This is a genomic window from Synechococcus sp. MIT S9504 (assembly GCF_047497135.1).
Lineage (GTDB): Bacteria > Cyanobacteriota > Cyanobacteriia > PCC-6307 > Cyanobiaceae > Synechococcus_C.
Genome location: NZ_CP138942.1, coordinates 2676014 through 2733684 on the forward strand (window position 1 = coordinate 2676014; position 57671 = coordinate 2733684).

Below are 57671 nucleotides of genomic sequence, written 5' to 3' on the forward strand. Positions count from 1 at the left end.
TAAAGACCTTCTCGCGGGTACTCCACCAGCACGACGCGACGAAAGCGCCGTGAATTATCGCGGAGAAACGTTTCCAGCAGTTGCTTGAGGGTCTTGTAAACGGAACCGGCGAGAGGGATGCGCTGCAGAGTTCCCTCTCCGAATTCGAGCAGCCATCGACCAACGATGTTTCGCGCCATCAGCCCGATCAACAGAATTCCCATCAAGGGAACGGTCAGCCCGAGCGCCAGATTGATCAAATCCTGCAGCAGAGGATTGAGATTGATGAATGGATTGAACTGTTTTGGAATCGATGTGACGAAAGCCAGCACGAATTTGCTGACAATCGTGGAAAGCCAGATGGTGGTGGCAAGCGGAATGACCACCAGAAGACCCGCAATCAGGTCGTTCTTGAGATCATTCTGAAGCCTGGCGCTGAGCGGCAGGTCAGGTCTTGGAGTGGACTGAACCAAGGAACGCCGGGGGCCGAGAGCCAACGAGTCCCACCAACCTAACCAGCGGTCAGAGGACAGCGCCGAGAGCAAGCAAGACCAGTGCCACTGCAAGCACTGCAGCACTGATGGTGCCGCCGAAGAAACGCTGATTGATCGTGAGATCACGCTGGCGTTCAGCCTGCTGAATCTGCTCAGTCATCTGTGAGAGCTGTTTATCAATGAACGTCTGGGCAGCCTGAATCTTGTCCTCCTCGGTGGCATCAGCTGGAAGCTGACCTGCCTGGGCCAATTGCTCACCGAGAACCTTCACATTGTCTGGATTCGCCGACTGCTGACGGGCCATTTCCAGCTGACTGCGCCTTTGCTCAAGGGTCTGATCGGCCTCTCCCATCAAAGACTGATTCCCTGTGATTCCAAGCGGAACCACTGCGATCATCACCACGGCGAGAACTGCGGAAATGATGCAGACGACCCAGCGAATCGGTGTGCGGAGCTGCTGCGGGTGATCCAGACGGGACCCAATCAGCATCAACAGCAAACCGACGAAACCCATCGGAGCCTGGCTCACAAGGCGTTCAATCAGTAGCTGTTGAAAAACACCATCGCTCCAATCCGCCGCACTCAGAACAACTCCGATCTGTAATGCGAGCAGAAGCACCAACGTGATTCCCAACCAGCGCAACAAGGGCGCGGCACGCAAAGAGGAGTCTTGGGAGGGAGCTGACACGGCACGATGCCAAAAGGTTGCCCACTTTAAGGTCAGGTTTTTGAATGTTCCAGCCAACGTTGCAGAGCTGAGCCTGGCCCTCAAGCAGCGGGCCCGGGAAGAGGGATTCGACCCCGTTGGCATCGCCTCACTGCCAGGCAGCCAACGGTTGCAAATGCGGACCGCCGCATTGCAGCGCTGGCTGGAAGCGGGCCACCAGGCGGATATGAACTGGATGGCGGCACCGCGGCGGCTTTCAGCAGCAAGCCTGCTGGAAGGCGCCCAGAGCATCCTGGCGGTGGGCTTGAACTATCACGTTGCTGCCGAGCGCCAACCAGAGCGTCTGGCGGTCGCCCGCTACGCATGGGGAAGGGATTACCACAGGGTGGTGAATCAACGACTTCGACGGGTCGGCCGCTGGCTGGAAACAATCCGACCTGATTGTCTCTGGCGCGTCTGCGTGGATGCTGAACCATTGCTTGATAAAGCCTGGGCGGAAGAGGCAGGGCTTGGCTGGATCGGCAAACACAGCAACGTGATCCATGCCAGAAGGGGCTCATGGATGGTGATCGGTCATCTGATCACGACGGAACAACTCCAGGCCGATCAACCAGCCAAAGCACGATGCGGGCAATGTCGCGCCTGCATCGAAGCCTGTCCCACCAGTGCGATCACGGAACCCTTTGTTGTGGATGCACGTCGCTGCATCGCTTTTCACACTCTGGAAAACCGCAATCCGGACCTGCCCGCAGCCATGGTGGAAGCCATGGGTCCCTGGGTCGCAGGATGTGACATCTGCCAGGACGTGTGCCCGTTTAACCAGGGCGTGATTCCATCCAGCGATGATCCCGATGTGCAGCCGAGACCCTGGTTACTGGACCTCAAAGCCGAGCAGATCCAGAGCTGGACGGATGAAGACTGGGATGAGCGGCTGCGGGGATCGGCTCTGCGCCGGATCAAACCCTGGATGTGGAGACGCAATGCAGCTGCAGCTAGACCAGACAATCCCCCTAGTGTGAGCTGATTCTTGGATCAGTGATGGGAGTTCAAGCTCGTTGGGGACGGAGCTGGCATCAAGCTCTGATGATCACGATGCTGACAGGAACCGTTGGAGCTCTGAGTGCTGCACCGGTCAGGGCTCTGACTCCCTATGTGTACACACCCAGCTCCCAGGAACTGGAAGGTGCCGGCGTCGGCATCGGTCGTACGGCTGCCCAATTGCTGCGCCTGGGGCAACCGGAGGAAGCAGCAAGTCTCGCTGCGCTGGCCGTCAGGCTCCAGCCCAATGACGAACGACTGTGGTCGGTTCTGGCTGAAGCGCAGCTGCGCAGTGACCAGCTCAAAGCGGCCGCTGGATCGCTGGCCAAGGCCAAAGCACTGAAACCTGGAAAAGCAGGACTGTGGTTCGCAGAAGCTTCGATTGCGCTGCGCGACGAGCGTCCGGAAGACGCCATCTCACTTCTCGATGAAGGTCTGCGACTGGACCCCAAAAATGCCGGTGCCTACTTTGATCTCGGTAATGCCCACGTCATGCAGTCGGACCTGAGAAAAGCTCTGAAGTCTTTCGAACAGGCCACATCAATCAAGCCCAGCTTCTGGGAAGCCCTGAACAACCAGGCTCTTGTGCTGTTCGAAATGGGCAACACACCCGAAGCCATCAAACGCTGGCGTTCTGTGCTGTCGATCAAACGCAACCCAGAGCCGATGCTGGCTCTGGCCGCTGCACTGAATCAACAGACTCCCGGCGATGCTGAGTCGATTGAACTGGCACGCAAGGCGCTCTCTGAAGACCCCAACTACGTGCTTCCAGGGCATCAAGAGAATCAACTCTGGGGCCCCAAACTTCGCCAGGCGACTGATGTTCTGCTGACGACACCCAGCCTCAGAGCAGCCGTCGAACGCGCTGAAGCCAACGCCGATCCCAAATCGGCTGAGTGATTCTGAAGGAAGATCTGTAGGCTAAGCGCCTTCTGCCTTCTTGATTCCGGAGCGGATGGCCGAGGAGCGCGTTCAACCGATCGCCCTGCATCACGAGATGCAGCGCTCCTATCTCGAGTACGCGATGAGCGTGATCGTGGGCAGGGCATTGCCGGATGTCCGTGACGGTCTCAAACCGGTGCAACGCCGCATCCTTTACGCGATGCACGAGCTTGGCCTCACACCGGATCGCCCTTACCGCAAGTGCGCCCGCGTCGTCGGCGACGTTCTCGGCAAATATCACCCCCATGGTGATCAGGCGGTTTACGACGCCCTTGTCAGACAGGTCCAGACCTTTTCAAGCCGCCACCCGCTGCTGGACGGCCACGGCAACTTCGGTTCCGTGGACGATGACCCTCCTGCAGCCATGCGTTACACCGAAACGCGACTGGCACCAATCGCCCACGAGGCACTACTCGATGAGATCGGCGACGACACGGTCGATTTCGCTGCCAACTTCGATGGATCCCAACAGGAACCGACTGTCCTGCCGGCACAGCTGCCGTTTCTGCTCCTGAACGGCTGTGCCGGCATTGCGGTGGGGATGGCCACGAGCATTCCTCCTCACAACCTGGGTGAAGTGGTGGATGGCCTGGTGGCGCTGGTGCGAAAACCGGACCTAAGCGATGAAAAATTGCTGGCTCTGATACCAGGTCCTGATTTCCCCACAGGCGGAGAGGTGCTGCTGGGCAGTGGAATCCGCGACACCTATCTCCGTGGTCGAGGCAGCATTCCGATGCGCGGCGTCGCCCATGTGGAGGAGGTGCAGCCAGGAAAAGGCAAACACAAGCGCAACGCGGTCATTGTCACTGAGCTGCCCTATCAACTCAGCAAGGCTGGCTGGATCGAAAAGCTTGCTGAACAGGTCAACGACGGAAAGATCGGTGGCATTGCCGACATTCGCGATGAAAGCGACCGCGAAGGAATGCGGATTGTGGTGGAACTGAGGCGAGACGCCGAGACGGACACCGTTCTGAAAGACCTGCAACGCCGCACGTCCCTGCAAAGCAATTTCGGAGCGATCCTGCTGGCATTGGTGGACGGTCAACCACGGCAGCTGTCACTGCGGCGAATGCTGCAGACCTTCCTGGAATATCGGGAACTGACGCTGATTCGTCGGACCACCCATGCCCTGCGCAAAACAGAAGACCGGCTCGAGGTCGTGGAGGGCCTGATCACAGCGCTGGCTTCCTTGCAGAAGGTCATCGCCATGATTCAGGAGGCGCGCGATGCATCCACAGCACGAGCGAGCCTGATGGTGCAGCTGGATCTGAGCGAGCGTCAGGCTGACGCAGTTCTGGCCATGCCATTGCGGCGGCTGACGGGCCTGGAGCAGGAGAGCCTGCGCCAGGAAGCTGAGGAACTGCGAGCTGAACGGCAGAGACTGAGGCTCTTACTGGACAATCGTGAGCAGCTGCTGGATGCCCTGGTTCAGGAGCTCCGCCAACTGAAAAAACGTTTTGCCACTCCACGCCGAACACGTCTCGTGGAGGGAGGCGATCACCTGCTGGCGGAACGAGCTGCAAACCAGCGCCCCAATGCCGAACTGCAACGCCGTCAAGCCCTTGACGCCCTGCCACCTGAATCGCGAATCCTGATCCAGACCGACGGTCAGGTGAAGGTCGTGAGCCCCCAGCTGCTTGGCCGCTTGCATCTGAACGAACCGGTTGGTTTGGGCGATGAACCTTCTCCGGCACGACTGATCCTGCCGATCAACCCTGCACCGAGACTGCTTGCACTCACCGCCAGTGGTCGCATTGCCCTTGTGCGCTGGGAGTTTGCAGGTCAGCAACCTGGTGGACTGGAGCGTTTCTTGCCCACCGCCCTGGAAGGCGAAACAGTGATCAACCTGCTTCGGCTTCCCCAAGTCGATGACAAAGACACCAACAGCCGCATGTCTCTAGGTCTGCTGACCACGGATGGCCGTTTCAAGAGACTTCCCTTGGATGAGATTCAGGAGCTCTCAGGTCGCGCCGCCACCATCCTGAAACTGAAGGAAGGCGTATCTCTGCTTTCAGCAGCGATCTGCGAGCAAGGCGGAACGGTGGCTGTGCTGAGTGACATCGGTCGAATTCTCTGCCTGCCGGTTGAAGAGCAATGCCTGCCCTTGATGGGCAAGTTGGCCCAGGGTCCAATGACCATGCGCATGCTCCCTGGAGAAAACCTTGTGGGAGCCGTTAGCCAACCGGCCGCGAGCAGCAACTCCGAATCAACCAACAGCGGAGAAGTGCTGATCGGAACCAACAACGGAGATCTAATTCGCCTCTCCCTCAGTGACGTGCGCCGATGCAAACGCGGGGATCTTGGAGAGATCGCTGTGAAGGTCAGTGGCGACGGCAAGGAAAATGTTCGCCTTGTCTCAGTCTGTGAAAGCGCGGATCTGGTCGGTGTGGTCACCAACAAAGGACGGCATGCCCGGATCCAGAACACAACTATCAGCACGGATTGCAATCAACCCACGCAGCTAACCTTCAAAGGAGACGAGACACTGGTCCAGCTTGTTCCTCTTCTTAGTTGAATGCTTTCAGGGCTTAAAATCAAAGCTGAAATTAAATTTCTATTTCAGGAACTGCAGTTTCCTTCCAACCACTCAAAGTAGTTCTCATCAATATCTCCAGTCACATAGTAACCGTCAAAACAGGACATCTCAAGATCCTCGATATTAGTCCCTTGAACAATACTTTTCTTGAGATTATCAACGCTCTGATAAACAACATTGTCCGCAGCAAGCACATCTGCAATTTGATCGATCGTACGACCATGAGCCAAGAGTTCACCTCTTGTGGGCATGTTGATTCCATACACATTGGGAAAGCGAACAGGGGGTGCAGCCGATGTGAACGTGACCTGATTCGCTCCAGCATCTCGTGCCATCTGCACAATTTCCCTCGAGGTCGTGCCACGAACAATTGAATCGTCCACGATTAGAACATTTTTTCCCGCGAATTCAGTACCTAACGCATTCAGTTTTTGACGCACTGATTTTTTCCTTTCTGCCTGTCCTGGCATGATGAAGGTACGACCCACATAGCGGTTCTTGTAAAATCCTTCTCGATATTCAATACCAAGCTGTTTAGCAACCTGCATCGCAGAAGGCCTTGCTGAATCTGGTATTGGCATTACAACATCAATGTCACCAGCTGGTAATGCATCAGATATTGTTTTTGCAAGCAGATCACCCATACGCAAACGAGTTTCGTAAACAGAAATTCCGTTCATAACAGAATCTGGCCTTGCCAGATAAACGTATTCAAAAGCACAGGGAACAAGCTGAGAAGACCGAGCACACTGACGTTGATGGAGATTAAAATCAAAATCAATAAAGATCGCTTCTCCAGGTTCAACATCACGAACAATTTCATAACCACTGTTTTCGATCACGAGTGACTCACTCGCAACAATCCATTCATCCCGTCCGTTTTTTGCAGACCTGCGACCAAGAATCAAAGGTCTGATTCCAAAAGGATCACGAAAAGCAAGAAGGCCGCGGCCTGAAATCAGAGCAATGGCTGCGTATGAGCCCTTCACCCTGCGATGCAGAGATGACACGGCATCAAACAGCTGATCTGGAGAAAGATCAGGACCAGTTAGATGGGATTGGATCTCAGTGGCAAGAACATTCACCAACATCTCCGTGTCGCTGGACGAGTTGGTATGTCGTCGATCAATCTTGAAAAGATCTTGTTCGAGCTGACTGGTGTTGGTCAGATTGCCATTATGGACAAAGGTGATTCCATAAGGAGCGTTGACATAAAAAGGCTGAACTTCATCTTCAGCTGCAGCAGCCCCACTGGTGGCATAGCGAACATGTCCAATGCCGACATTGCCAAGAAGTTTGCGCATGTCACGCGTTCGGAATGCTTCGCGAACCCTGCCACGTTGTTTATGGACGTGAAATGTATAGTTATCCATCGTGACGATTCCCGCAGAATCCTGTCCACGATGCTGAAGCAGCAGAAGGTTGTCATAGATCTGCTGATTAACAGAATCAGCAGAAAAGACTCCGATAATTCCACACATAACTACGCCCCGCCAACCAAGTCATGAAATGAATTCAACATGCCCCTTGAATTCACTAGTAAATCACTAATCCGCTCGCCGGAAAAGATAAACAAGACAACAAACAAAACCATTTCAACATTAGCAAAGCGGCGGATGATCATTCAGCAACCTCCGCGATGCCATCCATTCGTCGAGGTAGTGCGCTGTTGTAGGCAGAACGACATTGCTCAATGTCCAGATTCAGGCAAGGGTCCTGATCAACACAAACCCGCAGGCCAGGATGTTCAGTCACAACACCAATCCGAGTGATTGGCAGATCGTCCGTCTCAGCTAACAGCGCTTCCCATTGCCCAACGCAATCGACCTTCACCGACACCACGATCCGACTCCCGCCTTCCGCAAAGAGAACGCGATCCAAACGCACACCCTGAACCCTGAGGTCGATCTCGATTCCGAGACCCGAAGCAATGGAAGATTCCGCCAAAGCCACGCCGAGTCCGCCATCGCTGCAGTCATGGGCTGAGCCCAGCAGACCGCGAGTGATGGCCTCACGCACGAGGCGGCCAACCTTGGCCTCCATCGCAAGATCCGTCAGAGGTGGGCGACCAGCCAGAGTCCCTGTCATCAGTTGTTGATAGGCACTACCTGCCAGGCCCAGGCAAAGAGACTCGGCATCGTCAGCGCCGACACCAATCAAATAGATGGGATCCTGAGCCTGTCGCCATCCCAGACCAATCACGGTCGCGATGTCGTCGACACCACCCACCATGCCGATCACGGGTGTGGGGTGGATCGGCTGAAGGCTGCCGTCATCTTGTTTGATCTCGTTGTACAGCGAGACATTGCCACCGGTCACGGGAGTGTTGAGAGCTCTGCAGGCATCCGAGATACCGCGGCATGCCTTGGCAAGCTGCCAGTAGCCCCCTGGGGTTTCAGGAGAAGGAAAATTGAGATTGTCTGTGACGGCAAGAGGTTCAGCGCCAACACAGCTCAGGTTGCGTGCTGCTTCGGCGACAGCGGCCTGAGCACCCCGTTCAGGATCCAGTGCAACCCAGCGGTTGGGACAATCCACCGTTGCAGCCACTCCCTTGGCTGAGGCATCCAGTGATCCTTCACCCTGCTGCGGGCGCAATCTGACCACAGCTGCGTCTGCAGATCCGGAAGACACCACGGTGTTCGCCAGAACCTGCTGGTCGTACTGACGATGCACCCAACGTTTGCTCGCAATCGTGGGATCATCCAACAAACGCAGAAGACTCTGACTCCAGTCATGGCCTTGGCTTGGGAGGGGAAGATCCGCTTCCGACCAGCTCCACAGCTCCTGAATCTCAGCAGGGGGCTCACTGAGCAAATCATGGTGATTGATCGGCGTGTCTTCCGCCAAAGCCCTCGAAGGAACTTCAGCAGCCACAACGCCTGCCTGAAGCACCCGAACCACAGGGTCAGCCAGGACGCGACCCACCACAGCCGCCTGCAGACCCCAGCGCCGGAAACGCTCCATCAGAGGCTCTTCGCGACCAGCACGCACCACGAAAAGCATGCGCTCCTGCGATTCAGACAACAGATATTCATAAGCAGTCATGCCCTGCTCACGGGCAGGCACCTTGTCGAGATCAAGCTCGATTCCCAGATCTCCTTTGGCTGCCATCTCCGAACAGCTACAGGTGAGGCCGGCAGCACCCATGTCCTGAGCGGCGACCACGTCACCGCTCTGAAAAGCCTCCAAACAGGCTTCAATCAACCCCTTTTCCAGAAAGGGATCTCCCACCTGCACAGCTGGACGATCATCCAGAGAGGCGGAACTCAGCTCAGCGCTGGCAAAACTGGCTCCACCCATGCCATCACGACCGGTGGTGCTGCCCACGTAAACCACGGGATTACCAACCCCTGAGGCTCCTGATTTGACAATGTCGTCGGTCTCCATCAGACCGAGAGCCATCGCATTGACCAGAGGATTGCCGCTGTAGGAGGGATCAAAAGCCACTTCACCACCCACGGTCGGGACACCCACGCAATTGCCGTAGTGGGCAATGCCAGCTACCACGCCCTGCATCAGTCCAACGTTGGCGGGCTCATCCAGGGGACCGAAACGCAAGGCATTCAGCAGAGCGATCGGACGGGCACCCATGGTGAAGATGTCCCGCAGAATTCCACCAACACCTGTCGCTGCTCCTTGAAAGGGCTCCACGGCTGAGGGATGGTTGTGGCTCTCGATCTTGAAGGCAAGCCGATGGCCTTCTCCAAGATCGACCACACCAGCATTCTCACCAGGCCCCACCAGGATGCGAGGCCCCTCCGTCGGGAAACCACTGAGCAGCGGCCTGGAATTGCGATAACAGCAGTGCTCTGACCACATCACTCCGAACATGCCGAGTTCAGCCCGATTGGGGTCCCGCCCCAGCCGACGCTGGATCTCGACGTAATCCTGCTGTGTGAGCCCTTCCTGGCGGAGGGCGGCGGCGACATCAAACGTCTCGGCCACAGAAGAAGACTGGACCACAGTCAACAGGTCATCTGCTCCCAGTGTTGCCGACGGCCCGACCTCACCAGCTCAGATCCAGGGATCACCATCTGATTCCACAGGCCGGCGGTTTCGTATGGCCGGCTCACGATCGATCCAGTCATCGTCATCCCAATCCTGCAGTGGATCTGAATCCACGGCTTGGGAGCGAACATCAGGCTCATCCAGATCACGCCGAGAGGGGTGTTCATCCCATGGGTGTTCCTCCAACCAACCCTCGAGCCGTTCGCCGGCACGATCACCGAAATGCTGCAACTGCTCACGCCAGTGACGGGACCTGCGGACGAGATCCTGACGAACACTGGCGCGTGCTTCGGGAAGATCATCCAGATCACGGAGACCCGTCGAGACCAGGCCTGGCTGCTGATCAACGATGCGATCAGGCGTCAGCCGCCAGCGGCTGCTTCCTGGCAGACGTGGATCGCTGCGAGACACCAGGTAATGCAGAATCTCACCGGTGGAGGGCACAAAAGCCAGGTCAGCAACCTGGCCAAGGCGCGCTCCATCGGCATCAAGCAAGTCGGCATCAAGCAGGGTTGGAAGTCGCTCAAGGGTGAGCTGATCAATTTCTGAAGGTGCACCCTTCACAAACACCTGCTGATCATCAAGGCCACGACACTGATCAAGTCTCCAGACCGTGCGGGAGTTGCGCAGGGCGGAAGGACGGCTGACCCAACCCAACAGGCGATGCACCGGAGGATGCATCCAGGCCATCACCCCAATGCCGTGATCAAGTCCCTGATCACAGCGCACACGGTGTCTCAGCAGATCACTGAGCAGCAGTGGATCAGGCAGCGTCAAGGTCAGGAGCGAATCTGAACAGGCATCACCAGATAGGTGAGTCCTGAAGCATCATCGGACGGTGAAAGGATGGCTGGCGTTGTTGGGGCATTGCACTGAAGGCGAACGCGTTCCGAATCCATTGCTTTCAGACCATCCAGCACATAACGCACATTGAATGCGATCTGAACGGGGTCACCCTCGATTTGAGCCGATAGAGACTCTGAACCACTGCCTACATCCTGAGCATCGGCACTGATCTGAACCAGACCCTTTTCAGGATCACTGCCGATGCGAACAACGTTGTTGTGCTGATCAGCCAAGACAGCAATGCGTTCGAGTGAAGCCACGAAGGCCCGACGATCAAGATCCAGCGTGCGGTTGAAGGAGTCAGGAATCAGCTGGCGGTAATTGGGATAGGTGCCCTCGAGCGTGCGACTGGTCACCATCTGATCAGCGGCCAGAACCACCACTTGACCGCTTTCGCAAAAGAGACTGACAGCGTCTGTTCCTTTCCATCCCGCCATCAGACGTTCAACCTCCCGCAGAGAACGAGCCGGCAGGGTGACAGCGAGGCCAGGATCTTCGGAAGCTTCCTGGTCGGAAAGGGCAAGAGGATCCTGAAGTGCATCATCAACGCTGAGCACGGCCAGACGATGCCCATCGGTGGAAGCCGCCTCAAGACTGGTCCGATCAAAACGCAGATGCACCCCGGTGAGCAGCTGCTTGGCTTCGTCGGAACTGCTGGCAAACAGCGTGCTGCGCAGTGCCTTGACAAGGGCTGCTGGATCCAGTTTGAGCGCTGTGCCGTTCTCGACCAGAGGCAGCTCCGGAAAATCATCAGCAGGCATGCCGCGCATCTGATAGCTGCCACTCAAACTGGTCAGTTCCACCTGTTCTCCGACTTCATCGGTGACAAGGGTGATGGGTGAATCACTGGAAAGACGGGACACGATTTCGCCGAAAAGTCGCGCCGGCAGGGTCACCGCACCACTGGTTTCAACAGTCGCGGCCAGAGACGTCTGAATACCCAGATTGAGGTCAAAACCAGTGAGGCTCAAACGATCCGTTCCCGCATCCGCGGTCAGCAGCACGTTGGCAAGCACCGGATGGGTTGGTCGTGCTGCAACCGCTCTGCTGACCAGTTGCAGGGCAGCGTTGAGTTCCGTTTGGGAACAAACCAGTTTCATGGCGACGTTGTCCGCTGCAAGGCCTGAGGTCACCCACGGTTTCACAGGGACGCACGAAGCGCAATGGTCCAAACGAACATGCCGTGCTTGGTGCTTACTGGCTGTTGAAGTCTTTAAAAACAAACAACCAAAACAGCCGTAGTAGACGCTGTGGAAACCGTGGAAAACCATTCAACCCCAGCTCTGCCAATGCTTTTCTGATCACACAGCCCTGGGGAATCTTTTTTCGTCGATGAGGAGAAACTGCTGTTTCTCACAGAATCAACAGTCTGTGGAAAGCCGAAAGCTTGTTGAGGGGGGCTGTTGTGTCTGGCTCTCCACAGCTTCAAGGCATGGTTTTCTGCGGGCTTCCGCAGGCAGTTCGTCATCTGGTTGGTCGTCTTCTTCTGTCTGTCGGCATCAAAAAAACCCCTTTCTGGAAGGGGCCGTTTTGAGATTGAGGTCATGTCCGACCGTGGTGATGACTCAAAACCCCATCACTTTGGCCACTGTGCCCAGATCAGGATCCAGATCCGTATGGAAAGCAGCGTCGTTGTTATTGATGGCGCAATCGGGGTCCTTCAGTCCGTTGCCGGTGAGGACGCAGACCACCGTGGCTCCTGCAGGGACTTCGTCTTTGCGTTTGAGCAGGCCAGCCACAGAAGCAGCGCTGGCTGGTTCGCAGAACACGCCTTCCTGTCCTCCCAGCAGCTTGTAGGCCTGAATGATTTCCTCATCTGTGACATCCAGGAAGGCGCCTTTGCTTGCTGCCCGTGCGGCAATAGCTTTCTCCCTATTCACAGGATTGCCGATGCGGATGGCCGTGGCGATCGTTTCCGGATCGGTCACGGTGGTCTCGTTGACCAACGGAGCTGATCCACTGGCTTGGAAACCCATCATCCTGGGCAGAGTGCGGCTTCGGCCCGCCTGGTGATATTCCTGGAATCCCATCCAGTAGGCGGTGATGTTGCCGGCGTTGCCCATGGGAATGCACAACCAATCAGGGGCTTCACCCAGGGCGTCGATCACTTCGAACGCGGCTGTTTTCTGGCCCTGCAGACGATACGGGTTCACCGAATTCACCAGGGTGACCGGGTACTGATCCGACACCTCACGAACGATGTCGAGTGCTTTGTCGAAGTTGCCGCGGATGGCGAGCACTTCGGCGCCGTAGACCAGTGCCTGAGCCAGCTTTCCTTGGGCGACATACCCATCAGGGATCAGCACAAAGGCACGCATCCCTGCTCGTCGTGCATAGGCCGCGGCAGCCGCGGATGTATTGCCTGTACTGGCACAGATCACGGCTTCGCAGCCAGCTTCCTTGGCCTTGCTGATGGCCATGGTCATGCCACGGTCCTTGAACGAACCGGTTGGATTCAGCCCGTCGTATTTCACGTAGACCCTCACCCCCTTTCCGATCCGTTCAGCAATCGAAGGGACGGGGATCAACGGTGTTGCGCCTTCTCTCAGGGTCACCACCGGAGTGGAGTTGCTCACTGGTAACCAGGTTCTGTAAGCCTCAATCAGCCCCGGCCAGTCCTGCATGACAGGTGCCGGGGAGAAGCGGCGACGGAAGCTGTTGAGCAGTGACACCTGCGCAGGGCAATATTCCTCAGGAATCTATGTGGCAGGCACTGCCGCCTGGTTCAGTTGCTGCCGTCCTTCAGACCGTCCAGGGGGGAATCTGAGAAGAATTGCACCAGGCCCGCGATCGATTCCGCTTTTTCGATCACGGCGATCAATGCCGGAATATTCACCTCCATCACCTCTGATGGATAGGCCTCAAGAAATTTGATGGCAGTCAAGCCGCCTTCGCCGATCTGAAGTCCGTTGATCACCCCAGCGCGGAGGGCTGGAACACTGACGGACGGGGCGGGCACTTTCAGTGGGTAAATGATCCGAGCCACTCTGGTCAGAATCACGTCTCCGATCCTTGTGGACATCAGCCTGCTGGTCAGCACGAGTGGCAGATTCAGTTCCTGGTTGAGCAGTTTTGCCACCTCCTCAGGATCCTGACGGCTCAGCTTCAGGAGGTCGACCAACACTCCTCGGGCTTTGCCTGTTTCAGCCAGGTAGGCCAGGTCCGCAACACTGATCGAACGGATGAAAGCTCCACTGACGAGGGCAACGTCTTTGGCAGCGTGAACGGGTTGGAAACTGCTCAGCAGGCTCAGAGCCATCGCCGAGCCTGTTGCCAGAGCGTGCCTGCGAAGGCGTGATCGTGCAGACATGGGCAGATCGAGGTGACCGGAATCTAGGGGGAGACTCCTGCTGCTGCTTTGACCAGTCGGACAACTCCCCGTTCGGCCAGACCCTGTGCAAGTTCAACTCCCATCCGACGGGCGTCGGGTTCACGCATCAATCTGGGCAAGCGGCTGAACAGCAGATCCGGACTGAATCCAGGCAGCTGCTGAAGCACCTGGATGAGTTGACGGACCGGCTCAAGGTCCATGTAGAAGTCCTGATTCAACTCGGCTCCTGATGTCATCAACCGGGTCGGTTGCAACTGACGAGGCAGACGCCGCCCGATGCGTTGCAGCGTCATCCATCCAAGCGAATCAATGCGATCGGCTGCGGTTTCAACGAGTTGATGGCGCAACATCCCCCCATGGGTGGACACCAGGAAGTCCAGAACCTGATCCAGCAGGACTTCAAGGTCCAGTTGCTCCTGACTGGCTGCACTGGCTACAAGATTTTCCAGTCGTGTCCAGCTGAAGATGTCGCCGTCGAACAACATCTCCTTCAAACTCTGTCGCAGCTGTGGATCAGGGTCTTCCATCAGCCTGCGCGCGAAATAGGGATAGGCGGCTCCGAGAATTTTGAAATCGGAATCCACGCTCAAAGCAATCCCCTCCAGGGTCACCAGTGAGCGAATAATCAGTGCGTAGTAGGGCGGAACTCTGAACGGGAACTTGTACATCACGCCAGAAAGATCATCAGTGACCGCTTTGAAGTCCATGCGGCTCACACCAGCTTCCAGAGCTTGACTAAAGACGGTTTCAAAGGCCGGAACAATCGGCTCCAGATTCACGTCCTCCGCGAGGAATCCGAGGTTGACGAAATCCTTGGACAATTTGCCGAAATTGCGATTCACCAGGTGAACCACGGCCTGGATCAAACCGGTGCGTGATTCCCGCGAGACCTCGCTCATCATTCCGAAATCCAGATAGCAGAGCCGTCCATCAGCGAGGGCCAGCAGATTGCCTGGGTGTGGATCGGCATGAAAAGCCGTGCTCAAGCAGCTGTTGCAAGCTGCAGTTCACGCCCACATTCACCATGTCGTCGGGATCGATTCCCAGATCCCTCACCGCTTCGAGATTGGTGAGTTTGACACCGTCGATCCACTCCATCGTTAGCACCCTTCGACTGGTGGCTTCTCGATAGATCTTGGGAACGGCAATCCGGGGATTCTGTTGATGCAGCTCGCTGAATTTCTCCGCATTCGAGGCTTCGTTGAGGTAATCCATTTCTTCGAACACCCGACTGCCCAGTTCATCAATCAGGGCAACAAGATCACTGCGGATCAGACCGATGTTGCTGTTGAGCCAGGCGGCGATGTTGCGCACGATGTAGAGATCGAGCGTGATCTGTTCGCGCAGACCCGGTCGCTGCACTTTCACGGCAACGCGTTGACCGTCGTGCAACGTTCCGCGATGCACCTGGCCCAGTGAGGCGGCGGAGATCGGTTCGCGCTCCAGTTCCGCATAGATGCTGTCGACGGGAGCGCCCAGATCCTCTTCAATGCACGCCATGGCCAGAGCGCTGTCGAAGCCAGGTAGCTGGTCCTGCAGCTGGGCAAGTTCCTCCAGAAGAACAGGGGGCACGATGTCTGGCCGTGTGGAGAGCGCCTGCCCGGCTTTGATGAAAGCCGGGCCGAGCTCCACCAGCAGTTCCGCGCATTCCTTGGCTCTGCTTCGTGCCCGTTTTGGATCCTTGAGCAACTGGAAGATCCAGTCGAAACCGATGCCGATCAACAGCAATCCAATTGGCACCAACGTCTGCCATAGACGTCGCAGCAATCGCTGAGGATGGCCCGCATAGATGCGGGTGATGGCTGCCGGGTCATACGTGAGCAGACCGGCGGCTTCGATGAAATCTCCGAGTTCTTGAGGGGCCACTGGCCTCAATGCCATGTGCACCCCTTCTAAACGAGCTGAGCCGCCGCTACGGTCTGATCCAACACCGGGGTCTGCCGTGCTAACCGGTCTGCGACTCGAGAACATAGCCTTGATTGACCGCCTTGATCTGGCATTTGATCAGGGTTTCTCTGTGCTGACCGGCGAGACGGGCGCAGGCAAGTCGATCCTTCTCGATGCTCTGGATGCCGTCCTTGGAGGTCTGCAAACAGGAGCAGGTGCGCGCCTGTTGCGTTCCGGCTGTGACCGTGGTGTGATCGAGGCCAGTTTCCGTCCCGGTGCAGCCGCCAGCCGCTGGCTGCTTGAGCAGGAAATCAGCGGTGGTGAGGAAGATTTGGTGGTCAGCCGCGAATGGCGTCGTCAGGAGGAACGTTTCAGTAGTCGCTCAAGACTGAACGGCGTGATGGTGAATCGTCAGCAGCTGTTGGTGCTGCGTCCCCTGCTGATCGATCTCACCGTTCAGGGGCAGACGCAGCAGCTGGCTCGACCGGGTCAGCAGAAACGTTGGCTTGACCGTCTCGGGGGTTCCTCTCTCGATGCCGAGCTCCGTCAGGTTCGTGCGCACTGGAGCGACTGGCTTCGCTGTCAGACCGAGCTTGAGCGGGTTGAAAACGATCGGCTGCAACTGGATCAACAGCGAGAGGAGCTGGACCTGCTGTTGGCTGAACTCGATCGAGCCGAGCTTGATGACCCTGAAGAAGTTGAGAAGCTCGAACGGGAACAGGACCGTCTTGTTCATGGTGTGCGCCTGCAGGAGGGTCTGGGTCTGTTGATCGGGCGTCTTCAGGACGGTGCGGATCAGGCACCCTCAACGCTTGATCATCTGCAGGCCTGCAGCCATGAGCTACGGCAGATGCAGGGTCTCGATCCATCGCTGCAGTCTCTGAGCGAACGATGTCTCGACCTTGAATCAGGTGTTCAGGATCTGATCCGAGAGCTTGAGGGTTATGGCGCTTCCTTGGACAGTGATCCCCATCGTCTGGCGGTGCTTCAGGAGCGTCTGGCCGAGCTCAAGCGCCTGGAACGCCGTCATGGTCAGGATCTGATCGATCTGATCCAGCGTCGTGATGAGCTGCGTGAGCGTCATCAGTCCGGCGGTGTTGATGCACTGCTCGAGCAGTTGCGCAGCCAGGAGAAGACGGCTTGTCTGGCCCGTGATCGCAGTAACGCTTCTCTGCGTTCAAAGCGTCTGGTTGTGGCGGCTGAGCTGCAGGAGCGGTTGATAGCCCATCTCAGGCCCATGGGATTAGCCAATGTGAGATTTGAGGTTGCTGTGGAGCCGTCTGAACCTGGAGAGAGCGGTGCGGATACGGTCTGCTTCCTGTTCTCAGCCAACCCTGGTCAGCCCATGGCTCCGCTGACTGAAGTGGCGTCCGGTGGTGAGATGTCGCGTTTTTTACTGGCTCTCAAGACCTGCCTTGCGGAGGTGGATGGATCCAGCACCCTGCTCTTCGATGAAATCGATACCGGAGTGAGCGGCCGTGTCAGCGGTGCCATGGCCGATTTGCTGCGTATGTTGTCGCGCCATCGACAGGTGTTCTGTGTCACCCATCAGCCGCTGGTGGCCGCAGCGGCTGACCATCATTTCCGTGTTAGCAAAGACGTTTGTGATGGGGTCACCCATTCGCGAGTATCCCATCTGCGGGACACTCAGGAGCGTCAGCATGAGCTGGCTGAACTGGCTGGCGGTGACCGCCGCGAAGCTGAGGCTTATGCAGCCAGCCTTCTGGATCAAAAAGCAGCGTGAGCATCATCTGATCTCAGTAGAATCACCAGTTCCTGAGATCCAGCCGTATGGGGCGACCCGCTCCCAAATCAAAGGCCTCGTCTTCGGCAGAGCCGGTGAAACTAACGACTGGATCAGAAGAGGACGTGATCCGCGTTCGTGGTGCTCGTCAGCACAATCTCAAGAACGTTGATCTCACCATCCCTCGCAACAAGATGGTGGTGTTCACCGGAGTCAGCGGTAGCGGTAAAAGCTCCCTGGCTTTTGACACGATTTTCGCTGAGGGTCAGCGTCGCTATGTCGAGAGTCTTTCCGCCTATGCCCGTCAGTTTCTAGGCCAGGTTGACAAGCCTGATGTTGATGCCATCGAGGGGCTCTCCCCGGCGATCTCGATCGATCAGAAATCCACCAGTCACAACCCTCGTTCGACTGTCGGAACCGTCACGGAGATCCAGGATTATCTGCGCCTGTTGTTCGGTCGGGCCGGCGATCCCCATTGCCCGAAGTGTGATCGGCCGATCCGGCCCCAGACCATTGATGAAATGGTTGATCAGATCCTCACGTTGCCTGAATCCACGCGTTATCAACTGCTTGCTCCGGTTGTGCGTGGCAAAAAGGGCACCCACGCCAAGCTGATCAGCGGGTTGGCCGCTGAGGGTTTTGCCCGGGTGCGGATCGATGGAGAAGTGCGCGAGCTGGCCGACAACATCGAACTCGACAAGAACCAAAGCCACAACATTGAAGTGGTGGTGGATCGGCTTGTTGCTCGCGAGGGAATTCAGGAACGGCTCACCGACTCCTTGCGCACCTCCCTGAAACGCGGAGATGGTTTAGCCATCGTTGAGGTGGTGCCCAAAAAGGATGAGCAACTTCCTGAGGGAGTCGACCGGGAGCGTTTGTATTCCGAGAATTTCGCCTGTCCCGAACATGGGGCAATCATCGAAGAGCTTTCACCGAGACTGTTCTCTTTCAACAGTCCTTACGGTGCCTGCGAGGCCTGCCATGGCATCGGTCACCTGCGCAAGTTCACTCCGGAGCGCGTGGTTCCGGATCCGTCACTGCCGGTTTATGCCGCAGTGGCTCCCTGGGCTGAAAAAGACAACTCCTATTACTTCTCCCTGCTTTATTCCGTCGGGGAGGCCTTTGGCTTCGAGATCAAGACTCCCTGGAAGGAACTGACTGAAGACCAGCAGGATGTGCTGCTCAATGGCAGTCGCGAACCGATCCTGATTCAGGCTGACAGCCGTTATCGCAAGGGAAATGGCGGATATCAACGTCCCTTTGAGGGAATTCTGCCGATTCTTGAGCGCCAGTTGCGTGATGCCAGTGGCGAGGCCCAGCGTCAGAAGCTGGAGAAATTTCTGGAACTGGTTCCCTGTTCCAGTTGTGCCGGCAAACGACTGCGGCCGGAAGCATTGGCCGTGCGCATGGGCTGCTTCCGAATTACGGATCTCACGGCTGTGAGCGTGGGCCAGACCCTTGAACGGATTGAGCAGTTGATGGGCGTGGGCGCCTTTGAGAGCAGTGAACCACTGCTCACGAACCGTCAGATTCAGATCGGAGATCTCGTGCTGCGGGAGATCCGCATGCGATTGCGTTTTTTGCTGGATGTCGGTCTGGACTATCTGAGCCTCGATCGGCCGGCGATGACCCTCTCCGGCGGTGAAGCACAGCGGATCCGTCTGGCGACTCAGATCGGAGCTGGGCTTACCGGAGTGCTCTACGTGCTCGATGAGCCGAGCATCGGTTTGCACCAAAGGGACAATGACCGCCTGCTGGCCACCCTTGAACGGCTGCGTGATCTAGGCAACACCCTGGTTGTGGTCGAACACGATGAGGACACGATCCGCGCAGCCGATCATCTCGTGGACATTGGCCCCGGAGCTGGGGTGCATGGCGGTCACATCGTGGCCGAGGGTTCCCTGCAAGATTTGCTGGATGCCGATCAATCGATCACCGGTGCCTATCTCAGTGGAGAGCGCAGCATTCCCACTCCTTCGGAACGTCGCTCAGCAGGCACTCGCAGCCTCAAGCTGCTCAACTGCAATCGCAACAACCTCCAAGATCTGAGCGTGGAGTTTCCGCTCGGACGTCTTGTCTCCATCACTGGGGTGAGCGGCAGTGGCAAGAGCACGCTCGTGAATGAGTTGCTTCATCCTGCCCTTGAGCATGGCCTCGGCCATAAGGTTCCTTTCCCCAACGGCCTCGGTGAGCTGCGTGGACTCAAGTCGATCGACAAGGTGATCGTGATCGATCAGTCACCGATCGGCAGGACTCCCCGCTCCAACCCCGCCACCTACACCGGTGCGTTTGATCCGATCCGTCAGGTGTTTGCAGCCACGGTTGAAGCCAAGGCCCGCGGCTATCAGGTGGGTCAGTTCAGTTTCAATGTCAAGGGTGGTCGCTGCGAAGCCTGCCGCGGCCAGGGCGTGAACGTGATCGAAATGAACTTCCTGCCGGATGTTTATGTGCAGTGCGATGTCTGCAAGGGCGCCCGATTCAATCGGGAGACTCTTCAGGTCACCTACAAGGGGCACACCATCGCCGAGGTTCTGGAGATGACCGTTGAGCAGGCTGCCGACGTGTTTTCTGCGATTCCGCAGGCGGCTGACCGATTGCGGACCCTGGTGGATGTGGGTCTCGGTTACGTGAAACTTGGTCAGCCGGCACCCACGCTCTCCGGCGGTGAGGCGCAACGGGTGAAGTTGGCCACTGAACTATCCCGTAGGGCCACCGGCAAGACGCTTTACCTGATCGATGAGCCCACCACAGGCCTGAGTTTCTATGACGTGCACAAGCTGATGGATGTGATGCAGCGTCTTGTGGATAAAGGAAACTCGATCATCTGCATCGAGCACAATCTCGATGTGATCCGTTGTTCCGACTGGTTGATTGATCTTGGTCCAGAGGGTGGTGATCGCGGTGGACAGTTGGTGGCCTGCGGAACGCCGGAAGAGGTGGCCCAGCACCCAACCAGTCACACCGGTCGCTATCTCGCCAGGGTTCTGGAGCAGCATCCCCCTCAGACGGTTTCTCTGGCGGCATGACGTCCTTCCCGTGTTTCCGCTTGCGTGGCCTGGTTGCAGCCTTGGCTTCGCTGCTGGTCGCTCAACCGGTGGCTGCAGTTGAGCGCCTCACCTTCACCTTGCCTTTGCTGGATGAGAGCATCAGCCTGGATTTGAGTCAGGCCACCAATGCCCAGCAGTTGATCGACTCCAATCCAGATCTTCAGGAGCTGGATTGGGCAGGCGATGGATCAGTGCAGAAGCTGATTGAGGCTTTGCTGACGGCACCGCTCCCTGAAGAGACCAGCAGCATTGTCCGCCAATCCCTCGGGCACCCTCTGTTTGAGCAGCTTCTTCTCACTGCCTCTGAATTGGTGGAGGTCAAGGGTCTTCCGGTCGACACCAGCGGGCGCATGGTGTCTGAGGCTTTGGCCGCGGCCTATCGCGATGATGAGCCCCATCTGCTCGGATTCCTGCGTCATGTTCCTGGAGATGAGCTGTCGATCAATCTCCAGGAGCTCGCTTTTTACGCCAAGAGACTGAGAAGCAATCAGGACGATGCAAGGGCCCTGGTGCAAAAGGGCAGCGCAGCCGAGCCTGTTGCTTCAACGATCGTCGCTGCGGCCGCATCCGGCTGGACCCGCCGACAACGTTCCATTGCGGTGAACCATCGTCCGCAGCCCCTGCAGGTCACGGTGATTTCCCCGACCGGATTGTCCAATGGTCGACTGGTGGTGATTTCCCATGGGCTATGGGATGCACCTTCCAGTTTCGAGGGCTGGGCCCATCTGCTCGCTGCCCATGGTTATTCCGTAGTGCTCCCAGGTCACCCGGGTAGTGATTCCAAACAGCAGGAGTCACTGCTTGAAGGTAAACAGCCACCGCCGGCATCCGAGGAACTGCGCTTGCGCCCCCTGGACGTCACTGCCGTGATTGATGCGGTCGAAACGGGCAGCTTGCTCTCTGGTTCGTCTGTTCAAACCGATTCTGTAGCGGTTGTGGGTCATTCCTGGGGTGCCACCGCGGCTTTGCAGTTAGGAGGTCTTCAGACCACGAGCCGGAAGCTGAGCTCCCGTTGTCAGGATCCTCGTGATCCAGACCGCAACCTGAGCTGGGTTCTGCAGTGCAGCTGGCTCAAAGGTGCTGATCAGGGATCGCTAGGTGACACGAGAGTTCGATCCGTGGTTGTGGTCAGTCCGCCTCTGCGTCTGTTGTTTGATGAATCCAGCGGTCCTTCGATGCATGCCAAGGCGCTGTTGGTGAGCGGCACCCGTGATTGGGTTGTTCCATCGGATCCTGAAGCGGTCGTTCCACTTCGCAATGGTCAGCCTCTGGCGAATGGTCATCGCATCGTGTTGGCCTCAGGCGGTGATCACTTCAATCTCTGGGCTCCAGTGGGTGCCGAACAACCACCGGTGCTGGGGCCCCTGATTCTTGCCTGGATTAATGACCATCTCGGAATCACCGATTCGCTCAGCTTCAAGGGCGGCGGTTGGGGTCATCAACGTGTGCCACTCATTGATGTCACTGGTCAATTATGAAAATTCTTTACGGCATTTCGCTGTTGTAACCAATCCAATTTTGTCCGCATTTCTTCATCTAAAAAAATCGCAAGTAGCAGTCCTGGTCTGCTTTGAAGCCTGTTGAAGTCAAGCAATCTGGGCATGCCACCGAGTTGAGCTTTTTCAGTTATCAGATTGTTTTCATCTTTTCCAAGTTCTATATCACCTAACCCTTGATCGGACACCAGGACCTGTTCCTGAACGTGTTGGAGGTCTTGTGGGACTGAAGCTGCTGCATCTTCATCTCCACGGCTTGTTTCGCTCCCAGGATCTGGAGCTTGGCCGTGACGCAGACACCGGAGGTCAGACCCTCTATGTGTTGGAACTGGCCCGCAGCCTGGCCAACAGAGCCGAGGTGGATCATGTCGAGGTCGTCACACGTCTGATCCAGGACCGGCGCGTGTCCCTCGACTATTCCAGATCTCAAGAGCCGATTGCACCTGGTGCATCGATCCGTCGGTTCAGTTTTGGACCTCGGCGTTACTTGCGTAAGGAACAGCTTTGGCCGTATCTGGATGAGCTGGCCGATCAGCTGGTTCGTCATCTCCGGGAAAGTGACAATCGCCCCGATTGGATTCATGCCCATTACGCCGATGCCGGCTATGTGGGGGCCCTGGTCAGTCGACGTCTGGGAATTCCTCTTGCCTACACGGGCCATTCCCTGGGACGTGAGAAATTGCGTCGTCTGCTTGCGGCGGGTGGAGAGCATGAACAGATCGAGCAGAATTATTCGATCAGTCGGCGCATCGATGCCGAAGAGCTGGCTCTCGCCCATGCCGATCTGGTGATTACAAGCACGCGACAGGAACGTGATGAGCAATACGCCCGTTATGGATGCTTCAAGCCTGAGCATGCTGAGGTTGTGCCACCGGGTGTCGACAGCAGACGTTTTCACCCTCACGGCAACCCGGATGAATTCTCCGAGGTGTCAGAGCTGCTGAGTTCGTTTTTAAGAGAGCCTGAGCGTCCACCTCTGCTGGCCATCTGCCGTGCGGACCGGCGCAAAAACATTCCTGCGCTGGTTGAAGCCTTTGGTCGATCTGCGGTCCTGCGGCAGCGCCACAACCTGGTGCTCGTGCTGGGCAATCGTGATGATTCCCGCCAGATGGACCGTCAGCAACGGGAGGTGTTTCAACAGATCTTTGATCTGGTCGACCGTTACGACCTCTACGGCTTCGTTGCCTACCCCAAGCACCATCGCCGTGATCAGGTTCCGGCCATCTATCGCTGGGCAGCGACCCAACGCGGCTTGTTCGTTAATCCAGCACTGACGGAGCCTTTCGGTCTCACGCTGCTAGAGGCTGCGGCATCAGGTCTGCCGATGGTGGCCACCGATGACGGTGGTCCTCGAGAGATTCTCAGCCGTTGCGATAACGGGCTTGTGGTTGACGTGACCGACAGGGAATCACTCCAGGATGGTTTGGAGCGCGCCGGTGCTGATCGCGATCGTTGGCGGCGGTGGAGTGACAACGGCGTGGAGGCTGTCAGCCGTCACTACAGCTGGGATGCTCATGTCTGTAGTTACCTGGCGCTGATGCAGGAGCGTCTGAAGGGCTCGAACACGGTGACTGTTTCCTCGCAGCTGCTGGCGACACCAGCGGGTCTGAGTCCTTTCGGTTCCCGTCTGCTGCTGCTGGATCTCGACAGCAGTCTTGAACAGCCGGATCTCAATGATCTGCAGAATCTGCGTCAACAGCTGATGGCACCCTCTGCCCGGGCTGCCCAGACAGGTTTCGGCATCGTGACCGGACGGCCTCTCGCTGCGGCCCGGCAGCGTTTTGCCGAGCTTCATCTGCCTGACCCGCAGGTCTGGATCACCCAGGCGGGCACTCAGATTCACTACGGCCAGGAGGAGCAGGCGGATCGCTTCTGGCAGGCTCAGATCGGTGTTGACTGGCAACGCGAGTCTGTGGAGCGGACCCTCTCCGATCTTGGGGATCACATCAAACTGCAGAAACGAGAGCATCAGGGTCAGTTCAAGGTCAGCTATCTGCTGCAGCAACCGGGCCCTTCCGTGTTGCCATTGATTCGCCAGCGTTTGCGTCAGAGCGGTTTGCCTGCAAGGCCTCAACTGCGCTGCCACTGGTTCCTGGATGTGCTGCCCATGCGGGCATCACGTAGCGAGGCGATTCGCTTTCTTTCGCTGCGTTGGGGTTTGCCTCTGGAACACATTCTGGTGGTGGCCAGTCAGCAGGGCGATGTGGAGCTGCTCCGAGGACTGCCGGCGGCGGTGGTCACCGCTGACCATGACCCCTGCCTGGATGGTTGTCGCCATCAGCAGCGTGTTTATTTCGCCAATCGCTCCCGCCTGATGGGCGTACTGGAGGGTCTCCAGCACTACCGCTTCCTCAGCGCACGGTCCCGGCTGGATTAGTCCTTGATCTCAAGCGTCACAGCACCAGCGCTGCGATCGGCTTTGGCCTGAGCATCAGCCCTCTGGTCGCCGCAAGCCAGGGCCACACCCATGCGCCGACCCGGTCGGGCCTCCTGTTTTCCGAACAACAACACTCTGGTGTCGGGTTCGCTCAGGGCTGACTCCAGGCCGCTGTAGCTCACCTGGCTGCCATGGCGGTCCGCGAGGATCACTCTGCTGGCTGCGGCCGCGGCACAGCGGATCGTTGGGATGGGCAAACCAAGTACAGCTCTCAGATGCAGTTCGAACTCACTGAGGTTCTGGCTGATCAGAGTAACCAGACCCGTGTCATGGGGACGAGGAGACAGCTCTGAAAAAATCACCTCGTCGCCGCAGAGAAAGAACTCCACCCCGAACAAACCTGTTCCTCCCAGGTTGTCTGTCACCGTGCGCGCCATGGTCTGGGCACGCTGCAACTGCTCTTCGCTCAGTTGGGCAGGCTGCCAGCTGCATTGATAGTCACCGTTGGCCTGTTCATGTCCGATCGGTGGACAGAAGAGTGTTGAACCGTCGTTTTGGCGGATGGTGAGCAGTGTGATCTCCAGATCAAAGCGCAGAAACTCTTCCACAATCACCTGGTTGGAAGTGCCACGTGCGTTGGCGATTGCCGCCTCCCAGGCCTGATCAAGATCCTCGGCGCTTCTCACCACGCTCTGCCCCTTCCCGGAGGAACTCATCACCGGTTTGACAACCACCGGCCAGCCCAATGGTGCTGCCGCTTGATGCAGGTCTTCGGCACTAGCCGCATAGGCGAAGCGAGCGGTGCGCAGCTTGAGCTCTTCTGCTGCCAGGTCGCGGATTCGATCACGGTTCATGGTCACGGCAGTGGCGCGGGCCGTGGGAATCACGGTGATGCCCTCCGCCTCCAGTTCGGCCAGGGCATTCACGGCCAGAGCCTCAATCTCTGGAATCACCACGCTGGGTCTATGGCGACGCACCACCTCCAGCAGTGCCTCAGGCTCAGTCATTGGCAGCACCTCCGCCAGATCTGCCACTTGCATGGCCGGTGCCCCGGCATAGCGATCACAGGCGATCACCCTGCAGCCAAGGCGCTGGGCGGCAATGGCCACCTCTTTGCCCAGTTCACCACTGCCTAACAGCATCACTGTGGCGGGAAACGTCGTCATGGCCTTTTTCAGGGCAGCATGGATTGATCCTCGCTCCACGCCTGATGCTCCCATCACTGAGCTTCACTCCCGTCGCCTTCACGACGGCTGGAGATGCCGCTGATGGGCTGATCTTTGGCTGGGAGATCGCCACAGTCCAGAAATGGGCTTTGATTTATCTGGGTGCGTCGCTTTTGGCCTTTGTCATCGTCTGGTTGGTTGGAGCCTTGCGCACGAGGGTCTGAGTGCAACCAGTTCAGGATTCAAGTTCGTGCATCAGGGTCAGTTGGCGCTCCGCCGGTTCTTCGTTCACAAATCCCCACGATTGGAAAATGTCGGCATCTCTGTGGGTGATGTGTTGTGCGCCATTGCGTTGTTCCAGCACAAATCCTCTGTCGGCCATGCGCCGCATCAGGCTGGCGGCCTCTTCGAAACGCGAGGCCATCGCCTCAAGGCTGGAGCAGTCGGAGGTCAGACCTGCTTCCTTCCAGGTGAAATAACTCATGGTTGGCCGGCTCAGGTAGGGCGGAGAACGATACCAAGAATGACCAGAGCTGCTGTCGCAAGCCAGAACATCGGCACCACAATCTGCTCGGATGTTCCACCCAGTTCGAAATGGTGATGGAGTGGGGCCATACGGAACACCCTGCGACCTACACCATCCGGCCCCTTGGTCGCTTTGAACACCCACACCTGGATGATTACCGACAGTGATTCAGCGAGGAACACGCTACCCATCACCAATAGGGGCCAGAGGCTGTTGGACAGCAAGGCCACGGCACTGAGTGAGGCACCCATTGCCAGGGAGCCCGTATCTCCCATGAACACCCTTGCTGGGTTGCGGTTGTGAATGAGAAAGCCGAGCCAGCAACCGGCCATCGCCATGCAGAACGCTGCCAACGCAGGGTCACCCTCGTTGCCGCGCAGCATTAACTGCAGTCCCAGACCCGTGAACACAAGGGCGCCACAGCCTGAGGCCAGGCCGTCCAGTCCATCGGTGAGATTGGTGGCATTACTTTCCGCAAGGAAAACGAACAATCCCAGTGGCCAGATCAGTAAGCCGAAAGGAATGGCCATCCCGAGGGGCAGAACGACCGCCTCAGGGATCCACCCCTGCCAGGCTGACCAACCAAGAAACAGCATGGCCGCGGCACTCTGCAGCACAATTTTTCCTCTGGGTTTTAGGCCTGTGTTGGTGCGTTTGGTCAGGCTGCTCCAGTCATCGATGCCACCGATCACCATGTAAGCCAGCGTGACCAGTCCAACAGCCAGCAGCTGCTCGGCGCTGCGTCCTTCCCAGCTGATCAGGCATCCCGTAATCACTCCAACGGGGACGACGAGAAGGCCTCCCATGGTTGGAGTGCCGGATTTACTTTGATGTGCTTCAGGACCCTCTGTTCGGATCACCTGGCCCATTTTCAGAGCTCGCAGCCGAGGTGCTCCCCACCAGGTCACAACGGCAGAGATCAGCGTGGCCGTGAGCAGGGGCAGGCTCAGCAGGCTGTTGGGAATCCAGCGATCTGACGCAAAAGCTGCCATCATCACCACTGTGATCAACACAGCAGCGGGAACCCGGCCGTCGAGATGGGTGGATCGGTCCGCAGAAGCGCTCAAGTCCCGAAGACGAATCGCTGGGACACTAGGTCAGTCTTCCCAGTTTTCTTCGTTCTCTTCGTCAGCCTTGTAGTCCTCTTTTTCACCCATCAGCGCGGAGAGTTCCTCTTCTTCCACCGTGCTCACCTCGGGTGAATTGGACTCTTCGTCCTCCACCAGGCGACCACTGGTTTCAAGCCAGCTCAGCAGATCGGGCTCCTCGCGAAGCGGAAGCACTGGTGCAGGCTCCTTGCGTCCGTAGCGGGTCAGGGCCGGGTTGACGTTGTCGAGGGCGCTCAAGTCCGTGAGAGCTGAGGACAAAATCTTCAGAGCCAATCCTTCATCATAGAAGACCGCGCATTTCCAGCTCTTGAAGAAAGCGGCGATTCTCGCTTCTGTCTGGGGAATCTCTCTGCTGATCAGTGCGTTACTGCGATTTTGGGGACAGCAACATCCTCAGCCTCTTGAGCCCAGTGCCATTCCAATCCTGGTTCTGCTGTTGATGCCTTCAGGACTGATGGCGGGATGGCTGCTGTGGTCGTCCCGCGGGAGTGGAGAATCGGAATAGTTCCGATACAGATCAGGAGTCCGCTTGATGGGACGCGCCAAGAAGGTTGTGCTCGCGTATTCCGGAGGTGTGGACACCAGTGTCTGCATTCCCTACCTCAAGCAGGAGTGGGGAGTCGACGAGGTGATCACCTTTGCTGCAGACCTCGGTCAGGGCGATGAGCTGGAGCCGATTCGTCTCAAGGCTCTGGACGCTGGTGCAAGTCAGTCCCTGGTTGGTGACCTGATTCAACCCTTCATCGAGGAGTTCGCTTTTCCAGCGATCCGGGCCAATGCTTTGTACGAGGGTCGATATCCACTGTCCACAGCACTCGCGCGTCCGCTGATTGCCCGACGTCTGGTGGAGGTGGCACGGGAGGTTGGCGCCGATGCCGTGGCTCATGGGTGCACCGGCAAGGGAAACGATCAGGTGCGCTTTGACGTGGCGATCGCTGCCTTGGCTCCTGATCTGAAGGTGCTCACACCTGCCCGTGAATGGGGAATGAGCCGTGAGGAAACGATCGCCTATGGCGAGCGTTGCGGGGTTCCCGCTCCAGTGAGTAAGAAGTCTCCCTATTCAATCGACCTCAATCTGCTGGGTCGCAGCGTTGAAGCGGGTCCGCTTGAGGATCCGATGGTTGCGCCTCCCGAAGAAGTGTTTGCCATGAGCGTGTCCGTGGATGCGGCACCGTCTCAGGCTCAAGAGATTGAAATCGGCTTCGAGGCTGGTAATCCGGTCAGTATTGATGGCGTGCGGCTGGCACCGGTTGAGCTGATCCGTGAAGCCAACCGACTGGCTGGAATGCATGGCATCGGCAGGCTCGACATGATCGAGAATCGAGTGGTCGGCATCAAGAGCCGTGAGATCTATGAAACCCCCGGTCTGCTGTTGCTGATCCAGGGCCATCAGGAATTGGAGAGCCTCACCCTGGCAGCCGATGTGCTTCGCACCAAGCGTCAGCTGGAGATGCAGTGGGCGGACCTGGTGTATCAGGGCCTCTGGTTCGGACCGCTCAAGGAAGCGCTCGATGGATTCATGGATCGCACCCAGACCCACGTGAATGGCACGGTCCGCCTGCGTCTGCACAAGGGCAATGCCATTGTCACGGGGCGCAGCTCCAGCGACAGCGGCCTTTACGTTCCTGAGATGGCCTCCTACGGCAGTGACGATCAATTCGATCACCGTGCAGCAGAGGGTTTCATCTACATCTGGGGATTGCCCATCCGGATCTGGTCGGCAGCCCGACGACGTTAGCAGTCAGGCAGTTGCCGGCTGAATCAGGCGGCGTGCCGATCGGCACGCCTTCGATTGTTGTGTCTTGTGCTGCGCCAGCGTTCCAGAAGGGGAATGGGGATCTCTGGCAGCGGCTTCGAGGGCTCTTCAATCAGGGGCAGAGCAGGTTCGCCCAGGATCTGTTGAGCTCGTGCCAGCAGGCGGTAACGCTCCATCAGTGGTTCCAGGCGTTGCTGAAACTTGCGCTCAAACAGGTCTGGGAGCTCACTCAGCAGTGCTTCATAGTGTTCAACCGTCTGCTCAAGTTCAACGATGCGCGCTCGCAGAGCATCGTTGTCGTCTTCCTGGTATGGATCAGCCTGAACCGGCTCCGGTGATGGATCCCAGAGAGGTAATGGTGCCTGATGGTTGGCGTCGGGAGGCTGCATGACCGAACGCTATCGCTCGGTCAGCAGTTGAACAATGCCTTGGATTTAGGCGGAAGCTTCGGCTGTTTCGGGCTGTGCAGCGGGTTCAGTGCCTGGAGCCACGCGGGGAGCCGGCAGAGGTCCGTCTTGCTTGACGGTGAGATAGCGGATCACGTCTTCGCTGAGGCGCATGGCTTTCTCGAGAACAGCAACTTGCTGTCCATCACCGTTGTGGCTCAGCTGAACGTAGATGCCTTCCTTGTGCTTTGCGATCGGATAGGCGAGACGACGCTTGCCGCGCATCTGGTTGTCCAGAACATCAGCACCGGTTTCCACCAGGATGTCGCGGTACTTGGTGAGATGAGACTCAACTTCCTCTTCCGGAATGTCCGGACGAAGGATGTACATGGTCTCGTAGTAAGGCGTCTGGGTCATGGAGACAGATCCGACAGGGACTGAAGGCTCACAGCGTGAGCGACGGATCCAACAGCCTATCTCCTTGGGGTTGACACATTCAGTAGAGCTGCATGCGAACAGCCTGGCTCAATCCTGGTAGATCAGGTTCTCTGCCGCGGATGCATTCGATCAGAGCGAAGATCACCACAGCCAGCACCGCCACCACAACCGTGCTTGACAGGGTGCGCAGCATCAGACCACTGCTGAGTGGCTGCAGCAGGATGCCAAAGGCGTAGCCGAGCAGCACCACGATGATGTCGACCAGCAGGGCCTGGAGCGTATTGAAGCGTAGGAAGTAGGGCACGTTTGGATTGCGCACCACAGCCAGGAACAGCAGGAAGAACACCAGCAGATTTCCGAAGGGGATGCCCCGTTCGAGCAGTACGAGAGGCAATGCAGGCAGGGTGAGCCACTGCATCCAGGGGAACTGACCCATCAGATGGCTGCCGAACGGAATCGCATTGCTCCAGGGCAGGACGTACACCAGTAGACCCAGGAACCGTTGCCAGGCGGGAATGGGCATCGCAGCCTCAACAGTGGCCCGAGCGTAGGTCGTGTGACTCAGAACGTTGCTTCAGTCCGTGGATCCTTCAGTTAGAACCTAATCCGCATTCAGGCTTCGAAGCGCTTCTTCGCGCATCAGCGCAACCGGGACATCCGGGCGGCCCGACCATCGACGCAGGGAGGCAGCTCCCTGCTGAATCAGCATTTCCAGGCCATCGATGCTGTGGCATCCAAGCTGTTGCCCCAGCACCAGCCATGGCGTTGGTCGTGGTGTGTAGATCAGGTCATAGAAGGTCATGGATGCATCAACGCCTGTCCAAAGATCTCTGCCCAGCGGCATGGCGTTGTCATCCCCGTGACCCTGCATCCCCACGGGAGTGGTGTTCACCACAAGCTTCGTTCGTTTCAAGATCCGGTTGAGCGTGTCCGCTTCGAGGGCCATGCCGATCAGCGGCACGCTGTCGTTGCTCTGGGCGGACGTCAGGTTGTTCAGAAAGGTTTCCAGCGCGTCAGGGCGTCTCCCGGCCACATGAATTGCGCTCAGAGGAAGTTGCTGCAGCCCGGCCACCACGGCTCGGGCGCTGCCACCGCAGCCCAGCACCACAGCTTCAGCCCCTTGCCACAGCTCTGGAGACGACTGCAGCGGTGCCAGAAAACCCTCGGCATCGGTGTTATGGCCATGCCATCCACCCTCTTTGAGAGGCGTGAGCGTGTTTACGGCCCCCAGTCGCTTGGCCAGAGGACTCAGCTCCCGGCAGAGGTCTGCTGCCTGTTGCTTGTGCGGAATGGTCACGTTCAGCCCGCGGCAACCCACGGCTTGCAGTCCGTTGAGCACTGTCTTCAGATCATCCGCTTCACAGGGCAACGCCAGGTAACGCCAATCGAGATGCATCGCTTTCAGCGCAGCGTTATGCATCACCGGTGACAGGGAATGGCTCACGGGTTGTCCGAGCAAGCCGATCAGTTCTGTGGTTCCGCTGATCATTGCGAGTCGCACAATCCTGCGCACCAGCCTGCTGCCTCATCGGCCTGTTCGGGAACCACACCTCGCCTGGAGGCATTGCCTCTGCCGAAGATGCAGAGGATCTAATCAGTTACTACGCGAAGCAAGGAGGCACGGATGGGCAAGGTTGTCGGCATCGATCTCGGAACCACCAACAGTTGTGTGTCGGTGATGGAGGGCGGCAAGCCCACCGTGATCGCCAATGCCGAGGGCTTCCGCACCACGCCGTCGGTGGTGGCCTACACCAAGAACCAGGATCAACTGGTGGGTCAGATCGCCAAGCGTCAGGCGGTCATGAATCCCGACAACACGTTCTATTCCGTGAAACGTTTCATCGGCCGTCGGGTCGATGAAGTGAACGAAGAGTCGAAGGAAGTGAGTTATTCGGTTGAGAAAGCCGGCTCCAATGTGAAGGTGAAGTGTCCGGTTCTCGAGAAGCAGTTCGCCCCTGAGGAGGTGTCCGCCCAGGTGCTGCGCAAGCTGGCAGAGGATGCCGGCAAGTACCTCGGAGAGTCTGTGACCCAGGCGGTGATCACCGTTCCCGCCTATTTCAATGATTCCCAGCGTCAGGCCACCAAGGATGCGGGCAAGATTGCCGGCCTTGAGGTGCTGCGCATCATCAACGAACCCACCGCTGCGGCTTTGGCTTACGGGCTCGACAAAAAGAGCAATGAGCGGATCCTGGTCTTCGACCTCGGTGGTGGAACCTTCGACGTGTCGGTTCTTGAGGTTGGCGACGGCGTTTTTGAGGTTCTGTCCACCTCGGGCGACACCCACCTCGGCGGTGATGACTTTGACAAGGTGATTGTCGATCACCTGGCCGACACCTTTAAGTCGAATGAAGGCATCGATCTGCGTCAGGACAAGCAGGCTCTCCAGCGCCTCACCGAAGCGGCTGAAAAAGCCAAGATTGAACTCTCCAGCGCCACCCAGAGCGAGATCAATCTGCCGTTCATCACGGCCACCCCGGAAGGACCCAAGCATCTCGACCTCACCCTGACCCGTGGCAAGTTCGAGGAGCTGGCCTCCAAGTTGATTGATCGCTGCCGCGTTCCTGTTGAGCAGTCACTCAAGGACGCCAAGCTGTCGTCCGGTGAGCTGGACGAGATTGTGATGGTGGGTGGTTCCACCCGGATTCCGGCTGTGCTCGAGCTGGTCAAGCGAGTCACTGGTAAGGATCCCAATCAAACCGTGAACCCCGATGAGGTGGTGGCCGTGGGTGCTGCCATCCAGGGCGGTGTGCTCGCCGGTGAAGTCAAGGACATCCTGTTGCTGGACGTCACCCCTCTTTCTCTTGGTGTGGAGACCCTCGGCGGTGTGATGACCAAGATGATCACCCGCAACACCACGGTGCCCACCAAGAAGTCTGAGACCTACTCCACTGCTGTGGATGGTCAGACCAACGTGGAGATTCACGTGCTCCAGGGTGAGCGCGAGATGGCGTCCGATAACAAGAGCCTCGGAACCTTCCGTCTTGATGGCATTCCCGCTGCTCCCCGCGGCGTGCCTCAGATCGAAGTGACCTTCGACATTGATGCCAACGGCATTCTCAGCGTCACCGCCAAGGACAAGGGCAGCGGCAAGGAGCAATCCATCTCCATCACCGGAGCCTCCACCCTCAGCGACTCCGAGGTGGAAACCATGGTCAAGGATGCTGAAGCCAACGCCAGCGCTGACAAGGAGAAGCGCGAGCGGATCGATCTCAAGAACCAGGCTGAAACCCTCGTTTATCAAGCTGAAAAGCAGATGGAGGAGCTGGGCGACAAGGTCGATGCAGATGCCAAGACCAAGGTGGAGGAGAAGCGCAACAAGCTCAAGGAAGCCACTGAGAAGGAGGATTACGACGCGATGAAGCCCCTGCTTGAGGAACTGCAGCAGGAGCTTTACACCGTGGGAGCCTCTGTGTATCAGCAGGCTGGTGCTGAAGCCGGCGCTGCTCCTGGTGGCGACTCAGGCGCGACTCCCGGAGGGGGTTCTGGATCTGGTGAGTCCGGCGATGATGTGATCGATGCTGAATTCACGGAATCCAAGTGATTTTTAAGGCCAATCACACGTAGTCTGAATCCTCGTGTTTTCTTCCCCGTCTGATCACAGACGGGGTTTTTTGTTGCATCAAAAAGGGAGCATTCGCTCCCTCTTGATTTGCAAGTTGGTCTAGACGCAGTTGATCTAGAGGCTGCGATCGTTCAGTTGATGGAATCGGCTGCGGCTTTGGATTGGTTCACCACATCAGGTGGCAATGAGACGTAGCCCAGCTCGGGAGCCTGCGACTGTGCTTCTTCGGACAGCATGTAGTTAAAGGTCTTCCTCAACATTGTCGTTTTGTCGTCGTTGCCAGTTTGGTAGGCCAGCACCCAGGTGAAGGTGACGATCGGATAGCCCGCTTTGGGATTGGGATTACCTCCGATCAGATCGGGGCCGAGGTCAATGGAACCCAGAGCTTCGCTGGCCGTAGCATTGGTGGGCTTCACCTGTTCACCCGAAGCGTTCTGCACCGCAGCGGCCTGGAGATCACCCTTCACATAGGCCAATTCCACATAACCGATGCCTCCAGCGATTTGGTTCAGCTGGGCGGAGACACCCTCATTGCCTTTGGCTCCAACACCGGTTGGCCATTTGACCGACTTTTCTGCACCAACATCCTTTTTCCACTCAGGGCTAATGGCTTCTAGATGTTTCGTGAAGTTGTAGGTGGTGCCGGAGCCGTCGGAACGGTGAACAACGTTGATCGCCTTGTCATCACATCCGAGTTCGTTGTAGTTCGTGATCTGCCCGAGAAAAATGCCTGCCAGTTGCTTTTGGGTGAGTGATAAATCGCAGCCAGGGTTGTTGTAAGCCACGGCGATCGCCCCGGCGGTCATGGGGATTTGCACCACACCGCGACTCACCTTGGCGATGGCTTCGGGCTTCATCGGCTTGTCGGATGCGCCGAAATCGACGGTTTCTGCGGTGAATTGACGGACTCCAGCACCCGAACCCACTGACTGGTAATTGACATTCACACCTTGGGACGACAATCCCTGAAACCATCGCTGGTAAATAGCCGCAGGGAAGGAAGCGCCTGCTGCGGAGAGCTGGCCCTGGACTTTTTCATCACTACCACCACCTGTGGAGCAAGCAGCCAGGCTGAGTCCTGCGGCCACACCCAAGATGACAGTCAGCGTTCTCGTGAGAAAAGAGCGTTGCATGAACTCTTCTAGAAAAATCGTTGGAGAGTGAAGAACACCCGGTTTGAACTTATTGCAATGCGAGGAGACCCGATTTAACGGTTGGTTATCGATTGTTGATCAACGTGCTGGCCAACCCATTCAGCGGTTGCGGGTGTCAGCAACACGCCGTTGCGGTAGTGCCCTGATGCCAGCAGCAGCCCAGGTTCCAGCTCTTCCAGCAGTGGAGCAGGCCGTTCTCGTGGTCGTGCACGCAAGCCACGCCACTGGCCGATCACTCTGGCGTCGTTCAGCCATGCCGGCGCCAGTTCGTTGAGCCGTTTCATGGTCTCTGTGGCAGCGGGATCCGCGTTCACGCCAGGCTCCAGCGTGGCTCCGATCCACAGGCGATCCTGTCCGTGCGGAATCAGATTGATGCCGCCGCAGGTGAGCACTGCTGGCCACCCTGACCATGGCCTGGCTGGCTTGTTGAGCTGAAGTTCAAGCACCTGTCCGAGCACGGCATCCATGGGACGTTGATGCCCAAGGCTCTGCAGCAGTTTGGTGCTGCCCAAAGCAGAACAAATCACCACCACATCGAAGTCGTCGATCCCTCCGTCTGCAGTGAGGAGGCGCCACTTGCTCTGATCTGAGCTGCTTTGCCGCAGCAGTTCCACAACCTCTGTCCCTCGAAGTTCGATGTTGTGCTCAACCAGGCTTCGTCTCAGGGCCCGAAGCAGCTGTAGCGGATCGATCCGTCCATCACGTTTCGACAGCATCGCCCCATGACCAGCCTGTGGCCATGGCGGATCAGCCTGCTCCAGCCTCTCGTTGGTGATGAACTGCAGTCCTGAATCGGGTCTTGCATCCGCAAGCTGTTGCATCCGCAGTGCCTCGTCGGCACTGCCTGCGAGTTGGATCAACGGAGTCTCCAGCTGCAGCGGCGACTCCGGATGATTCAGTTGCTCAACCCACGACGGCCAAAGCGTCATGCTGCGTTGACGCAGCCTCCAGGCCCGGCCGCTCGAACGCCGGAAGGCATGGCCCATCAGCACGCCCAGAGATGCGGTGCTGCCATTCAGATCACGATCAGCTGGCTTGGATGGGATCGGCCTGGCCAGCAATGGATCCGAGAGCAAAACTCTGTGACCTTGCCCAGCAAGATGCCAAGCGGTGCTTGTGCCGGTGACTCCTGCACCAATGACGGCGATGGAGGCGATCAGCTCAAAGCCTGCTCGGGGATGACTGCTGCGTAATTGGTGAAGCCTGATTCCAGCTCGTCGAATGACTTCTGAAGTTTGCCGTCGTCCTGGAGACGAGCGGCTTCATCGAGATCAGCCATGGCGTCCTTCAGGGACGTCGCCAATTTGTTGGCTTCTGCTCTGTCCTGGGGGAGCAGCCGTTGATTGATGTACAGCATTTCGCGGCCCACTTCCTGCATGGGGCCATGGATCAGGTTGCGTGTGAAGGTCCAGTCCCGTTCGTCAACAAGCTTGGCCAGTTCAGGCAGTCGGTCCCTGGCAGCTGTGAAGCCTTCCACCTGGCGGCGGATCACAGCCATATCTTCAGGGCTGATGGTTGCGGGATTGGCATTGGCGCTGCCATCACAAGCTGCGAGGCCGAAACAGAGGGCGAGGCAGAGGCAGAAGGCGGCCACGCGGCGCAGGGCGCTCAGCATCGGGGTTCACAAGAATCGTGGCGATTTTAACCGCCATCTAAATTTGATTGAAACACTCATCGTCACGAGTGCTCTCATGTGGGTGGACAGGGCGCCGTTGGCTTCCGTCCGCAGGCCCCTGAGCGATGTCTTGACGAAGATCAGGCTGAAAGCCCTGGTGGCCTCCATTGGTGAACAGGGATTGCACGAACCGATCGATCTCTTGGAGGTGGATGGTCAGCTCTGGGGGTTCAACAACTGTCACAGGTTTGCGGCCCATGAACGTTTTGGATTGCCAACCATCCGAGCCCGGATCGGACAGGCCACCTCCAGGGACCTGAACCTGCATATTCGCTGATAGGCAAGCAACCATTCGGGCGCAGAATCAACGCTTTCATCTTTCTCAGAGTCTTGTCCTCCGCTTCGGTCATCCTTCAGCTGATCTGTCCCGACCGTCCGGCACTCGTGAGTGAGCTCGCTGGCTGGGTGGCTGCGAACGGGGGCAACATCCGTCATGCCGATCACCACACCGATTCCGGTGCCGGCCTGTTTCTCAGCAGAATTGAGTGGGATCTGGAGGGCTTTGGTCTACCGCGCCAGGCGATTGCACCAGCGGTGGAGTCACTGGCGCAACGGCTCGGGGGCGAGGCTCAGCTCCACTTCTCTGATGAGCATCCCCGTGTGGCGATTCTGGTGAGCAAGCAAAGTCACTGCCTGCTTGATCTGCTCTGGCGGGCTCGCAGTGGGGAACTGCCCATGCAGGTTCCCATCGTGATTGCCAATCACCCTGATCTGGAGAGCAGCTGCAAGGAGTTCGGGGTGCCGTTTGTGCATGTGCCCGTGACCCACGAGACCAAGGCTGAAGCGGAACAAACCATCCTTGAGTTGCTGATCGAACATCGGGTGGAGCTGGCGGTGCTGGCCAAATACATGCAGGTGCTCAGCGGTGCCTTCCTCGAGCACTTTCCCAATGTGATCAATATCCATCACTCATTTCTGCCCGCTTTCAAGGGTGCACAGCCCTATCACCGCGCCTGGGAACGGGGCGTGAAACTGATCGGTGCGACGTCCCACTACGTGACCGAGGAACTGGACGACGGCCCGATCATTGAGCAGACCATCGCCCATGTGAGCCATCGCGATGAGGTGCAGGACCTGATCCGCAAGGGTCGTGACACCGAGCGACTTGCTCTGGCAAGGGCTCTACGCCTTCACCTCTGCCGTCAGGTGATGGTCTATCGCGGCCGTACGGCAGTGTTCGCATGATCGCCTGGCTGGATCAGGGCCGTCCCTCCCTGGCATCTTCACGTGGTTGGCGCTGCTTTCAGCTCGGTTTGTTTCTGCTGCCGTCGTCAGCTCTGCTGGGCAGTCTGCTGCTGTTCCCAGCGCTGTTGTTCGGCTGTGCCGGGCGTGACCGGCCCTTTTGGCGTGACCCCTGGAATGCTCCGCTGCTGCTGGCTTCAGGCCTGATGATTCTTGGTTGCTTTGGGGCCTATGACCAGGGACTCGCCTGGGTGGGTCTGGCCAATTGGCTTCCTTTTTTCTGGGGTTTCTGGGGTTTTCAGCCCTACGTGATGAGTTCAGAGGCCCGGCGCCGTTCTGCTCTCTGGCTGGTGGCAGGCAGTGTGCCTGTGGTGGTGACCGGTCTTGGTCAGCTGTGGTGGGGATGGCAGGGACCCTGGCAGTTGATGGGTGGATTGATTGTGTGGTTCATGGCAGCAGGGGGTCGTCCTGAGGGGCGTCTTTCCGGACTGTTTGATTACGCCAACATCGCCTCCGCCTGGTTGGCCCTGGTCTGGCCGCTGACCCTGGCTGCCCTGGTGCAGCAGGGGTTGAACCGCTGGCGCCGGGTTGTGGTGGTGGCTCTGGCCGTGCTGGTAGTGGTGGCGTTGGTGCTCACGGAATCGCGCAACGGTTGGGGTTCATTGGTGCTGGTGGTGCCGCTCGTTCTGGGTCCACTCAGCTGGCCCTGGTTGATTCCTCTGCTGGCGCTGGCACTTCTGCCGGTGTTGCTGTCTGTGCTTCCAGGGGTGCCGCTGATGTTTCAGGATCCCGCTCGGACACTGGTGCCTGAAAGTCTCTGGGCCCGCCTAAACGACAGTCAGTACGGGGGGGAAAGGGTCCTAGCTTCCACGCGCATCAGTCAATGGAACGTTGCGCTGCAATTAATTGCTGAACGGCCATGGCTGGGCTGGGGAGCTGCAGCGTTCTCAGTGATCTATCCACTGCGCACCGGTCAGTGGCATGGCCATGCTCACAATCTGCCGCTGGAGCTGGCCATCAGTCATGGTCTGCCGGTGGCAGTGCTGCTGGTGGGTTTTGTGTTGGCTCTGTTGGTGGTGAGCCTGCGGCGAGGACTCTCCGGCCTGTTCGACCGGGCCTGGTGGACGGCGTTCTTCGTGCTGATGGTTCTGCACGGCACAGATCTGCCCTTTTTTGACAGTCGGTTGAATATTGCCGGCTGGATTTTGCTGGCCGGCCTGCGCAGCAGTTTTGGCGGGCGGACTCATGCCCAACATTGACCTCTGGCTTAGTTCAGTAGGTGAAGTTTGTGTTTACACGATCAGAACAAAGAGGGACTAGTTGTTTCTTCTAATGATCAAGCCCAGCTCACGATGGGGTCTAGTCCATAAGTGGCAAGTTCGCTCCAGCGTGCTGTGAAGGTGTGATTACTGCTGCCACTGCTGGATCCCCAAGGATTCACGATCGTGAATAATCCAGTGCTGGCGTTGTAGTCAGTAATTGCAAAAGCATGTCCAGCGACGAAATCCCTTCGGCCGTTGCTCCCCCAGGTATTGCCGAATGACCCCAGCCAAAGTGCTTTGTTGTTGTTGATTGCAGCAATCGCTTGAGATTCGAATGCATTCCAGCTTGTTTGACTTCCCCAAGCGTTGGTCCAGCCATTCAGGCCTGTTCCAGAACCGCCAGTTCCTGTGTAGTTCAGAGAAACAGTTGTGGTCGTGTTTCCAGAGAGGTGTGTCAGTGCATCCATCCAACCCCCTTCTACCGCTGCATAACTGTTTTTGCTGCTGTCGCTCCCTCTCGAGAAAGCCCCTGTTTCATTGGCTTGTGCATAGCCTTTCTCCAGCAAGGACACCCACTTCTCGCCTGATAGGCCCCAAGATGCGTTGCCTGCAAGTGCTGTGCTGTAGCCGTTTGTGCTTGGTACGTAGGAATCGACGGTCACCCAGACTTCACTGAGGCTGTTGTCATAAAAACGAACACCATAGGTGCCATCACCATTGTCTTTAAACATCTCTGTGATGATGCTGGAATCAGCATCTGCATAGGAGCAAGCAGCCGCTAAGACATAGCAAGTTCCTGCCTGTCCTTGTCTGACATCATCGAAATTAACTCCATCGACAAAGAGATCACCAACCATTTCGTAGTAATCGAACGTCATTGCGCTTGCACTGGCAGCAGAATCTCCCTGCACGAAGTTCGTGGGGCGATCAAGGCCGCCATACCACTTGTCAACGAGTGAATTGAGGTGATCTTCACTGGCGCCTTCAGAGAGGTTGCCGAGACTGATGCGGCTTGATTCGCCACCGGTCCACCACTGGTTTGCGGTGTTGCCATTGACTACTGCGTCAAAGATATAGCTTTGGTATGAATCGTCAGTCGCTGAAAGGTAGCCGCTGAGATTGGTTTCAATGGTTTGCAGGTCTGTTAGTTCTGTTGCCGTGACTCCTCCACTTGCGACATCCACTAGAAGTGATTTCAGTTCTTGGTGGGTGAAGAGGTTGTCGCTAAGAAAACTATTAATATTGTTTTGAATTGATTCATCAGAGATGCCTTGTATTTTAATTGCCTCACCAATTACACCATCCTTATCAAGGTCAACGCCAAAAATATTTTCTAGTCCAGTGTTGACGCCTTGTTCAGTAGTCATCCAACCAGAACTTGTTGTGATGAAACCATCGGTATCTGTTTCCCAGACAACGTATTGTCCTTCACTGTGCCCCGTGCCATCGAGAAGTGCTTTAAATCCATTTTCAGTCTGTTTGGCGTGAGTGATATTCCAATTGGATCTGGAAGCATCGGACCAAGTTTGACCGCCACTTGATTTGAGCGTTACAGGTTGATTATCTCTAGCGAATTGATAGGAATTACCCCCAAAGATGAGACCGTTATTATCAAGGTCAACGCCAAAAATATTTTCTAGTCCAGTGTTGACGCCTTGTTCAGTACTCATCCAACCAGAACTTGTTGTGATGAAACCATCGGTATCTGTTTCCCAGACAACGTATTGTCCTTCACTGTGCCCCGTGCCATCGAGAAGTGCTTTAAATCCATTTTCAGTCTGTTTGGCGTGAGTGATATTCCAATTGGATCTGGAAGCATCGGACCAAGTTTGACCGCCACTTGATTTGAGCGTTACAGGTTGATTGTCTCTAGCGAATTGATAGGAATTACCCCCAAAGATGAGACCGTTATTATCAAGGTCAACGCCAAAAATATTTTCTAGTCCAGTGTTGACGCCTTGTTCAGTAGTCATCCAACCAGAACTTGTTGTGATGAAACCATCGGTATCTGTTTCCCAGACAACGTATTGTCCTTCACTGTGCCCCGTGCCATCGAGAAGTGCTTTAAATCCATTTTCAGTCTGTTTGGCGTGAGTGATATTCCAATTGGATCTGGAAGCATCGGACCAAGTTTGACCGCCACTTGATTTGAGCGTTACAGGTTGATTATCTCTAGCGAATTGATAGGAATTACCCCCAAAGATGAGACCGTTATTATCAAGGTCAACGCCAAAAATATTTTCTAGTCCAGTGTTGACGCCTTGTTCAGTACTCATCCAACCAGAACTTGTTGTGATGAAACCATCGGTATCTGTTTCCCAGACAACGTATTGTCCTTCACTGTGCCCCGTGCCATCGAGAAGTGCTTTAAATCCATTTTCAGTCTGTTTGGCGTGAGTGATATTCCAATTGGATCTGGAAGCATCGGACCAAGTTTGACCGCCACTTGATTTGAGCGTTACAGGTTGATTATCTCTAGCGAATTGATAGGAATTACTCCCAAAGATGAGACCGTTATTATCAAGGTCAACGCCAAAAATATTTTCTAGTCCAGTGTTGACGCCTTGTTCAGTACTCATCCAACCAGAACTTGTTGTGATGAAACCATCGGTATCTGTTTCCCAGACAACGTATTGTCCTTCACTGTGCCCCGTGCCATCGAGAAGTGCTTTAAATCCATTTTCAGTCTGTTTGGCGTGAGTGATATTCCAATTGGATCTGGAAGCATCGGACCAAGTTTGACCGCCACTTGATTTGAGCGTTACAGGTTGATTATCTCTAGCGAATTGATAGGAATTACTCCCAAAGATGAGACCGTTATTATCAAGGTCAACGCCAAAAATATTTTCTAGTCCAGTGTTGACGCCTTGTTCAGTACTCATCCAACCAGAACTTGTTGTGATGAAACCATCGGTATCTGTTTCCCAGACAACGTATTGTCCTTCACTGTGCCCCGTGCCATCGAGAAGTGCTTTAAATCCATTTTCAGTCTGTTTGGCGTGAGTGATATTCCAATTGGATCTGGAAGCATCGGACCAAGTTTGACCGCCACTTGATTTGAGCGTTACAGGTTGATTATTGACAGCTTCTCTGATGAGCTCGTAGGCCGACTGCTCTGAGCCATCAACAATTCCGTTGTTGTCTTCATCAATATTAGCGCCTATAATTTCATCAGCATTGAAATCTTGACTAATGTCAGATTCAGCTTGGTAAAGGGATATTCCCGTAAGATAATCCTCAACATTTGAAACGCAATCATTGTCCGTGCTGCATCTGAAAAACTCATCAGATAAGATTTTTTCGAAGACGAGTTGATTGATCTCATATGAGATACCTATGCCCACGTACCCTTCGATACTTAGTGAGGCTTGCTCATTACAAGAGCTGTCAAGGACAATGTCTGTATGACTGCTAATCAGGGGCAAGGCCGCATTGTTTTCTGAGTTATTATTGAGATTTCGCTCAAATCCATATCCTAAATTCGAGCTAAGAGCTGGGGACGAGGAAACACTAATAATATCGCCCGTTTGTCCGGTGTTCGAAGATAATTGAGGTGTATTAAGGTCTTCCATAGTTGAAAATTTTGAGAATTCAATTCATTTCCATGTATTGATGATGGCCTAATCACTGATTGTGATCTGTGAGCGAGATCAATCGTTTTTGTGATCTTGATCACACTTTCAGTGTAATCGTTAGTTTGCTCCTGGATTGCGCAATTTGTTGAAATTTCCCTGTGCTCAGGCTGAAAAAACGCTTAGAACTTGCTGGGTATGGTTTTGACGCGAGACTTCTCAAACCATTTTTTAACTGGCTTACTAAACAAAAACATCGTCTTACAGACGGTGCCTCGTTTTGAGTTGCAAATTTCATCAGGTTTCTGAGTGTTTGTACCTGTTGTTTCCCTTAGACGAACGACTTCTCTCGATCCTTGATCAGCCGCTCCTTGGTTAAAGGACCTTTGAGATGACCCCACGGTAGCTCTGATTCAGTGTCCCAAACGTCGTGTACCACATGCTCCCAGCTTGGCGGTAAGGGCAAGGTGACACCTCCGCTCTGCGCTGAAGGAAGCTTGCCTGCCACGGCAGCTCTGTAGGCCTTCTTCCAGCCTCCGAGGCTTTCCTGTGATCCTCGGACTGCGGCGATGACCGGCGCCAGGCGGCGATCACTGCGGGAGAGCAGAGCCTGGATCACGCTCCAGCCGTAACTCTCGGGGCGCAGATCAATGCCCTTTGGCTTCAGTCGTTTGGCCAGTCGTTTGAGGCGTTTGTCGGCTTCAGGTCGAACGCCCTGCCATTGGAACGGGGTCTGAGCCTTGGGAACAAAGGTGCTGACGCCCAGGCTGAAACGCAAGCCAGGGGTGCTCTTCTTGAGCTGAAGCAAGAGATCAGCGGTTGCTTCCACATCCTCCTCCTGTTCACTGGGCAGCCCCACCATTCCGTAGAGCTTGAGGGCATGCAGTCCCCCTTCCTTGGCATGGCGCGCAGCGGCGCTGATCTCCTCGTTGCTGAGCTTTTTATTCACCACCTCGCGCATGCGTTCGCTGCCGCTTTCGATGGCGATCGTGAGTGATTTGCTGCCCCGTTTTGCCAGTCCACTGGCAAGCTCCGTGGTCACGGTGGCTGCCCGCACTGAACTCACACTCACCCGCACGTCATCAAAGCGCTCATGGCCGAGCCAGCTCAGCAGGTCTGCGAACTGTGGATGCTGAGTGACTGATGCACCCAGCAGTCCCAGCCTGCGCGTTGCCACCAGACCTTTCTCGACAGCAGGGATCAGGCCGTCGTCCAGAGACGGCGTGCGGAAGGGAAGCGTGAGATAACTGGCCAGACAGAAACGGCACAGTTCCGGGCAGCTGCGCACCACCTCCACCATGTGGATATCGGGCCAGGCGGACTCGGGGGTGATGACCGTTGAATGGCTGAGGCTGTTGCCGCGCCAGGTTTGCTTGCTGATCGTGGCTGGCAGATCTGCTTCGATCGGGTCGATGCTTTGCAGACAGCCGTCATTGCCGTAGCGAGGTGCGTACAGCGATGGCACATAAATCCCAGGCACCTGAGCCAGTCGCCGCAGGCGCACGGAGCGTGAGTCAGAGCGCACCTCCTGAAGCGCGTCGATGAAGCTGGGCAGCAGCTCTTCGCCGTCTCCCAGAAGAATCACATCGAAAAAAGGGGCCAACGGCTCAGGGTTCGCCGTCAGCACCGGACCGCCGCCGAACACGATCGGATCCTGATCCGAGCGCTGCTCGCTCCAGATGGGAATCCGCTGCTGCTCCAGCAGATCAAGCAGCACAGGACCATCCAGTTCCCAGCTCAGGGAAAGTCCGAACAGATCACACTGCCGATGCGGTGGATCGCTCTGGTCGGTGAACAGGCGACGCACATCCAGATCAGAACGCATGGCCAGGGTGGCCCACACGATTTGATAGCCCAGGCTGGTGATCCCCACCGTGTAAGTGCTGGGAAAGGCCATCACCGCGCGCAGGGCTCCGGTTTCCGGCACGGCCGGATCAAACAGCAGCGTTTCCTGGTTCAGGAGGGCAGGAGCTTCAGATGTACATCTTCATCCTGAAGGATCAATGCTTCAGATGCTCCAGCCGATGCCATCGATGCTGTATCCCCGTGAAGTGAAGAACTGCTCATCCCCGGCTGCAGCAGAAAACCCGTACGCACCTGTTGAGCTGTTGTAGTACCGAATGAAATCCGTTGACCCTTCGCCTGGGGCTAGGGCATAAAAGGCCAGGTCGCCCCCGATGTAGCGAGGATTGGCGGATAGTTGCTCTCTTTCGCTTTCATTGCCGGTGTAGTAGTGCGTTTGATTTTGCTGGTCCACAAAGCTGTAGTAAGCGACGGAGCCCTGCGCATTCTTTGGTTTTTCACGGAATGAAGCGGCCATAAAGATGTATTCGCCATCAGAGTTCAGCGCATCAGTCGCTTGAGCATTGTTCGTGGTGTAAAAGGTGTCGTAGGTGTTCAGGGAATCCACGCGTGTGACAACACCTTCTCCTGTTAAGGGATCGGCGATGGCCGACGGAGTCGCCTGATCGGGCAGGTCTGTGTTGTCTGCATCTGGGATGTAGGACACACGAGCACCGTTGTACTGATACATCGAGCCCAACACCTGCCCGTATGGATTACTGGTGCCGGTGGCTGTTAACCAAAGTTGATAGTCAGCTGCATTGGCGATACCACCGTGCACCTTGAAATACACGGGAACATTCTCGAGATTTTCACTGCCGATTTGCTGCAGCGGTGAAGTGGGCGTATCCGTCCATTCGACCAGATTTCCGCCTTGGTCATACGTCAGCCATGGTGAAGGTGATGCTGAGCCACCCACGTCGGTGACATTGGCTTTGTTCAGGTTTGGTTGAGCGTAATCAGGTTGCCAGTAAGTCTGCTTGTTGTAGTTGGCATAACCCTGATTCTTTAAAATGCTTTCTTGGAGGCGATTATTGATCACGTTTCCGTCTTGATCAACATTGGCAGCCAGTTCAGCAGCATCTGGGCGAATGCCCTGTTCGATCAGCCAGGCTGCTGATTTGAGCGGTTGGGGGACGGAATTTGTACTTGTTGGATAGTAGTAGTAAAAGGTGCCGTTGTCTGTCTCAGAGCCAGCGTAATAAGAACCCTTCACCCATTCATTTTCACTCGGCAGGAAGAATCCGGATCTATTTTGGCGCGTTGCGAATGCATACTTCGAATCATTCAGGTTGTAAGCGCCCGTGAGGTAATCATCTGAAAACCGCACATATTTTTTGGATAGCTCCACAGAAAAACCTTCTGGGCTTTGTTCGGTGATGTTGTTTTCGGCAATGATGTTGCCGTTGCTCAGTGCATTGATGAAATAAAGGTATTGGAACATGGTGTTCCACATCATTGGTTTATTCTTCCAGTCTTCGTCCGACAGTACATAGTGCTCGCCATCATCGGCATTGCGAATGTTGATAATCTGTCCCTGGTATGGATTGACGACAGGTGAAAAACGATTCTCATAGAGTTTGACCCCTGTCCATGGTTGTGTGGGGTTAATGCCTGTTGGATCAACGGCATTCAGAAATGCCACATATTGCGATGCTGTGATCTCGTATTGACCGATTTCGAATGTGTAAGCAACACCGCCAATCTGCTGATAGCCGTCGCTTGTGGTGTTTGTGGCCGGTACATTTTGTTGGCTAGGTTTCTCAAAGCCAATGATGCCGATCGATGCGTTGCCAGGGTCCGATACTGTGGCCATGTCGATGGCGATATCGAAGATTGGACGCATGGTTTGATCAGCTATTTCTCCTCTTCGTCCTAGCCATGGAATGAAGAATGATCCTATGGATCAGGTTTTTTGGTTTTGCCTTTAGGAGGTGTTGATGGTTTGGGAGGGTCAAACTTTCTGCGTCGAATCGATCCCTCCCAAGCGTGGTGAATGCCGCCCCGTCGTTCCCTGCGGGCCTCCAGGTGATCTTCCTCCAGCAGCTCCATGCCCAGCTGGCGCTCATAGATCGAGCGGTCATCAAACAGACGTGCAACGAGGAAGCTGGCCAGGCAGGCCACCAGGATCGGCTTGAGGATCAGCAGATCTTTGGTGAGTGCAAAGGCCAGAAACATGGCCGTGATCGGTGTGCGCGAGCAGCTGGCCACGAAGGCACCCATGCCAGCGAACACATAGGTGCTTGGCACGTGTCCGGTGAGCGCTTCCACCCAGATGCCGCAGGCCAGACCGATGGCGCCGCCAAGGGTGAGCATCGGGTAAAACAATCCGCCTGGAGCTCCCGACGCTGCAGCCAGGCCGGTGCTGAAGAACAGCACGATGAAGGTGCCGAGCGCCATGGGGATATCGGCTTTGCCATCAGCGATCAGGTGCTGCAGCCCTTCCAGGTTGTGAAAAGCCTCGGGCAGAAAGGCGTACACGCCTCCCAGCACAGCACCACTGATCACCATGCGCATCACCAGGTGATCACCGAACCAGGCATTGCCCTTGCGTTGCATGGCGAGCACATAGCGGCAGTAGAGCTCCGCCAGCACCCCAACCACGACGCCAAGCCCGATCAGGTAGCCCAGATCGATCGGCAGGAAGTTCACCAGTGGTGTGTATTCCCGTTCCAGCTGGAATCCCTGCGTGGCATCCAGGCCCCCTCCACTGGAATTGAGGCCGGCCAGACCCAGAACGTCTGCCCAGGCATCGGCCCAGAATGTGGTGACAATCACCAGCAGCAACACCACCGGTCTGGCGGAGTGCAGCAATTCCTCCACGGCATACACGAAGCCTCCGATGGGGGCGCTGAACACGGCTGCGATACCGGCTCCGCCGCCGGCGGCCACGATCAAGCGGCGAAAGGCCACAGGTGCTTTCAACCAGCGCGCCATCTGCCATGCCACGGAGCCGCCCATCTGAACCGCAGGTCCTTCCGGGCCGAGCGGGAAGCCGCTGCCGATGGCCACGATCCCCGCCACCAGCTTCACCAGGCCCACCTGGAGCCCCATCGGCACCGCTCGGTGTTTCAGGAATCCCATGATGTGGGTGATGCCTGAGCCACCAGCCGCTGGGGCCAGGTAGGCCACCATCAGCCCTGAAATCAGGCCACCCAAGGCTCCAAGTCCAGGCAGAACGGCCCAGGCCGGCAGATCCGCCAGCAGTTCCAGTCGCCAGCCACTCAAGACTTTGATACCGGCCTTGAACAGCACACCGGTCAGGGCAGCGCCCAGGCCTGTGAGCATCAGGGCCATCACCACAACCCACCAGCGTCGCTCCAGCAGGCGTCGGATGCTGCGGCTGGAGCCGAGCTGGTGGCGGCGTTGTTTCAGTTCACTCAGAGCGACCATTGCATTGCCTGTGCGGGATCAGGCCCCGGCAAGCATCTGGGCCTCCTCATCCGCACTCACAACCCGACCCTGATCCTCGAAGCCGCTGATCTGGTCAAAATTCAGATAGCGGTAGAGCTCGTCGGAGAGAGGATCGATCTTCTCGGAGGCGATGCTGCGGTATTCCTCCGCTGTGGGGATCCGGCCCAGCTGGGCACAGACCGCTGCCAGTTCGGCACTGCCCAGATACACCTGGGCGCCTTTGCCGAGGCGGTTGTTGAAGTTTCGGGTGCTGGTGGAGAACACGGTGGTGTCGTCTTCGACTCTGGCCTGGTTGCCCATGCACAGGGAACAGCCCGGCATCTCCATCCGTGAGCCGGCCGCTTCGAAGGTGGCGTAATACCCCTCGGTCTTGAGGGTCTCCTCATCCATGCGTGTGGGGGGACACACCCAGAGTCGCGCTTTGTTCTCACCGGCTCCCTCGAGCACCTTGGCTGCGGCCCGGTAATGGCCGATGTTGGTCATGCAGGAGCCGATGAACACCTCCTGCACCGGAGCTCCAGCCACCTCGCTGAGCAGCTTCACATTGTCGGGATCGTTCGGGCAGGCCAAAACGGGTTCGCTGAGTTCATCGAGGTTGATCTCCAGCACCTCGGCGTACTCGGCATCGGCGTCAGCGCTGAGCAGCTGGGGATTGGACAGCCATGCCTCCATCTCCTTGATGCGGCGGGCCAGGGTGCGCGCATCGCTGTACCCGCGGGCAATCATGTTCTTGAGCAGGGCCACGTTGCTGCGCAGGTATTCGCTCACCGTTGCTTCAGAGAGCTTGATCGTGCAGCCGGCACAGGAGCGCTCGGCGCTGGCGTCGGTGAGTTCAAAGGCCTGCTCAAGCTTCAAATCAGGGAGTCCTTCAATCTCCATGATCCGGCCATTGAACAGATTCTTTTTGTTGGCTTTCTCGACCGTCAGCAGGCCGCGTTGAATGGCGACCCAGGGAATGGCGTTCACCACATCGCGCAGGGTCACACCGGGCTGCAGGGAGCCGCTGAATCGGACCAGCACCGACTCCGGCATGTCGAGCGGCATGGCGCCAATGGCCGCAGCGAAGGCCACCAGTCCTGAACCGGCCGGGAAGGAGATGCCCAGGGGAAAGCGGGTGTGGCTGTCACCACCGGTGCCCACCGTGTCGGGCAGCAGCATGCGGTTCAGCCAGCTGTGGATGATGCCATCGCCGGGCCGCAGCGCAACGCCGCCGCGCTGAGCGAAGAAGTCGGGCAAGTCCTTCTGGGTCTGAAGATCCACAGGCTTGGGATAGGCCGCGGTGTGGCAGAAGCTCTGCATCACCAGGTCGGAGGAGAAGCCCAGACAGGCCAGCTCCTTCATTTCGTCACGGGTCATCGGCCCGGTCGTGTCCTGGGATCCGACCGTGGTCATCAGCGGCTCGCAACTGGTGCCGGGGCGCACACCCGTGAGGCCGCAGGCCTTGCCCACCATTTTCTGCGCGAGGGTGAATCCCTTGCCGGTGTCCTCCGGAGCACTGGGGCGGATGAACAGTTCGGAAGGGGGCAAACCAAGCTTGGCGCGCACCTTGTCGGTGAGGGCCCGGCCGATCATCAATGGAATGCGGCCACCGGCGCGCACCTCATCACTGATCGTGGCTGGCTTCAGTTCGAAGCGGCTCACCAGCTCACCCTCCCGTTCGATCGTGCCTTGGTAGGGGCGAATGGTGATCACATCACCGGTGTTCAGACCGGTCACATCACATTCGATCGGCAGTGCACCCGAGTCTTCCGCAGTGTTGAAGAAGATTGGGGCGATCTTGCCGCCCAGAATCACTCCGCCGGCCCGTTTGTTCGGCACGTGGGGAATGTCTTCACCCGTATGCCAGAGCACCGAGTTGATGGCGCTCTTGCGTGAGCTTCCCGTACCAACAACATCTCCTACGTAAACAACGGGATGCTCACCCTGCTTCAGTGTTGTGATCGTCTCAAGGCCATTAGGGTCTCGGGTCTCCAGCATCGCCAGGGCATGCATGGGAATGTCCGGACGGGTCGTGGCATGGGTTGCCGGAGACAGATCGTCGGTGTTGGTTTCGCCTTCGATCTTGAAGACGGTCACGGTGATGGATTCAGCCAGCTCCGGTCTGGAGGTGAACCACTCCGCAGCTGCCCAGCTGTCCACCACCTGTTTGGCGAAGCGGTTGTCTGCCGCCAGCTCCATCAGTTCGTTGAAGGCGTCGTACACGAGCAGGGTGCGGCTCAGGCCCTCAGCGGCACATCCAGCCAGCTCCTCGTTGCTGTGTTTGAGCAGCTCAATCAGGGCGGCCACGTTGTAGCCCCCCACCATCGTTCCCAGCAGGCGGATCGCTTCGAGCGGTGATACCAATGGGCTGGTCGCTTCGCCCTGCGCCACAGCACTCAGCCAAGTTGCCTTCACGTAGGCGGCTTCATCCACCCCAGGTGGAATGCGTTCACTCAGCAGATGCAGCAGTTCCTGCTCTTCCCCGGCAGGCGGGTCCTGCAGCAGCTCAGTGAGCGCTTGGGTCTGGCTGGCATCGAGTGGCAGCGCTGGGATCCCCTGGGCCAGGCGTTCTGCAGCGTTCTCGCGGTAGGTGCTCAGCATCGGAATCGGCGCAGGAACGGCAAACTCACTTCATTCTCCTGCGTCACCGTTCCGTGCCGACGGCATGCGCTCTGAACAAGCTTGCGTAACCTGAAGCCACTGATCAGTCGGGGCATGACCACCACTCACGATCTGCATGTGGTGGATACCCGACCACTGGTCCCTCCCGCCCTGCTGCAGGGTGATCTACCCACGGATGCCAGGGCCACAGAAACCGTTGCCAGCGCCAGACATCGCATTCAGGCCATTCTCCGGGGCCAGGACCATCGCTTGCTGGTGGTCGTTGGGCCCTGTTCGGTGCACGATGTGGATGCGGCCCTGGATTACGCCCGCCAGCTCGCGCCCCTGAGGGCCCGTCATGCGGGGGAGCTTGAGATCGTGATGCGGGTGTACTTCGAGAAGCCCCGAACGACCGTGGGCTGGAAAGGATTGATCAACGATCCCCATCTCGACGGTTCCTACGACATCAACACGGGCCTGCGTCTGGCGCGTTCACTGCTGCTGGATCTCGCTCGTGACGGCATGCCTACTGCGACGGAACTCCTCGACCCTGTGGTTCCGCAGTACATCGCCGACCTGATCAGCTGGGCTGCCATCGGTGCCCGCACCACAGAGAGTCAGACCCACAGAGAAATGGCTTCAGGACTTTCCATGCCCGTTGGCTACAAGAACGGCACCGATGGCAGTGCCACCATCGCGATCAATGCGATGCAGTCAGCCTCGAGTCCCCATCACTTTCTGGGGATCAACTGCCAGGGGCATGCCTCCATTGTGAGCACCACCGGTAATCCGGATGGTCATCTGGTGTTGAGAGGAGGCAACAGCGGCAGCAACTATCACCTGGAAGCGATTCAGGAGGCATCCGCGGAACTGGCTGCAGCTGGCCTGCCGGATCGTTTAATGGTCGACTGCAGTCATGCCAATTCCAACAAGGACTATCGCCGCCAGGGGGAGGTTCTCAGGGCTGTGGCTGCTCAAGTCCAGAAGGGATCAACCCATGTGATGGGTGTGATGCTGGAAAGCCATCTGGTTGAAGGCAATCAGAAGATCAGTGCTGATCGCTCCTCACTCACCTACGGGCAGAGTGTCACCGATGCCTGCATCAGTATTGAATCAACGGCTGAGTTGCTGGCCGAGCTGGCTGAATCCGTGAGCAAAGCCGGCATTCCTGCATCCGGAATACCGGTGTCCTGAGCTGTGAGTGAGGTGGAGGCTGCTTAAACGGTCATCCACGTCCAGCTCAGGCCTACCGCCATCGGCACACTGAGGTTGTCGATTCCCCAGCGTCCCAATTGCTCCAGGCCGACGGCCAGAGCACAGACAGCGATCAGCCGCAGAGGGTGCAAGGGACTCTCGCTGATCAGCACCAGCAGAAGCAACACCAAGGCGGTGACCAAGCCCATCGTGAGGGTGCCAGCGACGGATTTTCGCTGTTGCCACACGGTCCAGCTGGGAGATGTCATGCCACGGCCAATAAGCCCCGCAAGCCCGTCGGCAAAGGCCATCACCAGCACTCCGGCGCAAACTGCAACCGCTTGGTCGGGCCAGAACAAGATCAATAGCAGACTGATCGCCAGTCCATACGCCACGGTTCCGTAGCTGTTGCGGTCAATATCCTCAACTGCAGGTAGGAGTTGCAAGCGGCGATTGACAGCTGTGATCACAGTGACCGTGAGGGCCACTGGCACAGCAATCGATGCTGGAATGGAGAGCCACCAAGCCAGAACAACAATTGGACCGGTGCCGATGTGCACGATCTTGCGACTGAGTTCTTGTTGGTCCGGCCATTGCTTCCGACAGATCACAGCTGCTGAGAGCACCAGCAGCATCCAGATTCCGATGATCAGCAGGGACGAGAGCAAAAACTCAGGCTGCCTGCTGATGGTTGGTCATGACACGCAACTTCAAGATGGCCTTGGCTTCCAGCTGTCGCACCCGCTCACGCGACACATTGATCTGACGTCCGATTTCGGCAAGTGTCAGTGGCTCGGCTCCATCCAGTCCGAAGCGCAATTTGAGGATTTTTTGCTCTCGCTCATTCAGCTGAGAGAGCCACCCTCCCAGGTGCTCCTTCTGAATGCTGCGATCCATTCCCTCCATTGGCTCAGCACCATTGGGGTCCGGAATCAGTTCGCCGAGCGTGCTGCGATCTTCTTCGCCACGGGCATGGGCATCAAGGGATGCACAGGGCGCACTCTGGGCGATGAGGTCTTCGAGATCGCGTGGTTCGATTCCCATCGCGTTCGCCAGTTCCAGTCGATTCGGCTGACGACCGAAGCGGTGGGAGAGCTCACGTGTGATGCGGCGCATCTTGGAGAGCTTTTCACTGATGTGAATCGGCAGGCGAATGGTGCGTGCGCTGTTGTCAATCGCGCGAGTCATGCCCTGGCGAATCCACCAGTAGGCATAGGTCGAAAACTTGTAGCCCATGGCCGGGTCGAACTTGTCAACCGCTCGCTCCAGGCCGATGGCTCCTTCCTGAACCAGATCGAGCAGCTCCAGGCCCTGGTTCTGATACTTCTTGGCAACGCTCACGACCAGGCGGAGATTGGCGGCCATCATCCGATCCCGGGCACGCTTACCCATGCGGATGCGGTGACGTTGCCTGGGAGTGCGATCCTCTTCGGCAATTTCCAGCAGTTCCTTCATGGCTTGCACATGATGTGCAAGTTCGATTTCTTCAGCCGCAGTGAGCAATGGAACTCGTCCAATGCTGCTCAGGTAATAGCCAATCGAGTCGGTCGCCAAGCGCCCGCCTTGACGTGTTGAACGATTGGAAGTTGAGCGTGAACGTGCAGTGCTGTCACGACGACCAGTGGTCGGCAACACAGGCTCTGATGAAGCAACCTTTTGGGTTACTCCTTCAGATTCCAGAGGGATCCCCATCACCCTGGCCTCCTGAAAATTAGATTTGGGAAAAATTTAGCACCCAGAGCAAAGAGTGAGCTGATTAAATCGAAAGTTTTTACGAATCAATGATGCAGTGTTAAGTCATATGGATCGAATATGAAATAAAGACAAAAAGCACGATTTCGCTGTATCGATGAACACGGGTCTCGACGGATCAGTTTTTCGCTACCAGTCCTTTTCTCCAGGTTTCAATCAGGCTCAGCTGCGAATTGCGCTCCTCGCCCTCCGGATGGCGCTGGCTGAAGGATCCATCGGCCTGCATATCAAATGATCCACGGTTGTCATCGAGATAGATCTGCATCAAACGTTCCAGTTGTTCGCGAAGTGCAGGTTCTTCAACGGGTGTTACTGCCTCAACGCGTCGGTCCAGATTTCTTGGCATCCAATCAGCGCTGCCGATGTAAACCTCAGGTTCGTCGTGATTGGCGAACCAGAACAGGCGAGAGTGTTCAAGGAAGCGACCGATGATGCTGACCACGCTGATGTTGTCGCTTACGCCCTCGCGCCCGGGGTACAGGCAGCACATCCCGCGCACGATCAGTTCGATCTTCACACCTGCCTGAGAGGCTTCATACAGCAGGGCGATGATGCTTGGATCCACCAGAGAATTCATCTTGGCCCGGATATGGCCGCCACTGCCGTTCTGCGCGTGTTCGATCTCTCGACGAATCAGATTTTCCATGCCTTTACGCAGTGATACCGGTGCCACCAGCAACTTTCGAAATTCCTGCTGTTTGGAGAATCCGGTGAGGTAATTGAACAGCTCAACCAGATCCTGGCCGAGTTCGGGGCGTGCGGAAAGCAGGCCAAGATCGGTGTAAAGACGTGATGTCTTCGAGTTGTAGTTGCCGGTGCCGATATGGACATAACTTCGGAGACGTTCCTTTTCCTTACGGACCACCAGCACGATCTTGGTGTGAGTTTTGAGGCCCAAAACCCCATAGACGACATGCACTCCTGAGCTCTCCAGGTGTTTGGCCCACTGGATGTTGTTGTCTTCATCGAAGCGTGCTTTGAGTTCCACCAGTGCCATCACTTGCTTGCCGTTTTCCGCAGCGCGGATCAACGCGGCGATGATCGGTGAATCCTTGGAGGTGCGATAGAGCGTCATCTTGATCCCCATCACAAGAGGATCGTCTGCGGCCTGGTTGATGAATTCCTCCACCGATGTGGAAAAGAGGTCATAGGGGTGATGCAGAAGCACATCGCGGCGGCGAACCACCGAGAAAATGCTTTCAAATTCCTCCTCTTTGATGGAGCCGTCTTCGAGCATGTTGCGCTGGGCGCGACGCAGAACCGAGGGTGTCTGGCCTGAGTGGGACTCGTTTTTGAGATTGGGCAATGGGATTCCCATCAGACCAAACAGATCATCGAGGCCAAGTGGACCGTTAACTCTGTAGAGATCCGCTTCTTCAACGGACATGCCATCCATCAGCATTTCGATAACGTCCTGCGGCATTCCATCGGCGACCTCGAGCCGCACCACTTCGCCGCCCATACGGCGCTTGCGCAGGCCCTGCTCGATGGCGATCATCAGATCGTCGGCTTCCAGGTCGCGCAGTTCCAGATCCGCGTCTCGGGTGACCCGGAAGAAGTAGTGCCCTTCGATGCTCATGCCCGGGAAGAGAAGGCCGAGGTTGAAAGCCACCACCTGTTCCAGAGGAACAGCTGTGTGTACAGGCTCTGACTGTTCAGCTGCGAGGTCGATCGGGATAGTGACAAATCGGGGCAGGATGGTCTGGGGCACCTTCACGCGGGCGAGCAGTCTTTGACCGGTTTCCGGGTCATCAATCAGAGCCGCCACATTCAGGCTGAGGTTGCTCACGAATGGAAATGGATGAGCCGGATCCACTGCCAGGGGAGTTAGCACTGGGAAGATCGCTGTCTGGAAGTAGTTGTCAACCCAAAGTCGCTGGCGTTCGTTGAGCTGCTCGTAATCGAGCAGATGGGCGCCATGGCTGAGCAGTTCACACCTGAGTTGCCTGCGGTAGTGCTCTTGCTGGCGTTCAAGTAGAGGAGTGAGACGGTCTCGTATCGCCTGCAGTTGTTCAAGTGGAGTGCGACCGTCCTCACTGCGTTTGTCAATTCCTGCTTCCACCTGGGCCTTGAGGGAGGCCACCCTCACCATGAAAAACTCGTCGAGGTTGTTGCTGAAGATGGCGCTGAATTTGGCCTGCTCCAGCAGAGGGGTCCGTTCATCCAGCGCTTGAATCAGTACCCGCTCGTTAAAGGCGATCCAGCTGAGCTCTCGGTTGATGTAGAGGTCGGTGGAAAGAACGTTGTCACTCATCGGGTGACCAGGTGTGCATGAACCGACTCGCGCAACGTAGCAATCGTCCTGAGGCAGGACTGCAGTCAGCCCGATGTGGCCCAGCTGGTTCAGTCATTGCGTTCTGGAGGGCAGCGGGCTGCCTCCCACCAGCAGCATCACCATGATCAGCAGGCAGGCACTGCCAACGAAGGGACTGATCTGTCCCAACAGGTCGTAACTCAGTCCCGCCAAGGGTGGTCCCAGGAAACTTCCCAGGCTCTGCAGTGCCTGAAGACTGCCCAATGCCGTGCCTTGTCCCTCGGAGTCAAGGCGGCGTGACACAAGGCTGCGCAAGCTCGGGGTGACCAGGCCAGTGCCAGTGGCCAGGATTGCCACGGAGCTGAACACACCGGCCTGGGCCTGTTGAGGATCGGTCGAGGGAATAAGCAGACATCCGAGGATCACCAACCCCAGACCGGTCAGCGTCAGTTTCCACTCTCCCAGCCGTTTCACCAGTGGGCCGATCAGGCCCCCCTGCACCACGGTGGCGACTACGCCCACAATCAGAAAAGCGGTTGTTGCCAGCTCTGGCCCCCAGTTGAAGCGCTGTTTGAAATAGAGCACCAGGATGGCGGTGAAGCCGTTGAAGGCCAGAAAGAACAGGAAGAAGCCGAGACAGAGTCGGCCGACGGCGGGGTTGCCGATCACCTTGGCGATCTGGGCGAAGGGGTTGAGGTCCCGTTTGCGCGGCATGGCCTGACGGGCTGTGCGGGGATGGGTCTCCGGCAGTAAACCCAGCACCACCAGAAGGTTCACCAGGGCGAAGCCTGTAGCCACCCAGATCGGTACTGTCACGTTGATACGGGCCAGTTGTCCTCCCACGAACGGCCCGATGATGAAACCGAGACCGAAGGCCACCCCGATCAGACCGAAGGCTCGTGCCCGTTGTTCCTCCGGGGTGATATCTGCCAGGACAGCTCCAGCTGTTGCGGCGGTACCGCCGCTGAAACCATCGATCAGGCGAGCGCCGAACAGCAGCATGAGCGGCAGAAGGGCGCCCTTGGGCCATTCCATGCTGACGGTGATGGCAAACAGGCCCAGACCCAGCACCGAGCCGGCAACGCAGGTAGCGATCACGGGCCGGCGACCGAAGCGATCACTCAGGGCTCCGATCAGGGGAGTGGCTGCAAATTGCGCGAGTGCGTAGCTGCCGGCAAGCAGACCCAGTGTGCGCCCGTCGGCGTTGAAGCTTGCCAACAGGAACGGCAGCAGTGGGAAGACGATGCTTTCGCTGAGTCGGTCATTCAGTAGCGTCAGAAAGGCGCTGAGCAGGGTGGGAATGCGTGGTCGCTGCAAGGCAGCCGCAGGGCAGGTGAGACTCACATTCCCATAGGCATCGGCCATGGTCCTGCGTTTGATCGTTTCAGCTGACGAGATTCTCCTGAGGGAGATCTATGCCGATGCCATCGAGAGTCAGGCTCCCCAGTTGTATTCGGATCAACAAGTGAAGTCCTGGGCAGCACTTGCCTGGTTGCCAGGTGTGCTGGATCAAACCCTGAGGGAGGGATCCGGTTGGATCAGTGGCGAGGATGCCGCCTTTGCGATTCGCTATCCGCTGGACAGGCTTGCTCTTCTGTATTGCCGGGGCCGCGCGGCGCGTCAGGGCCACGGCAAAACACTCCTGGAGAGGATTGAAGCCGATGCGATCGCGGATGGAGTTTCATTTCTGCGCACCGAAGCCAGTCAGTTCAGTCGCCCGTTGTTCGAGCGCTATGGCTGGAGGCTCGATGCTCCGGAAACGATCACGATCGCCGGAGTGCCCTTTGAGCGCTATCGGATGCACAAAGCACTGGGCAAGCTGCGAAGCTGATCCAGCTGATCCAGTGCTCGACCTTGTTCGAGCACTGTGGTGGCCATCTCTATGCCCGAGTCAAGACTGTCGCTCAGGCCAGCGTTCCGGAGATAGACGCCGGCATTCCAGCGCAGAGCTTCGCTGAGGGGCCCACGGTTTCTGAGTGCCTCGAAGGCCTGGTTCTGCCAGGTGCTTTCCGATGTCCATTCCACATCTGCGTTGTGGCATCCGTGGTCGCGCGGGTGAAGGATCATGCGTTCCGCCTTCCCATTGCGGACACGGGCCGTGATGCAGGCTCGGCCGATGGGAAGATCCGTCCCCCCTTCGAGGCCTTTCACGGTGAGCAGGTCGGTTTCGCCGGCGAGCCTGAGTGCTTCCCAGGCACGGCTTTCGGTTGGAGGGTGCACAAATCCACTCACCAGGAGGTGCTCTCCCCGGTGGGCTGTCCACATGAGCTCAAGGCTGGCAACCGGAGGCCGCTTCCCCAGCTGCTCCCGGTAATCAATCAGGGTTTCCGCGATACGGAAGTGATCAGGCTGGTGGATGAGCGCGAAGCCATGCGTGTTGAACCCTTCCTGAACAGTGCTCATGGGCAGTCCACCCAGATTGAGATCCAGAAGGCGGAATAGGTCGAGGGCGGTA

Annotated in this window: 46 protein-coding genes and 1 pseudogene (2 of these 47 running past the window's edge); 16 read left to right on the forward strand and 31 right to left on the reverse strand. The window is 57.2% G+C overall.

The annotated features are described in order from the left end of the window. Together SIB58_RS14580 and SIB58_RS14585 are read right to left on the reverse strand one after the other, a co-directional pair. Positions 1-452: the 5' portion of a DUF502 domain-containing protein gene (locus SIB58_RS14580; protein ID WP_066908908.1), read on the reverse strand. 286 nt of this gene lie to the left of the window's left edge; 452 of the gene's 738 nt are visible here — the first part of the coding sequence; the start codon lies at positions 450-452; its stop codon lies off the left edge, out of view. 49 nt (positions 453-501) lie between these two features. Beyond that, positions 502-1161 (reverse strand): HpsJ family protein, encoded by a 660-nt coding sequence (locus SIB58_RS14585; protein WP_066908911.1) that lies wholly within the window; start codon positions 1159-1161, stop codon positions 502-504. Between the two features lie 40 nt (positions 1162-1201). On the opposite strand from SIB58_RS14585, the gene queG reads away from it, so the two are divergent. The 3 genes from queG to SIB58_RS14600 are packed head-to-tail and all read left to right on the forward strand — an operon-like array spanning position 1202 to position 5635. Then, positions 1202-2164, forward strand: coding sequence for a tRNA epoxyqueuosine(34) reductase QueG (gene queG / locus SIB58_RS14590; RefSeq protein ID WP_066908647.1), 963 nt, complete (start codon positions 1202-1204; stop codon positions 2162-2164). A 59-nt stretch (positions 2165-2223) separates the two neighbouring features. Further along, the gene (locus SIB58_RS14595) at positions 2224-3078 is read left to right on the forward strand and encodes a tetratricopeptide repeat protein (RefSeq protein WP_369813435.1); all 855 of its coding nucleotides are present in this window, start codon (positions 2224-2226) and stop codon (positions 3076-3078) included. A gap of 55 nt (positions 3079-3133) precedes the next feature. Continuing rightward, the gene (locus tag SIB58_RS14600; protein ID WP_067327434.1) at positions 3134-5635 is read left to right on the forward strand and encodes a DNA topoisomerase (ATP-hydrolyzing) subunit A; all 2502 of its coding nucleotides are present in this window, start codon (positions 3134-3136) and stop codon (positions 5633-5635) included. 44 nt (positions 5636-5679) lie between these two features. Here SIB58_RS14600 and purF read toward each other — a convergent pair whose 3' ends face one another. The 7 genes and pseudogenes from purF to SIB58_RS14635 all read right to left on the reverse strand — a co-directional run bounded on the left by purF (position 5680) and on the right by SIB58_RS14635 (position 15722). Next, positions 5680-7137: an amidophosphoribosyltransferase gene (gene purF / locus SIB58_RS14605; RefSeq protein WP_067327436.1), complete on the reverse strand. Its 1458-nt coding sequence runs from the start codon at positions 7135-7137 to the stop codon at positions 5680-5682. A gap of 139 nt (positions 7138-7276) precedes the next feature. Continuing rightward, positions 7277-9619 carry a phosphoribosylformylglycinamidine synthase subunit PurL gene (gene purL, locus SIB58_RS14610; protein WP_067327471.1) on the reverse strand — a complete coding sequence of 781 codons (2343 nt, stop codon included), beginning with the start codon at positions 9617-9619 and terminating at the stop codon, positions 7277-7279. A 51-nt stretch (positions 9620-9670) separates the two neighbouring features. Further along, the gene (locus SIB58_RS14615) at positions 9671-10441 is read right to left on the reverse strand and encodes an RNA methyltransferase (RefSeq protein ID WP_066908659.1); all 771 of its coding nucleotides are present in this window, start codon (positions 10439-10441) and stop codon (positions 9671-9673) included. Positions 10442-10443: 2 nt separating this feature from the next. Then, positions 10444-11610 carry a DNA polymerase III subunit beta gene (gene dnaN, locus SIB58_RS14620; RefSeq protein ID WP_066908917.1) on the reverse strand — a complete coding sequence of 389 codons (1167 nt, stop codon included), beginning with the start codon at positions 11608-11610 and terminating at the stop codon, positions 10444-10446. Positions 11611-12075: 465 nt separating this feature from the next. Then, on the reverse strand, positions 12076-13134 hold the full coding sequence (thrC, locus tag SIB58_RS14625; protein ID WP_066908920.1) for a threonine synthase: 1059 nt from the start codon (positions 13132-13134) through the stop codon (positions 12076-12078). 101 nt (positions 13135-13235) lie between these two features. Continuing rightward, positions 13236-13820 (reverse strand): alpha/beta hydrolase, encoded by a 585-nt coding sequence (locus SIB58_RS14630; RefSeq protein WP_066908662.1) that lies wholly within the window; start codon positions 13818-13820, stop codon positions 13236-13238. Positions 13821-13843: 23 nt separating this feature from the next. Continuing rightward, positions 13844-15722 (reverse strand): annotated as a pseudogene (locus tag SIB58_RS14635) (ABC1 kinase family protein). 61 nt (positions 15723-15783) lie between these two features. Here SIB58_RS14635 and recN point away from each other — a divergent pair. From recN to SIB58_RS14650, 3 genes are read left to right on the forward strand one after another with little or no spacing between them, the layout of a single operon-like run. Then, positions 15784-17472, forward strand: coding sequence for a DNA repair protein RecN (gene recN / locus SIB58_RS14640; RefSeq protein WP_066908668.1), 1689 nt, complete (start codon positions 15784-15786; stop codon positions 17470-17472). A gap of 47 nt (positions 17473-17519) precedes the next feature. Then, positions 17520-20498, forward strand: coding sequence for an excinuclease ABC subunit UvrA (gene uvrA, locus SIB58_RS14645; protein ID WP_066908671.1), 2979 nt, complete (start codon positions 17520-17522; stop codon positions 20496-20498). Further along, positions 20495-21997 carry an alpha/beta fold hydrolase gene (locus SIB58_RS14650; protein WP_067327438.1) on the forward strand — a complete coding sequence of 501 codons (1503 nt, stop codon included), beginning with the start codon at positions 20495-20497 and terminating at the stop codon, positions 21995-21997. Before uvrA ends, SIB58_RS14650 begins: the two co-directional genes overlap by 4 nt. Here the strand turns inward: SIB58_RS14650 and SIB58_RS14655 are convergent. Further along, complete coding sequence (locus SIB58_RS14655; RefSeq protein WP_156486803.1) at positions 21988-22203, reverse strand: hypothetical protein; 216 nt, start codon at positions 22201-22203, stop codon at positions 21988-21990. The two genes, SIB58_RS14650 and SIB58_RS14655, sit on opposite strands and share 10 nt — an antisense overlap. 32 nt (positions 22204-22235) lie before the next feature. Here SIB58_RS14655 and SIB58_RS14660 point away from each other — a divergent pair, with 32 nt between their 5' ends. Further along, positions 22236-24392, forward strand: coding sequence for an HAD family hydrolase (locus SIB58_RS14660; RefSeq protein ID WP_066908677.1), 2157 nt, complete (start codon positions 22236-22238; stop codon positions 24390-24392). Here the strand turns inward: SIB58_RS14660 and purT are convergent. Then, positions 24389-25558, reverse strand: a complete 1170-nt coding sequence (gene purT / locus SIB58_RS14665) for a formate-dependent phosphoribosylglycinamide formyltransferase (protein ID WP_066908923.1) — start codon at positions 25556-25558, stop codon at positions 24389-24391. The genes SIB58_RS14660 and purT overlap by 4 nt on opposite strands. A gap of 44 nt (positions 25559-25602) precedes the next feature. Here purT and SIB58_RS14670 point away from each other — a divergent pair, with 44 nt between their 5' ends. Continuing rightward, entirely contained in the window at positions 25603-25782 is a 180-nt protein-coding gene (locus SIB58_RS14670; RefSeq protein ID WP_066908680.1) for a cytochrome B6, read from the forward strand. A gap of 11 nt (positions 25783-25793) precedes the next feature. On the opposite strand, the gene SIB58_RS14675 is transcribed toward SIB58_RS14670, so the two are convergent. The 3 genes from SIB58_RS14675 to SIB58_RS14685 form a co-directional block, all read right to left on the reverse strand. Further along, positions 25794-26042 carry a hypothetical protein gene (locus SIB58_RS14675; RefSeq protein ID WP_066908683.1) on the reverse strand — a complete coding sequence of 83 codons (249 nt, stop codon included), beginning with the start codon at positions 26040-26042 and terminating at the stop codon, positions 25794-25796. Between the two features lie 11 nt (positions 26043-26053). Continuing rightward, positions 26054-27079 (reverse strand): phospho-N-acetylmuramoyl-pentapeptide-transferase, encoded by a 1026-nt coding sequence (gene mraY / locus SIB58_RS14680; RefSeq protein ID WP_231884225.1) that lies wholly within the window; start codon positions 27077-27079, stop codon positions 26054-26056. 102 nt (positions 27080-27181) lie between these two features. Next, the gene (locus SIB58_RS14685; RefSeq protein WP_231857106.1) at positions 27182-27430 is read right to left on the reverse strand and encodes a DUF3134 domain-containing protein; all 249 of its coding nucleotides are present in this window, start codon (positions 27428-27430) and stop codon (positions 27182-27184) included. Positions 27431-27500: 70 nt separating this feature from the next. Here SIB58_RS14685 and SIB58_RS14690 point away from each other — a divergent pair, with 70 nt between their 5' ends. Both SIB58_RS14690 and SIB58_RS14695 read left to right on the forward strand, forming a co-directional pair. Beyond that, positions 27501-27698, forward strand: a complete 198-nt coding sequence (locus SIB58_RS14690; RefSeq protein WP_231857112.1) for a hypothetical protein — start codon at positions 27501-27503, stop codon at positions 27696-27698. Between the two features lie 27 nt (positions 27699-27725). Beyond that, positions 27726-28931: an argininosuccinate synthase gene (locus SIB58_RS14695; protein ID WP_066908694.1), complete on the forward strand. Its 1206-nt coding sequence runs from the start codon at positions 27726-27728 to the stop codon at positions 28929-28931. Positions 28932-28954: 23 nt separating this feature from the next. Here the strand turns inward: SIB58_RS14695 and SIB58_RS14700 are convergent, their stop codons facing one another. The 4 genes from SIB58_RS14700 to SIB58_RS14715 all read right to left on the reverse strand — a co-directional run bounded on the left by SIB58_RS14700 (position 28955) and on the right by SIB58_RS14715 (position 31286). Beyond that, positions 28955-29338: a hypothetical protein gene (locus SIB58_RS14700; RefSeq protein WP_066908697.1), complete on the reverse strand. Its 384-nt coding sequence runs from the start codon at positions 29336-29338 to the stop codon at positions 28955-28957. A gap of 45 nt (positions 29339-29383) precedes the next feature. Then, a complete protein-coding gene (gene rpsF / locus SIB58_RS14705) occupies positions 29384-29752 on the reverse strand; it encodes a 30S ribosomal protein S6 (protein WP_066908700.1) in 369 nt (122 codons plus the stop codon). A gap of 79 nt (positions 29753-29831) precedes the next feature. Further along, positions 29832-30296: a Tic20 family protein gene (locus SIB58_RS14710; RefSeq protein ID WP_066908704.1), complete on the reverse strand. Its 465-nt coding sequence runs from the start codon at positions 30294-30296 to the stop codon at positions 29832-29834. Positions 30297-30374: 78 nt separating this feature from the next. After that, positions 30375-31286 carry a shikimate dehydrogenase gene (locus tag SIB58_RS14715; protein ID WP_369813434.1) on the reverse strand — a complete coding sequence of 304 codons (912 nt, stop codon included), beginning with the start codon at positions 31284-31286 and terminating at the stop codon, positions 30375-30377. Between the two features lie 111 nt (positions 31287-31397). On the opposite strand from SIB58_RS14715, the gene dnaK reads away from it, so the two are divergent. Beyond that, a complete protein-coding gene (dnaK, locus tag SIB58_RS14720) occupies positions 31398-33314 on the forward strand; it encodes a molecular chaperone DnaK (RefSeq protein WP_067327443.1) in 1917 nt (638 codons plus the stop codon). 152 nt (positions 33315-33466) lie between these two features. On the opposite strand, the gene pstS is transcribed toward dnaK, so the two are convergent. The 3 genes from pstS to psbQ form a co-directional block, all read right to left on the reverse strand. Beyond that, positions 33467-34468, reverse strand: a complete 1002-nt coding sequence (pstS, locus tag SIB58_RS14725; RefSeq protein ID WP_067327446.1) for a phosphate ABC transporter substrate-binding protein PstS — start codon at positions 34466-34468, stop codon at positions 33467-33469. 74 nt (positions 34469-34542) lie between these two features. Then, the gene (locus SIB58_RS14730) at positions 34543-35697 is read right to left on the reverse strand and encodes an NAD(P)/FAD-dependent oxidoreductase (RefSeq protein ID WP_369818673.1); all 1155 of its coding nucleotides are present in this window, start codon (positions 35695-35697) and stop codon (positions 34543-34545) included. Further along, positions 35646-36104 carry a photosystem II protein PsbQ gene (gene psbQ / locus SIB58_RS14735; protein WP_067327452.1) on the reverse strand — a complete coding sequence of 153 codons (459 nt, stop codon included), beginning with the start codon at positions 36102-36104 and terminating at the stop codon, positions 35646-35648. Before psbQ ends, SIB58_RS14730 begins: the two co-directional genes overlap by 52 nt. Positions 36105-36234: 130 nt before the next feature. Here psbQ and SIB58_RS14740 point away from each other — a divergent pair, with 130 nt between their 5' ends. From SIB58_RS14740 to SIB58_RS14750, 3 genes are read left to right on the forward strand one after another with little or no spacing between them, the layout of a single operon-like run. Continuing rightward, positions 36235-36441, forward strand: coding sequence for a ParB N-terminal domain-containing protein (locus tag SIB58_RS14740; protein WP_231884223.1), 207 nt, complete (start codon positions 36235-36237; stop codon positions 36439-36441). A 53-nt stretch (positions 36442-36494) separates the two neighbouring features. Next, positions 36495-37349: a formyltetrahydrofolate deformylase gene (gene purU / locus SIB58_RS14745; protein WP_067327457.1), complete on the forward strand. Its 855-nt coding sequence runs from the start codon at positions 36495-36497 to the stop codon at positions 37347-37349. Further along, on the forward strand, positions 37346-38605 hold the full coding sequence (locus tag SIB58_RS14750) for an O-antigen ligase family protein (protein WP_067327460.1): 1260 nt from the start codon (positions 37346-37348) through the stop codon (positions 38603-38605). Before purU ends, SIB58_RS14750 begins: the two co-directional genes overlap by 4 nt. A gap of 77 nt (positions 38606-38682) precedes the next feature. On the opposite strand, the gene SIB58_RS14755 is transcribed toward SIB58_RS14750, so the two are convergent. From SIB58_RS14755 to acnB, 5 genes are all read right to left on the reverse strand, one after another. Beyond that, a complete protein-coding gene (locus SIB58_RS14755; protein WP_414494675.1) occupies positions 38683-42180 on the reverse strand; it encodes a C2 family cysteine protease in 3498 nt (1165 codons plus the stop codon). A gap of 331 nt (positions 42181-42511) precedes the next feature. Continuing rightward, positions 42512-44077: a B12-binding domain-containing radical SAM protein gene (locus tag SIB58_RS14760; RefSeq protein WP_067327023.1), complete on the reverse strand. Its 1566-nt coding sequence runs from the start codon at positions 44075-44077 to the stop codon at positions 42512-42514. 111 nt (positions 44078-44188) lie between these two features. Further along, a complete protein-coding gene (locus tag SIB58_RS14765; protein ID WP_067326996.1) occupies positions 44189-45868 on the reverse strand; it encodes a hypothetical protein in 1680 nt (559 codons plus the stop codon). A gap of 53 nt (positions 45869-45921) precedes the next feature. Continuing rightward, positions 45922-47415, reverse strand: coding sequence for a ClC family H(+)/Cl(-) exchange transporter (locus SIB58_RS14770; protein WP_067326993.1), 1494 nt, complete (start codon positions 47413-47415; stop codon positions 45922-45924). Between the two features lie 18 nt (positions 47416-47433). Beyond that, a complete protein-coding gene (acnB, locus tag SIB58_RS14775) occupies positions 47434-50016 on the reverse strand; it encodes a bifunctional aconitate hydratase 2/2-methylisocitrate dehydratase (protein ID WP_067326990.1) in 2583 nt (860 codons plus the stop codon). Positions 50017-50130: 114 nt separating this feature from the next. Between acnB and SIB58_RS14780 the strand changes: the two genes are divergently transcribed. After that, positions 50131-51210: a 3-deoxy-7-phosphoheptulonate synthase gene (locus SIB58_RS14780; RefSeq protein ID WP_067327020.1), complete on the forward strand. Its 1080-nt coding sequence runs from the start codon at positions 50131-50133 to the stop codon at positions 51208-51210. Positions 51211-51233: 23 nt separating this feature from the next. Here the strand turns inward: SIB58_RS14780 and SIB58_RS14785 are convergent, their stop codons facing one another. The 4 genes from SIB58_RS14785 to SIB58_RS14800 all read right to left on the reverse strand — a co-directional run bounded on the left by SIB58_RS14785 (position 51234) and on the right by SIB58_RS14800 (position 56581). Further along, complete coding sequence (locus SIB58_RS14785) at positions 51234-51878, reverse strand: diacylglycerol/polyprenol kinase family protein (protein WP_231884201.1); 645 nt, start codon at positions 51876-51878, stop codon at positions 51234-51236. A 4-nt stretch (positions 51879-51882) separates the two neighbouring features. Beyond that, positions 51883-52902 carry an RpoD/SigA family RNA polymerase sigma factor gene (locus SIB58_RS14790; RefSeq protein ID WP_066908738.1) on the reverse strand — a complete coding sequence of 340 codons (1020 nt, stop codon included), beginning with the start codon at positions 52900-52902 and terminating at the stop codon, positions 51883-51885. A gap of 178 nt (positions 52903-53080) precedes the next feature. Beyond that, positions 53081-55216, reverse strand: coding sequence for a polyphosphate kinase 1 (gene ppk1 / locus SIB58_RS14795; RefSeq protein WP_067326987.1), 2136 nt, complete (start codon positions 55214-55216; stop codon positions 53081-53083). Between the two features lie 93 nt (positions 55217-55309). Then, the gene (locus SIB58_RS14800) at positions 55310-56581 is read right to left on the reverse strand and encodes an MFS transporter (protein WP_074162608.1); all 1272 of its coding nucleotides are present in this window, start codon (positions 56579-56581) and stop codon (positions 55310-55312) included. On the opposite strand from SIB58_RS14800, the gene SIB58_RS14805 reads away from it, so the two are divergent. Continuing rightward, positions 56580-57047, forward strand: coding sequence for a GNAT family N-acetyltransferase (locus SIB58_RS14805; protein ID WP_066908744.1), 468 nt, complete (start codon positions 56580-56582; stop codon positions 57045-57047). The two genes, SIB58_RS14800 and SIB58_RS14805, sit on opposite strands and share 2 nt — an antisense overlap. On the opposite strand, the gene SIB58_RS14810 is transcribed toward SIB58_RS14805, so the two are convergent. Continuing rightward, on the reverse strand, positions 57008-57671 hold the 3' portion of the coding sequence (locus SIB58_RS14810; RefSeq protein ID WP_066908747.1) for an anthranilate phosphoribosyltransferase family protein. It continues 407 nt past the right edge of the window; 664 of the gene's 1071 nt are visible here — the last part of the coding sequence; its start codon lies beyond the right edge, outside the window; the stop codon is at positions 57008-57010. The genes SIB58_RS14805 and SIB58_RS14810 overlap by 40 nt on opposite strands.

Bases quoted from the DNA above. Each gene is read 5' to 3' on its own strand.
- SIB58_RS14595 (WP_369813435.1), top strand. From the start codon at position 2,224: ATGATCACGATGCTGACAGGAACCGTTGGAGCTCTGAGTGCTGCACCG.
- SIB58_RS14600 (WP_067327434.1), top strand. From the start codon at position 3,134: ATGGCCGAGGAGCGCGTTCAACCGATCGCCCTGCATCACGAGATGCAG.
- purF (WP_067327436.1), bottom strand. From the start codon at position 7,137: ATGTGTGGAATTATCGGAGTCTTTTCTGCTGATTCTGTTAATCAGCAG.
- dnaN (WP_066908917.1), bottom strand. From the start codon at position 11,610: ATGAAACTGGTTTGTTCCCAAACGGAACTCAACGCTGCCCTGCAACTG.
- thrC (WP_066908920.1), bottom strand. From the start codon at position 13,134: ATGCAGGACTGGCCGGGGCTGATTGAGGCTTACAGAACCTGGTTACCA.
- SIB58_RS14630 (WP_066908662.1), bottom strand. From the start codon at position 13,820: ATGTCTGCACGATCACGCCTTCGCAGGCACGCTCTGGCAACAGGCTCG.
- uvrA (WP_066908671.1), top strand. From the start codon at position 17,520: ATGGGGCGACCCGCTCCCAAATCAAAGGCCTCGTCTTCGGCAGAGCCG.
- SIB58_RS14650 (WP_067327438.1), top strand. From the start codon at position 20,495: ATGACGTCCTTCCCGTGTTTCCGCTTGCGTGGCCTGGTTGCAGCCTTG.
- purT (WP_066908923.1), bottom strand. From the start codon at position 25,558: ATGACGACGTTTCCCGCCACAGTGATGCTGTTAGGCAGTGGTGAACTG.
- SIB58_RS14670 (WP_066908680.1), top strand. From the start codon at position 25,603: ATGCTCCCATCACTGAGCTTCACTCCCGTCGCCTTCACGACGGCTGGA.
- SIB58_RS14675 (WP_066908683.1), bottom strand. From the start codon at position 26,042: ATGAGTTATTTCACCTGGAAGGAAGCAGGTCTGACCTCCGACTGCTCC.
- mraY (WP_231884225.1), bottom strand. From the start codon at position 27,079: ATGATGGCAGCTTTTGCGTCAGATCGCTGGATTCCCAACAGCCTGCTG.
- SIB58_RS14695 (WP_066908694.1), top strand. From the start codon at position 27,726: ATGGGACGCGCCAAGAAGGTTGTGCTCGCGTATTCCGGAGGTGTGGAC.
- SIB58_RS14700 (WP_066908697.1), bottom strand. From the start codon at position 29,338: ATGCAGCCTCCCGACGCCAACCATCAGGCACCATTACCTCTCTGGGAT.
- rpsF (WP_066908700.1), bottom strand. From the start codon at position 29,752: ATGACCCAGACGCCTTACTACGAGACCATGTACATCCTTCGTCCGGAC.
- SIB58_RS14710 (WP_066908704.1), bottom strand. From the start codon at position 30,296: ATGCCCATTCCCGCCTGGCAACGGTTCCTGGGTCTACTGGTGTACGTC.
- dnaK (WP_067327443.1), top strand. From the start codon at position 31,398: ATGGGCAAGGTTGTCGGCATCGATCTCGGAACCACCAACAGTTGTGTG.
- pstS (WP_067327446.1), bottom strand. From the start codon at position 34,468: ATGCAACGCTCTTTTCTCACGAGAACGCTGACTGTCATCTTGGGTGTG.
- psbQ (WP_067327452.1), bottom strand. From the start codon at position 36,104: ATGCTGAGCGCCCTGCGCCGCGTGGCCGCCTTCTGCCTCTGCCTCGCC.
- SIB58_RS14750 (WP_067327460.1), top strand. From the start codon at position 37,346: ATGATCGCCTGGCTGGATCAGGGCCGTCCCTCCCTGGCATCTTCACGT.
- SIB58_RS14755 (WP_414494675.1), bottom strand. From the start codon at position 42,180: ATGGAAGACCTTAATACACCTCAATTATCTTCGAACACCGGACAAACG.
- SIB58_RS14760 (WP_067327023.1), bottom strand. From the start codon at position 44,077: ATGGCCTTTCCCAGCACTTACACGGTGGGGATCACCAGCCTGGGCTAT.
- SIB58_RS14765 (WP_067326996.1), bottom strand. From the start codon at position 45,868: ATGCGTCCAATCTTCGATATCGCCATCGACATGGCCACAGTATCGGAC.
- SIB58_RS14770 (WP_067326993.1), bottom strand. From the start codon at position 47,415: ATGGTCGCTCTGAGTGAACTGAAACAACGCCGCCACCAGCTCGGCTCC.
- acnB (WP_067326990.1), bottom strand. From the start codon at position 50,016: ATGCTGAGCACCTACCGCGAGAACGCTGCAGAACGCCTGGCCCAGGGG.
- SIB58_RS14780 (WP_067327020.1), top strand. From the start codon at position 50,131: ATGACCACCACTCACGATCTGCATGTGGTGGATACCCGACCACTGGTC.
- SIB58_RS14790 (WP_066908738.1), bottom strand. From the start codon at position 52,902: ATGGGGATCCCTCTGGAATCTGAAGGAGTAACCCAAAAGGTTGCTTCA.
- ppk1 (WP_067326987.1), bottom strand. From the start codon at position 55,216: ATGAGTGACAACGTTCTTTCCACCGACCTCTACATCAACCGAGAGCTC.
- SIB58_RS14805 (WP_066908744.1), top strand. From the start codon at position 56,580: ATGGTCCTGCGTTTGATCGTTTCAGCTGACGAGATTCTCCTGAGGGAG.
- SIB58_RS14800 (WP_074162608.1), bottom strand. From the start codon at position 56,581: ATGGCCGATGCCTATGGGAATGTGAGTCTCACCTGCCCTGCGGCTGCC.